The sequence below is a fragment of the Stenotrophomonas sp. ATCM1_4 genome (genome assembly GCF_004348115.1).
Taxonomy (GTDB): Bacteria; Pseudomonadota; Gammaproteobacteria; order Xanthomonadales; family Xanthomonadaceae; genus Stenotrophomonas; species Stenotrophomonas capsici.
Window position 1 is genome coordinate 2744028 of sequence record NZ_QPFB01000001.1, and the last position, 56787, is coordinate 2800814.

The following is a 56787-nucleotide window of genomic DNA, read 5'->3' on the forward strand; positions in this document are numbered from 1 at the left end:
CTGCACCGATCTTGGTCAGCGCGGCGGTCAGGGTGGTCTTGCCATGGTCAACGTGACCGATGGTGCCGACGTTGACGTGCGGCTTGGTACGCTCGAACTTACCCTTGGACATGGCTGCTTCTTCTCGGTAACAAGTTGGTTATGGCATTTACAGCAAGATGGTGCTCACGAAAGGAATCGAACCTTCGACCTCCTCCTTACCAAGGAGGTGCTCTACCGACTGAGCTACGTGAGCGAGTTGTCTATTATGGCAGCTTTTTCATAATGTTCAATGGAGCGGGAGACGGGAATCGAACCCGCACCATCAGCTTGGAAGGCTGAGGTTCTACCATTGAACTACTCCCGCAAGGGAACTGCCACAACGCAAAACTGGTGGAGGGAGGTGGATTCGAACCACCGAAGGCGTAAGCCAGCAGATTTACAGTCTGCCCCCGTTGGCCGCTTGGGTATCCCTCCGCACCACTCCCTTGTCTAGGACCTTGGCCGAACCGGTCAGGGGTGGGTGAGCCCGCTATTCTGGTGATATGCCCTCATGCTGTCAACAGAAATCTTCACATCCGTTGAAGTTTTTTGGCGGGCCCCGCCCTGCCCCGTCATTCGCCCGGCATCTTGAGTTTTTCGTCCGCGAAGATGGCCACGTGCGGCACGCCGTCGGCACCGATCCAGCCCCGGTACATGCCTTCGGTATTGAAGGGCGTGGCCGCCTTGCCGTCGGCGGACAGCACGATGGCGCCACCATCGCCCCCCAGCTCCGGCACACGCTTCACCACGACCTCGTCACCGGCCTGGGCGGGGCTCTCGTGCAGGTACTTCATGCGCGAACAGACTTCATGGGCCACCGACAGGCGGATGTAGAACTCGCCCCAACCGGTGCCGGACACCGCGCACTGGTCGCTGGCGTACGTTCCGGCGCCGATGATCGGCGAGTCACCCACGCGACCGTAGCGCTTGTTGGTCATGCCACCGGTGGAGGTGCCCGCCGCGAGCTTGCCCTGGGCATCCAGGGCCACCGCGCCCACGGTGCCGAAGTGCTTGGCGGTCTCCAGGTTGGCGTGCGCCTGCCCCGCCGCCTCCTCCTTCAGTGCTTCCTGCAGCTGCTGCCAGCGCTTCTCGGTACGGAAGTAGGACGGATCGACCAGTTCGATCTTCTGCTCGGCCGCAAACAACTCGGCCCCCTCCCCGACCATCATCACGTGCGGCGACTGCTCCATCACCGCGCGCGCCAGCAGGATCGGATTCTTCACCGTATGCACGCCGGCCACGGCACCGGCGCGCAGGGTGGCGCCGTCCATCAGCGAGGCATCCAACTCGTTCTTTCCGTCGTGGGTGAAGACGGCACCGCGTCCTGCATTGAACGTGGGATCGTTTTCCAGCACGGTGATCGCAGCGGTCACCGCATCCATCGCCGGCTTGCCCGCCATCAACGCCTCATGGCCGCGACGCAGCGCTTCGGTCAATGCCGCACGTGCCGCACGCTCTTCTTCCGCACTGAAGCCCTTGCGCTCCACGCCGGCACCGCCATGGATGACCAGCAGGGGGGAGGCCGGCGCCGCCCAGGCAGCCCCCGCAGACAACGACGCCAGGCCCAGCAGTACCGCGGAAGTCAGCTTCATGTTTCATCACTCCAGGTAGGAACGGCGATTCTAGGCACGCCATCGACAGGCTGAACAGTGACCCACGAAAAAGGGGCCCGAGGCCCCTTCTTTCCGGTCAATCGCACCGCAGCTTCAGTTCGGGCGCAGTTGCAGCTCACCATCGACCACGCTGGCCACCGCGGTGAAAGCCGCGTTGTCCACCTTGAAGCCGTCCAGGTGCAGGCGGCTGCCGGCACCCACGCCGGTCACCGGGATGGCAGTGAACTCCAGCGACGCGCCGTCGGTGAGCCGCTCGGCGGCGCGCTGCGGCATCACCAGCCAGGCGTAGCCCCCGTTGAGCGAGTACACCCGCGCACGCCCGTCAGCTTCCACACACAGGGCCGTATCCTCGTCCACGCCGATCCCGACGATGTCGCCCTTGCCGCTGTCCCGGGCCGCACGGGCGACGAAGACAATCAGCCGACCCAAGCGGTCGCGCTTGGCGAAATGGGTGTCGGTCACGACATTGGACAGGAAGGGCATGGTGAGGAAATCCTTGTCCATGGTGACTTCGCTGCCCATCGGGTCGCCCAGTGCGGATACCGAATCGACGCTCCCGCCATCCAGCGCGCCATAGGCATAGGCCCCGAGGATGGCCAGCCCGGCACTGGTGCCGCCAATCGGCTTGCCCGCCCGCACATGCGCATTCAGTGCGTCATTGAGCTGCGTTCCCTTCCAGAAACGGATGTAACGCGCCTGGTCACCGCCGGCGATGAAGATCGCGTCGGCGCCACGCACCACGCGCAACACCTCCGGATCATCGGCGGCGGCGCGATTGTCGAACACCAGCGTCTGCACCGCGGTCACGCCACCGACGTCGTTGAATAGTTCCTTCTGCAACTCATCGTCGCCGGAAGCACGCAGGATCACCACCCGTCCATGGCCAGCACGCTCGACCCACCAGTGGAATGCCTCCGGGGCCCAGTCGCCGCCGCCCATCAGCAGCATCGCCGCCTCCGTCTTGCCCGGGCGCGGCGTGTCGAGGTTGCCGATCTGGTAATAGCGGTAACCGTTCTGCGATGCAGCACCGGCCTGTGCCACGGCGGTACCGGCGATGCCCAGCGCCAACAGCACCAGCGCCAGCCGCCCAAGGCAGAAATTCACGCGTTTCATCCCCATCATCCACCGACCACATGTAATCGCTTTCAGGCGTAATGCCAGACTTTTCGGCAGTGGTCAAGCATGTAAAAAAGGTGTTAGATGCAGGAACCCCATTCACAGTTTCTGACAGGGGTAGGCGGCGTTTCCTGACAGGAACTGCCGGGGGGATTTCCAGAACACTTTTCATCAGAGAGCTGATTCATGCGTAAGCACGCAATGGTGTGTTCGATACAGCTGGCCCTGCTCGCCATGACCGCACCGGCCATGGCCCAAACCACTTCGGGGAGCCAGCCCCAACAACTGGATACCGTGCAGGTCACCGGTTCGCGCATCCCGCGCGCACAGGTGGAGGGGCCCGCACCCATCAGTGTCATCAATGCCGAACAGATCAAGGCCGCCGGCCTGACCTCGGTACCCGATGTACTTCGCGCGCTCAGCCAGAACAACGGCTACACGCAGGGACAGCAGAACACCACCGGCGCACAGTCCACGCCCGGCGCACAGGCCGTGGACCTGCGTGGACTCGGACCGAATCACACGCTGGTGCTGATCAACGGCCGCCGCATCGCCGACTTCCCCCTCCCGCTCAACGGCAAGAGCAACTTCACCGACGTCGGCAACATTCCGCTGGGAATGATCGACCGCATCGAAGTGCTCACCGGCAGCGCCTCGGCCGTGTACGGCTCCGACGCGATGGCTGGCGTGATCAACTTCATCCTGAAGAAATCCACCGATGGCACCACCATCGACTACCGCTACGGCGACACCAGTCGCGGCGGCGGTGAATCGCATGACCTGACCCTGACGACCGGCTTTGACCGCGGCAACTTCACCGGCATCGTCGGCGTGGAACTGATCAACAAGCGTCCGCTGTGGGGTAGCGATCGCAAGGCCCAGGATTCCACGTTCGACGGCCCGACCGAGCGCAGCCGGCTGCTGCACCTGGTGGCCCGCCGCTATGACGTGGACGATGACGTGGCGATGGACCCGGAAGGCGCATGCGCGAACCTGGGGGCGCTCAACGGCGGCAGCACCACGCTGGCCGCCGACCGCTATGGCGAGCCGTACTGCGGCAGCGACCGCGTCGTCGGCTATCGCACCATCGTCAACGAGCGCAAGGGCGCCACCGCCTACGGTTCGTTCGAGTACCGCTTCAACGACGCGCTGTCGTGGTTCGCCGATGTCCAGCTGGGCCACCAGAAGGTCAAGCTGATGACCGGCAACGGCGGCAACAATGCGGTGAGCGACAACATGGGCTGGGAGTTCCACGACCCCGCCTCGACCGACAACAACGACAAGGTCTTCTACAACGCCGGCACCGGCCACTACGAGATCTGGCAGCGGCAGTTCAGCCCCGAGGAAGTGGGCGGCCTGGGCAACCGCATGAACACCACCACCCAGAAGACACTGGCGGTGACCACCGGCCTGAAGGGCATGTTCGGCGAGAACTGGAACTGGGAAGCGGCCTACAACCATTCCCAGTACAAGGCCGACGTGAAGATGCCGCGCATCAAGGCCGACGCCGCCAACCGCTTCTTCCTGGGCGAACGCCTGGGTTACGACGCCGATGGCTATGCGATCTACAACCCCGATCCGGCCCGCCTGTACACCCCGCTGACGGCGGCGCAGTTTGCCTCGTTCGCCGCCATGTCCACCTTCCGCCCCGAGGCGAAGAACGACAACGTCAGCTTCACCGCCGACAATGGCTCGCTGTTCTCGTTGCCGGCCGGTGACGTGGGCTTTGCCGGCGTCATCGAGTACGGCCGCCAGTCGTATGCGATCAATCCCGATCCGCTGGCATTGACCGCCGATGCCTACTACGGCCCGCAGTACGGCGATGGCGATGGCAGCCGCAACCGCTGGAGCGCGGCGGGCGAACTGCGCGTGCCGGTGACTTCGAACCTGGAAGCCAGCCTGGCCGGCCGCTATGACCGCTACAGCTTCGGCAACCGTAACCCCGGCAAGTTCACCTACAGCGCCGGCCTGGAATGGCGCCCGTTCGACACCCTGCTGGTGCGCGGTTCGTACGGCACCGGCTTCCGCGCGCCGGACATGCACTACCTGTTCGCCGGCGATGATTTCTACCGCAAGGTTTCCACCGACTACTACCAGTGCCGTACCGATGAACCCGGCTTCAACAATGGCAAGTGCTACGACGAGGGCGACTGGGACACCAACACCCTCGACGTCTATGCCGGCAACGAGGAGCTGGACGTGGAGACCAGCAAGTCGTTCACGGCCGGCTTCGTGTGGTCGCCGATCGACGGCCTGGACCTGGCGGTGGACTACTACAAGATCAAGGTGATGAACCAGGTGCAGTCGCAGGACCGCGAGGTGCTGCGCATCACCGAAGCCAACTGCCGGCTGGGCGTGACCGACAGCGGTGCGGCGGTGGACATCAACTCGCCGACCTGCGTCGATGCGCTGGCCCGTGTCATCCGGGACGCCGACGGTACCATCACCAGCGTCCACTTCGCGCCGATCAACATCGCCCGCGAGGAGACCTCGGGCGTGGACGTGACCGCCAACTACCGCCTGCCGACCACCCGCATCGGCAACTTCAACCTCAGCGGCAGCTACACCTGGGCACGCAACCACACCCGCCAGCAGTATCCCGGCGACCCGACCGAGGACATGCTGGCCGTCACCTTCGTCGACACCACCATGCCGCGCGTGAAGTCCAACCTGGGCGTGAGCTGGGACCGTGACCAGTGGGGTGCCAGCCTGTTCGGCAACTACCTGGGCCGCGTCGCCAACTACGACAACGACGCGTGGACCGAGGCCACCTGGCGCTTCAACGCCGCGGCGCGGTATGACATCACCGACCACCTGCGGGTGTCGCTGACGGTCAACAACCTGTTCGACAAGATGCCGCCGAAGGATGCCACCTGGGCTGCCTATCCGTACTACAACACCTCGTGGTTCGACACCATCGGCCGCAGCTACTTCGTGCAGGTGACCTGGAAGCTGGGCGGCAAACCGCTGTGATCATCGATTGACTGCCGTACCCGAAGCCCGCCGCAAGGCGGGCTTCGTTTTTTCGCCATCCAGCGGCGCCTCCAGTTCTCGGATGGCAATTTAGGAATCCACTGATGTGCGCGTCAGTGGCCGCTCCCTAGCATGCAGCGATGCACCGCCTTCTTCCCCGGCGTCATGCCATGGACGCCCCCGTGGTCGCCGCCAGCGTCCTGCTGCGCGCACTCTCGCTGTGTGTGCTGTTGTGCCTGCTCGGAACCGCCGTCTTCTACCTGTTGGGCCAGCTGGACGAAGCAGTGTCGCAGCACCGTCGCGACATGAACGCCCGCGCCTACCGCACCCAGCTCTACTTCGACCAACGCGAAGCGCTGCTGAACTACCTGGCCGATTCGGTCGTGCAGGTGCCCTTGCGGGAGGACACTCCCCTCCCGGTGATCGAAGGCGCGGTCCGGCACCTGCCGCTGGGCCAGGTTGGCAGCCGCCAGCAGTTGCAACTGCTGCTGCCCGCACCGGCCGAGCGCACCCTGCGGGAACTGGGGGTGCGGCTGATCCACGTGGGCCCGGGCACTGATGCCTCCGGGCACTGGCTCTCCCCGATCAACACCGAAACCGCAGGCGTCCCCATCGGCGTGGATGCAACCCTCCTGCGCCTGCATGCCGCGCCCGGGCAGAGCCCCCCGCAGGTGCAATGGCTGGCCTCGCCGCAGGCACCGGGCACGATCCACCTCTATCGCGCCATCGATGATGCCACCGTACCGCAGCACTGGCTGGTACTGGCCCTGGATGCCGCAGCATCCGCCGCCGTCGTTGGTTGCGGCACCACCAGCGCCTGCGCGCTACTCGATGCCAGTGGACAGCCGGTGCCTCCCACAAACCCTGGCAAGGGAGCGCCGCCCTCGCCAGGGTTGCGCGAACTGCAGGGTGATCGCTTCGGCTTCGCCTGGCTGCACGGGCTGACATTGCTGAAGGGGATCGGCCGGGACGACTGGCGATTGGTCCAGCATGTCCGCCCCGCGCGGCTGCTGAAGGACATCGGCATGCCCCTGGCGGTGACCCTGCTGCTATGCGTGGTGGCGGCCGTCACCCTGCGCGCACTGACGCTGAAGCTCGACCGCCAGATCATCGGCCCGGCACGTGACCAGCACCGGCAGCTGTTGGAGAGTTTCCATTTCGGCAGCACGGTCGTGGAGATGGCGCCGGTCGGCATCTGCGTGCTGCGCTGCCACGATGGCCAGATCATGCTGGAGAACCAACTGGCACGCGACTGGTTGGCGCAGACCATCGCAGCGAGGACTGGAACGCGGCGTGGCGCAGCATCGCCCGCAGCAGCCATGCCTCCACCGCGGCCCGGCAGGCACGCGATTTCACCACGCATGATGGCCGCGAGCTGCAGGTGCTGTACAGCGCCACCCGCTACCACAATGAAGACGTACTGCTGTGCGTGTTCAGCGACATCAGCCGACACCGCCAGATCCAGGCCGCGCTGGCCAATGCAAAGTTGGCGGCCGACAACGCCAGCAAGGCCAAGAGCGCATTCGTGGCGACGATGAGCCATGAGATCCGTACGCCGCTGCACGGCCTGCTTGGCACGCTGGAACTGCTTGCCGGCACCTCGCTGGATCCACGGCAGGCGCGCCTGCTGGAAACCCTGCAACAGTCCTCGGCGGTCCTGCTGCAGCTGATCAGCAACGTACTGGACGTCTCGCGGATCGAATCGGGACAGCTCGGCATCCGTCCGGCACCGTTCTGCCCGCTGGACCTTGCCGAGACGACGCTGCGCAGCTATGCCGATGCAGCGCTGCGCAAGCAGCTGCAGATCATGGTTTGCACCGACCCGACCCTGCCGATGCATGTCACCGGCGACGCCGATCGCATCCGCCAGATCCTGGGCAACCTGCTGAGCAACGCGATCAAGTTCACCGACAGCGGGCGGATCGTGATGCGGGTCTGGCCCGAACAGGACGAGACCGGCATGCAGCGCATCTGCTGGCAGGTCACCGACACCGGCGTGGGCATTCCCGTAGCGGCCCAAGCACGCTTGTTCAAGCCGTTCCAGCAGGTCGAAGGCCAGCACCGCGCGGAGGGCAGCGGGCTGGGGCTGTCGATCAGTCGCCATCTGGTCGAACAGATGCATGGCGAGCTGCAGCTGGTCAGTGCATCCGGATTGGGCAGCAGCTTCACCATCCGCCTACCACTACCCTCCGCCGCGGAAGATGATGGGAACACGCCGCGCCTGCTCGCCGAACCGGTGGTGTATGTGCGCTGCCCGGTGCTGGAGCTGACCGAGAGCGCCTGCCAATGGCTGCAACGCTGGGGCGCCACGGCACGACCATGGCCGGGCTTGATGCAGGCCATCGAACCGGGCGCCATCCTGGTGGACAGCGATCCCGGCGGCGCGGCGCCCTTGTCCTGGTCCGGCCCGCGCGTGATCACCACGCCCGATGCCGGCGACCAGCCCATCGCTCATCCGGCGCGGCCGGACGAACGCATCGTCAGCCTCTTCAGCATCCGCGCCATCGCCGCCGGCGTGGCACAACTGCAGCAGGGGGTGCTGTTGCCTGCGCCCCCCGCTGCTCCCCGTCATGGACATGCCCTCGGGTTGCAGGTGCTGGTGGTCGAGGACAACCCTATCAATCGCCTGCTGCTCCAGGAGCAGCTCGAAGCGCTCGGCTGCCAGCCGACCCTGGCCGCCGATGGCTGCGAGGCATTGGCCTGCTGCCGCGCACGCGACTTCGACGTGATCCTGAGCGACATCAACATGCCGCGGATCGACGGCTACGCATTGGCGCGTCGGCTGCGCGCGGTCGGCATCTCGACGCCGATCATCGGCGCCACAGCCAACGCCGCGCCCGAAATCCGTGCGCTATGCCGCGAGGCTGGCATGGACGACTGCCTGTTCAAGCCCATCACCCTGCAGGCGCTGCAGGCCCAGTTGGCGACGCTCGGTCTGTCCCCCCATCAGGCATTGGAGGAACCCGCCCTCGCCCCTGTCGCTGCCCCTTCCACCACGACGGATGCGTTGCAGGTGCCAGCGGACGTACTGCAGGTGTTCATAGACACGATGCGTTCGGACATCAGCCACCTGGGTGTAGCAATGGCCGATGCCGAACGCCCACTGGCCTCGCAGCTGCTGCACCGGATCCGTGGCGCGCTGGTCGTTGTTTCGGCCACTGGCCTGGCCGATGCCGCCCAGCTCGCCGAGCGGCAGGTGGCCGGCTCCGCCCCTTGGGCGGAGGCCATCGATGCAACCAACACATTCGTCTTCCGGCTGGAGGGCGCACTGCGCCAACTGGAGACGGCCGGCCCGGTAGCGTCGCGACTTGCGCCGATGCCCGCAGCAGGGACGGAGGAGGCTGATGCACGCAACCGTAGTGATCGCTGACGATCACCCGATCGTCCTAGCCGGCATCCGCCACGCCATCGAGCGCGACCCCCGGCTGGAAGTGGTCGGCCAGGCGCAGGACCCCTCCTCGCTGGTGGCGCTGATGCATGCGCATGCCCCGGACATCGTCATCACCGACTACAACATGCCGGGTAACGACGCACTGGGCGATGGCATCAAGCTGGTCTCCTATCTGCTGCGGCATTTCCCGCACAGCCGCCTGCTGGTGCTGACCATGGTGTCCAACCCGTCGATCATCGCTGCGATGTATCGCGCCGGTGCCGGTGGTGTGGTGCGGAAAAGCGGTGACTCCGCCGAACTGGGGCTCGCGCTGTCCGCGCTGCTGGCACGCCGCATCTACCGACCGGTGGAGCAGACATGGGCTGACCGCGCCGCGGTATCCATGACGCCTGCCGCGCGGTTGTCGCCACGCGAGTTCGAAGTGCTGCGCCTGTTCGCCAACGGCCGCTCGGTGGGGGATATCGCGCGCCTGCTCAGCCGCAGCATCAAGACGGTCAGCACGCAGAAGGTCAGCGCCATGCGCAAGCTGGGCACACGCACCGACCAGGAACTGATCTCGTTCTGCCTGGCGTCGGATCTGTTCCGGTGATCGCAGTCTGCGTTGTCGCGTACCAGGCGGGAACCTGCCGCTGATCACGGCGTGGACGCTGCATTGCCGGGGGAAACCGTGGTGCGCATGCAGTTTTCCACATGGCATGTGGAGAGTGATGGGAGAAGCGTGTGGATAACCGCGTGCAGCCCCTGCGCTGCAAGGGTTTCGAAAGCGTGATCATATTTTCGCCAGCGTGCAATCCCGGCACCGGCAGCGAGCGCCTCGTCCCCCGCCCTCCCCTTGGTTTCGCCAGAGGGAGGGGATGGATGCCAGCACTCGGACGGTTTTCCACACCCCATGTGGAAAGCGATGGGAGAAGCATGTGGATAAGTGCTTGCAGCCCTTGCGCGACAAGGCGCTTCAACCACTGGTCAATAATTCACCACATCGCACGTATGCACCATCGGGCAGAAACAACAAGGCCCCGCGGTGCGGGGCCTTGTGATGCGGCAACGTCCGCGAATCAGACGTTGAAGCGGAAATGCAGGATGTCGCCTTCCTGCACGCGGTACTCCTTGCCTTCCAGACGCAGGCGGCCGGCTTCCTTGGCACCGGCTTCGCCGCGGTACTTGATGAAGTCGGCGTAGGAAATGGTTTCCGCGCGGATGAAGCCCTTCTCGAAGTCGGTGTGGATCACCGCGGCGGCCTGCGGCGCGGTGGCCCCCTTGCGCACGGTCCAGGCGCGGACTTCCTTCACGCCAGCGGTGAAGTAGGTCTGCAGGCCCAGCAGGTTGTAGGCGGCACGGATCACGCGATTCAGGCCCGGCTCTTCCAGGCCCAGGTCGGCCAGGAAGGTGTCACGGTCTTCGTCGTCCAGCTGCGACAGCTCTTCCTCGATGGCCGCCGACACCGGCACCACTTCGGCACCTTCGGTGGCGGCACGCGCACGCACGGCCTCCAGGTGCGGGTTGTTGTCGAAGCCATCCTCCAGCACGTTGGCGATATACATCACCGGCTTGAGGGTGAGCAGGAACAGGTCGCGCACCAGCGCCTTTTCTTCATCGTCCAAGCCGACGCTGCGGCCGGACTTGCCGTCGGACAGCGCCGCCTGCAGCTTGGCCAGCACCGGCTTGCGCGCGGTCGCTTCCTTGTCGCCGCCCTTGGCGGCACGCTCGGCGCGGTTGAGCGCCTTCTCGACGCTGTCCAGGTCGGCCAGCGCCAGTTCCAGGTCGATGGTGTCGATGTCGGCGATCGGATCGACGCGGCCGGCGACGTGGATGATGTCGGTGTGTTCGAAGCAACGCACCACGTGGGTGATCGCGTCCACTTCGCGGATGTGGGCCAGGAACTTGTTGCCCAGGCCTTCACCGCTGGCGGCACCGGCCACCAGGCCGGCGATGTCGACGAACTCAACCGCGGTCGGCACGACCTTCTGCGGGTTGATGATGCCGGCCAGTTCGTTCAGACGCTGATCCGGTACCGGCACGATGCCGACGTTCGGTTCGATCGTGCAGAACGGGAAATTGGCCGCGGCGATGCCCGCCTTGGTCAGTGCATTGAACAGGGTCGACTTGCCGACGTTGGGCAGACCGACGATGCCGCATTTGATACCCATGCTAACTCCACGATTCGAGATTCCGGCTTGCGCTCTCCCGCGGGCCATCGCCCGGGAAAACGCAAGCCGCAATCATGGCCGGGCGGTGTGCAACCGCTTCATGGCCTCATTGAAATCCCCTGCCACCGCCAACGGCATCACGTCGATGGCCGCATCGATGGCCTGGTCCATCAGCACCGCATCCTGCGGCGACGGGCGGTTCAACACCCAGCCCACCACGCGGTCCTTGTGGCCGGGATGGCCGATGCCCAGACGCAGGCGATGGAACTTGCCGTGACCGAGCAGGCGAATGGTGTCACGCAGGCCGTTCTGGCCACCGTGGCCACCATCGAACTTGAGCCGTGCCACGCCGGGCGGCATGTCCAGTTCATCGTGCGCGACCAGGGTCTGTTCGGGCTCGATCTTCCAGAAGCGCTGTGCGGCGGTGATCGACTTGCCGGAAAGATTCATGAACGTCGACGGCTTGAGCAGCCAGACCGACTGGCCACCGATCTCGACCTTGGCCACTTCGCCGAACAACTTGCTTTCCAGCGTCCAGCGCGCGCCCTGCCGCTGTGCCAGGGCCTCTACGAAATGAAACCCGGCATTGTGCCGGGTCCGGGCGTGCTCGGGGCCGGGGTTACCCAGGCCGACGATCAATCGCAATCCAGTCATCTGTACGAATCATCTGCCTGGCCCGCCCCGAAGGGCGGACCGGGCATTGCCGATTACTCGGCCGATGCTTCTTCAGCGCCGGCGGTCTTGGCGATGACCACGGCGTCGTCGTGGTTCTTGCCCAGCTTCAGCGCCGGGATTTCCACGCCGGCCGGCAGCTTCAGGCCCGACAGGTAGATGATGTCGCCAGCCTTCAGCTCGCCCAGGTCGACTTCGATCGACTGCGGCAGGTCCTTCGGCAGGCAGGCGATGTTCACTTCCTTCAGTTCGTGGGTGACCAGCACGTCGGCGGACTTGCCGGCCGGCGAGGTGTCTTCGTTGATGAAGGTCAGCGGCACCGAAGCGTGCAGCACTTCGTTGTCGTTCACGCGCTGGAAGTCCAGGTGCATGACCAGCTGCTTGTACGGGTGACGCTGCATGTCACGCAGCAGCACCTTGTGGATGGTGCCGTCGAGGTTCAGGTCGATGATCGACGAGTAGAACCAATCGTTGAACTGGGCCAGCCAGATTTCGTTGTGGTTGAACTGAACCTTCACCGGCTCGCGATCACCACCGTAAACGATGCCCGGCACCACGCCAGCGTGACGCAGGCGGCGGCTCGCACCCTGACCTTGCACGTCACGACGGGCGACCTTGATTTCGTGAGACTTTGCCATTGTTGACTACTCTAGGTTGATGCACCGCCTCGCGGCGCTGCGTAAAGACTCTTCCGCGACCAGAAGAGTCTGTTGTGATCCCCGGCGGATGCCAGGGACCGGAAAATCAATCCACGTACATCGAGCTGACCGACTCACCGAAGGCGATGCGGCGCATCGTCTCGGCCAACATCTCGGCCACGCTGATCTGGCGGATCTTGGGACAGACGCGGGCCACTTCGGACAGCGGGATCGTGTCGGTCACCACCAGCTCGTCGAGCTGGGAGTTGTTCAGGTTGTCCACCGCCGGGCCGGAGAGCACGGCGTGGGTGCAGTACGCGGCGACCTTCAGCGCGCCACGCGCCTTGAGGGCGGCAGCGGCGGCGCACAGGGTGCCGGCGGTGTCGACGATGTCGTCGACCATCACGCAGGTCTTGCCCTCGACGTCACCGATGATGTTCATCACGGTGGCGACGTTGGCACGCGGACGGCGCTTGTCGATGATGGCCAGGTCGGCATCATCCAGGCGCTTTGCCACGGCGCGGGCGCGTACCACGCCGCCGACGTCCGGGCTGACCACGATCAGGTTGTCGGTGCCGTAGGCGCGCCAGATGTCGGCGAGCAGCAGCGGCGAGGCGTACACGTTGTCCACGGGCATGTCGAAGAAGCCCTGGATCTGGTCGGCGTGCAGGTCGACCGTGAGGATCTGGTCGGTGTTCACGGCCGAGAACATCTTGGCGGCGACCTTGGCGGTGATCGGCACGCGCGAGGAACGCATGCGGCGATCCTGGCGGGCGTAGCCGAAGTACGGAACCACCGCGGTGACGGAGGCGGCGCTCGCGCGCTTGAGCGCGTCGATGATCACCAGCAGTTCCATCAGGTTTTCCGCGCTCGGCGCGCTGGTCGGCTGCACCACGAACACGTCCTGCTTGCGGACGTTTTCCTGGATCTCGACCTGTACTTCACCGTCGGAGAACTTCGACACCAGGGCCTTGCCCGGGCGGACCCCCAGCTCCTTGCAGATGCTTTGCGCAAGGCGCTTGTTGGCATTGCCGGAAAAGACCAGCAGGTTCGGGGAGTCTTGCATGACAGCTCTCTCGGGCGGGGGACGAGTAGCGGAAGGATCGGCGGGTTACTGCAGAGATGATGCGTGTTCCGGGGCGCGCACATCCGTTGCGCTTACAACCACAGGGAAAGGAATGGCAGGGGCGGTAGGATTCGAACCTACGAATGCCAGGATCAAAACCTGGTGCCTTGGGCCTCTTGGCGACGCCCCTGCATCAAACTATTCCCGTCGTCTCCAGCGCATCGAGCAGTGGCGAGTGGTCAACACCCGCGGCCACCCAAGCCCGCAGTTCCTTCGGCAACTCCGCCAATGCCTGCTCTGCGGCAGCGCGCGTGGCGAACTCGACGAAACAACCGCTTCCCGACCCCGTGAGCCGTGCCCGACCGATACCTGACAGGGCCTGGAACGCCGCCTCGATGGCAGGTTCCCGACGCCGCAGCACCGGCTCGAACGCATTCCCGAGGACGGTCCCGGAAGCGAAGTCCGCTATTTTCACGGGCGCGGCATCCCGCGTCAAATCCGGCGAACGGAAAAGTTCAGCCGTGGGCACGTGAACCCCCGGATCGGCCAGCACGTACCAGGCCTGCGGCAGCCGGATCGGCAGCAGCTCCTCGCCCACGCCCTCGGCCCAGGCGCTGCGGCCGCGCACGAACACGGGTACGTCGGCACCCAGCGCCAGACCGAGGGTGGCCAGCGCATCCTCGTCCAGCCCCGTGCCCCACAGCGCATTCAGGGCGACCAGGACCGTGGCGGCATCGGATGAGCCACCGCCGAACCCACCGCCCGCAGGAATGCGCTTTTCAACGCGGATATCGACACCTTTTGCGCAATTGGCGGCACTTTTAAGCGCGAGCGCCGCGCGCACCACCAGATCATCGGCCTCGGCCACACCCGGTACCGAGGGCCCCTCGCGGTGAACCTGACCATCTTCACGCACGCGCAGGCCGATGCGGTCACCCCAGTCCAGCAGCCGGAACACGGTCTGCAGCACGTGGTAACCGTCGGGGCGGCGCCCGGTGATGTGAAGAAACAGGTTCAGCTTAGCCGGGGCCGGCCAGAACGACCAGCCTGCGGCATCGGGACGAAGGCTCATGGTGCGCCGATGCTCCATTCATCGACGATCAGGCGCACCTTGGCGTCGCCATTGACCGCTTCGATGCGGCGCGGCAGTGCAGGCCGGCCGGCTTCTGCCGGGTACCAGTCCAGGTAGTCGACCTGCCAGCCCTGTTGCCGCAGCACGCGCGGACGCCCTTCGGCATCGAACCCCAGGTGTTCCGGGGCGATGGCCCCTTGTGCAGGCAGACCACGCACCCATTCCGGCAACTGCTCGACCGGGATCTCCCAGCCGGTCGCCTCGGCCAGCACCTGGCCGGCGTCGTCACCACTGCGCGGACCACCGTCCAGCCCTTCCAGGCGGGCCGGCTGCCCGTCACCGCCGCTCAGCTGCCAGCTCTGCCGGGTCACCGGCGCGGCGAGGCTGATCTGGTAACCGCCCCCCTGCTGCTGCCAGTCGATCCGACCATTGCCGCCATTACGGCCCTTGCTGATCGCCACGCGCCCCTGGAACGCCCAGGCCGGCTGCGCGCGCAGCGCATCGCGCCGGGCCTGCTCGGCGGCCTGTGCCTGCGCCGACACCTCGGCCACTTCCAGCGTGACCGGCGATGCCTGCCGCGTTGAAACCGAGCCACAGGCGCTGAGCACCCCGACCATCACCAGCACCCACGGCGCCCGCCACGTCATCTGATTCATACACCCAGTTTCTCGATCGCGCGCAGCAACGCGCGGTTGTCCGGATCCAGTTTGCGGGCCTCGTCGAAGAAGCGCCGCGCCTCTTCCTTCTGCCCCGTCACCCACAGCACTTCACCCACGTGCGCGGCCACTTCCGGATCCTTGGTCAGGCTCCAGGCGCGGCGCAGCTGCACCAGGGCCTCTTCGTTGCGTCCCAGCCGGTACAGCACCCAGCCATAGCTGTCGATGATGGCCGAGTTGTCCGGCTCGGCGACGCGCGCACGCTCGATCAGCTCCAGCGCCTCCTGATAGCGATGGGTGCGATCGGCCAGGGTGTAGCCCAGTGCATTGAGCGCAGCCACGCTTTCCGGCTCGGCGACCAGGATCTTGCGCAGGTCCGCCTCGGCACGCGGCACGTCGTCCTTGCGCTCCCAGGCCAATGCACGCGCATACAGCAGCGCGCTGTCGTCCGGGTAGGCGGACAGGCCGCGGGTCAGCACGTCCACCTCGGCGGCGCTGTCGCCGTCACGCTGCTGCAGGTCCGATTCGAGCAGGTAGGCGTCCCGGCGAACGTCATCGTCGACGGAAGCATCACCCTGCACCTCATGCACTTCCTTGAAGGCCTGGGCCTTCTCGCCCATCAGGTGCAGCGCGTTGACCGCGCGCAGCTGCGCCTCGCCACGCTGGTCGCCGCCGGGCACGCCGTGGTACCAGTCCACCGCCTCCTGGTACCGCTTGAGGTACTCGGCGATCTTGCCCAGCAGCAGGCGCTGCTCCGGGTCCGGCTTGCTGGCCTTGGCCGAGATGTCCTCGTACAGCGCGAGCAGCGCGGCATCGTCCTTCTGCTTGGCCATCAACGAGGCACGCATGCCCCAGCTGTGCAGGTCCTGATCGCCCTGCGCCAGCACCTGTTCGGCGGCCTTGGGCTCGCCGAGCGCGTCGTAGGCGATGGCCAGCGCATTGCGCAGCTCGACGTCGGCCGCGGCCTTGGGCTCGATGTCCTTGAGCAGCGCCAGCGCCTCCTCCTTCTTGCCCGCCTGGTTCAACTGCGTGGCGTGCAGCAGCACCACCCGCGGTTCCTCGGGGAAACGCCTGACCACTTCACCCACCATCCGCTGGGCCAGCTCCGGGCGCTCCATGCGCAGCGCCAGGCGGCCGAACTCCTGCCAGGCCTCCAGGTCCTCGGGAATCGCATTGGCATCGATCAGCATGCCCAGTACCTGCGCCGGCACCGCCGGGTCACGCCCACCGGTGGCCAGCGCCAGCAGGGCGTTGCGCCAGGCGTTCGGCTCGGGGGAACGCAGCACCACCAGCAGTTCCTTGCGCGCGGTTTCGACATCGCCCTTGCGCATGGCCAGCGAGGCCCGGGTGGCACGTACCGCGATCGCGCCCGGATCACGCTGCGCCCACAGCGCCAGCGCCTGGGTGGCGCGCTCGTCGTCACCGGCCAGCATGGCGATGCGGGTGGCCCGTTCAGCCAGCCCCACGTCGCCGCGCGCCTCCTGCGCGGCCTGCAGGTACCAGCGGGCGGCATCGGGCAACTTGCCGGCCTGCAAGGAAAATTCACCGGCAAGGACCGGTGTCAGCGGCGGCGCGGCTTCGGCCGCCGGCCGCGTCTGGGCGGCCTTGGCCGGGGCCGCCGACAGCGGGAAAACCGGCAGGGAAAGCAACAGAACGGTGCATATGCGATGGAATACGGGCATCTGGCGCAACCGGGCCGTAAAATGGCGGCCTTCAACAGCCAGCAGCTTATCGCAAGCAACTGAACAGATGACCCTCTGGGTGCTCGGACTGAATCACCACACTGCGCCGGTGGAACTGCGCGAACGCGCCGCCTTCGGTGGCGACGTGCTGCCGCGCGCGATGGATTCACTGCGCCAGAGCCCGCAGCTGTCCGAGGCGGTCCTGCTGTCCACCTGCAACCGCACCGAGCTGTACGCGGTGGCCGAGGATGGCCAGGCCCTGCAGCAGTGGCTGGAGCAGCATGCCGGCGACCTGCAGGGCTACCTGTACCAGCACGCCGACGGCGAAGCGGTGCGCCACCTGTTCCGCGTCGCCACCGGGTTGGACTCGATGGTGCTCGGCGAGCCGCAGATCCTGGGCCAGGTGAAGGACGCCTGGTCGCTGGCCCACGACAGCGGCGCCATCGGCCACCAGCTGGACAAGCTGTTCCAGCAGACCTTCTCCGTGGCCAAGCGCGCACGCACCGATACCCGCGTGGGCGCCAACCCCATCTCGGTGGCTTCCACCGCGGTACGGCTGGCGCAGGACTCGTTCGCACGCATGGACGAATCCACCGTGCTGCTGGTCGGCGCCGGCGAGACCATCGAACTGGCCGCCAAGCACCTGGGCGAAGCCCGGGTGAAGCGCCTGCTGATCGCCAACCGCACCCTGGCCCATGCGCAGGACCTGGCCACCCGCCACGGTGGCGTGGCGTTGCCGCTGACCGAGCTGGAACGCCACCTGGGCGAGGCGGACGTGGTGTTCTCCGCCACCGCCGCGCGCGAGCCGGTGATCCTGCACCGCCAGGTCGCCAGCGCCCTGCGCAGCCGCAAGCACAAGCCGATGCTGTTGTTCGACCTGGCGGTGCCACGCGACATCGAGGCCGAGGTGGGCACGCTGTCCGACGCCTACCTGTACACGGTCGATGACATGGAGCGTGCCGTCGAGGAAAACCGCCGCAGCCGCCGCGAGGCCGCTGCCGAGGCCGAGGCGATCATCGACCTGCAGGTCTCGCGCTACCAGGACAACCTGCGCGCGGCCAGCCTGCAGGCCCCGATGCGCCAGCTGCGTGCCTTCGGCGAGGCCACCCGCGCCGAACTGCTGGCCAAGGCCCGGCAGCAGCTGGCCCATGGCAAAGAGGCCGATGAAGTCCTGGAGCAACTGGCGCACGGCCTGACCAACCGCCTGCTGCACCCGCCCACCGCGGCGCTTCGCCAGGCCGCGCTGGAAGGCGATACTGACCTTACCCGCGCCGCCGAGCGCCTGTTCCCGGCCACGCCCGGGTACCACCACCCCGTAGCGAGAACCGATGACGCCGACCCTGCGCCGTAAGTTGCTGGCCCTGGCCGAGCGCCGTGAAGAACTGGAACGTCTGCTGGCCGACCCTTCCGTGGTCGCCGACAACGAACGCTTCCGCAATTTCTCCCGCGAGTTCGCACAACTGGAGCCGGTGGCCAACGCGCTGGCCGAGGAGTCGCGCGCCAAGGCCGACCTGGCCTCGGCCGAGGCCATGCGCGGCGACCCGGATCTGCGCGAGCTGGCTGAAGAGGAAATCAGCGCTGCCCAGCAGCGCCTGCAAGCCCTGGACGAGGAACTGGCGCTGCTGCTGGTGCCGCGCGACCCACGCGATGAAGGCAACCTGTTCCTGGAAGTGCGCGCCGGCACCGGTGGCGACGAGGCGGCGATCTTCGCCGGCGACCTGTTCCGCATGTACGCCCGCTACGCCGAGCGGCAGGGCTGGAAGGTGGAGATCGAGTCGGACAACCCCGGTGAGCATGGTGGCTACAAGGAAGTGGTGGCACGCGTGGTCGGCCGCGGCGCCTACTCGCGGCTGAAGTTCGAATCCGGCACGCACCGCGTGCAGCGCGTGCCCGCCACCGAATCGCAGGGGCGCATCCATACCTCGGCGGCGACGGTGGCGATCATCCCCGAAGCCGATGACGTGGAAGACATCACCCTCAACCCGGCCGACCTGAAGGTGGACACGTTCCGCTCCTCGGGCGCCGGCGGCCAGCACGTCAACAAGACCGAATCGGCGATCCGCATCACCCACGTCCCGAGCGGCGTGGTGGTCGAATGCCAGACCGAGCGCAGCCAGCACGCCAACCGCGACAAGGCGATGAAGCGACTGAAGGCGCAGTTGCTGGACGCCGAGCGCAGCAAGCAGGCCGCGGCGCAGGCGGAAAGCCGACGCCTGCAGGTCGGCAGCGGGGACCGCAGCCAGCGCATCCGCACCTACAACTTCCCGCAGGGCCGCATCACCGACCACCGCGTGGAAGGGCTGACGCTGTACGACCTGCCCAACATCATCGAAGGCGAGTTGGATGCGTTGGTGAGCCGCCTGCAGCACGAGCACCAGGTGGACGAGCTGGCGCGGTTGGCCGAAGGCAGCTGAGGCCTTGTTCTACGGCCTCGCGTGAGGCTGCGGGGAAGGCTCCGAAGCAAACGCGGAACCCCCCTCCCCAACCCTCCCCTTCGCTACGCGAAAGGGAGGGGGCCGACGCGTCGACTGCCGGCCGGCTTCCCGCTGTTGCTGTTGCCCTGCCCTCTCCCGCACGCGGGATGGCTGGGGCGAGGGCAGCCTTTGCTTCGAAGCCTCCTTCACTGCGCCAAACGATGGAGATCGAACAGCAACGCGCGGGTGACCTCTTTCTTGCATGGCCCGGGCGACCCAAGCAAAAACCACGCAGGCACGGCAGAATCCCCTGCAGTACCGTCCGTCGCCGTTGATCCCATGTCCCACGCTTCCAGCGAACGCGCGCAACTGCGCGCCGCCGTCACCCGCCAACCCGCGGACTTCATTGCCTGGGTCATGCTGGCCGATGCCGAACTCGGTGCCGGTGACATCCAGGCCGGCGAGCAGGCCGCGCAACGTGCCCTGCGCCTGCGACCGGACCACCCCGAAGCCCTCGCCCGCCTCGGCCGTGTGCGCTGGATGCAGCACCAGCATCAACAGGCGGCCGAACTGCTGCAGCGCGCCTGCCAGCTCGCCCCGCACCATCCGGGCATGGCGCTGTGGCTGGGCCACGTCCTTGAGGATGCCAACCAGCCGGAGGCTGCCGCCGAGGCGTATCGGCGCGCACACGCGCTCGCCCCCGACGAGCCCTACATGGCGGCACAGTTGTTGAACTGGCAACGCCGCCTGTGTGATTGGCGCAACCTCGATGCGCTGTCACGCCAGGTGCGTGATGCGGTCGCACACGGCAACCCCGCCGTCGAGCCATTCGCCTTCCTCAGCGAGGACGCCAGCCCCGCCGAACAGCTGGCCTGCGCGCGCCAACGCGCACAGGTGCTGGCGCAATCCGTTCCGCGCCTGCCGCCACGCCCGCTGCGCAGCCACGGCCCGTTGCAGGTGGGCTTTCTTTCCAATGGCTTCGGCGCGCATCCCACCGGCCTGCTGACGGTGGCGCTGTTCGAACAGCTGCGCCGGCAATCGCAGCTGCAGGTGCAACTGTTTGCCCTCAACGCCGATGACAGCAGCCCGATCCGGCGACGCCTGCAGGCCGCCGCGCACGTGCTGCATGCGCTTGCAGGCCAACCGCATGCCGCCATCGCGCAGCAGATCCGCGCGGCCGGCATCGACATCCTGTTCGACCTGCGCGGCTGGGGCGGTGGCGGCACCCCGGAAGTACTGGCAATGCGGCCGGCGCCAATGCAGGTCAACTGGCTGGCCTACCCCGGCAGCTCCGGCGCGCCGTGGATCGACTACCTGCTGGCCGACGGATTCGTCGTGCCGCATGCGGCCGAAGCGGGCTTCAGCGAGAAGGTGCTGCGCCTGCCGCGCGCCTTCCAGCCCTCGGACAACACCCGCAAGGTGGAGCCCACGCCGACGCGTGCCGAGTGCGGGTTGCCCGCACAGGGCGTGGTGTTCTGCTGCTTCAACAACAGCTACAAGCTCAATCCGCGCAGCGTCGCCCGGTTGTTGCAGGTGCTGGCCGGCGTGCCCGGCAGCGTGCTGTGGTTGCTGTCCGGCCCCGGCCAGGCCGATCAGCGCCTGCGCCAGGTAGCCCGCCAGCAGGGCATTGATCCGGAACGGCTGGTGTTCATGCCCAAGTTGCCGCATCCGCAGTACCTGGCCCGCTACCGCCACGCCAACCTGTTCCTGGACACACACCCCTACAACGCACACACCACGGCCTCCGATGCACTGTGGGCCGGCTGCCCGGTGCTGACCACGCCCGGGCAGACCTTCGCCGCGCGGGTGGCCGGCAGCCTCAACCATCACCTCGGGCTGGACGCGATGAACGTCGCCGATGACGCCACCTTCGTCGCCACCGCCATCGCGCTGGGCAATGACCCGGACGCACTGCAGGCAGTGCGCGGGCAGCTGGCGATCGCCCGCGAGCAATCCGGCCTGTTCGACATGGCCGCGTTTGCCGAGGACTTCACCGCCCTGCTGCACGGCCTGGCCCGTGGGCATGGCTGGCGGGGCGATGACGCCGGCTGACACAGGGCTGCGCTAGTCTCGGCATTCCAGACCGGGAGCCATCATGGGCAAGCTCAAGCGCAAGGAATACGAACAGCTGCTGGAACCGATGCAGCTGGAACTGGCGAACATGGCTCGCTGGGCCCAGCATTGCGGGCAGCGCATCCTGGTGCTGTTCGAGGGCCGCGACACCGCCGGCAAGGGCGGCGTCATCCAGGACGTGGCCAAGCACCTGAACCCACGGCAATGCCGCGTGGTCGCCCTGCCCAAGCCCACCGAGCGCGAGGACACGCAGTGGTACTTCCAGCGCCACGTCGCGCACCTGCCGGCCGCCGGCGAGATCGTGCTGATGGACCGTAGCTGGTACAACCGCGCCGGCGTGGAAAAGGTGATGGGCTATTGCACCCAGGCCCAGTACCACGCCTTCCTGCAGCAGACGCCGGTGTTCGAGAAGCTGCTGGTGGACGACGGCATCCTGCTGTTCAAGTACTGGCTGTGCGTGGACCAGGTCCAGCAGGAAAAACGTTTCGCCGAGCGCCGCGAGGATCCGCTCAAGGGCTGGAAGCTCTCGCCGGTGGACTTGAAGTCACGGCTTGCCTATGCCGACTACACCACGGCACGCGAAGCCATGCTGCAGGCCACCCACACCGCCCACGCGCCGTGGACGCTGGTGGACTTCAACGACCAGAAGCATGGCCGCCTGACCCTGATCCGCGACCTGCTCGACCGGCTGCCCGACACCCGCGTCGACGAGCCGCTGGTCGCGCTGCCGCCGCTGCCGGGCAAGCCGAAGAAGGAAAAGTACGGCGTGGTGAAACCGATCGCGTCGGTGCCGATCGGCGTCGATTGAGGCCTGCCGGCAACCGCATCGCCCCCACCGTGGCACATGGGCGGGGTTGGGAACCCGGCCTACGTCGGCGCGTTCCGCGCGCCGGGTCAGGCCACCTTGCCGCCGGCCGCGCTGATGGCCTGCTCGATCTCCTGCGCGTTGACCGGGCCAACGAACTGCTTGGCCACCTTTCCGTCCGGTGCGATCAGGTAGGTCATCGGCAGGCCGCGCGGGGTCGCGAAGTCCTTGGGCGGGTCGTAGACATCGAGGATGGCGATGGGATAAGCCACCGGCCGCGCCTTGAGAAAGCCCTGCATCTCGTCCAGCTCGATGTCCTCGTAGGCCAGCCCCACCACCTCGACGTTGCTGCGCATGGCGTGCAATGCCGACAGTTCCGGCATTTCCTGCAGGCACGGCGCACACCACGTCGCCCAGAAATTGACCACCACCCACTTGCCGCGGTGGCTGGCCAGGTCGTAGGTCTTGCCGTCGACGGTGGCGACCTGCAACTGCGGGAACTCGGCGGTCCGCTGCACCGCTTCGACCGGCGCGTTGGCCGGTGCCGCCGGTGCGGCCGGTGCAGGTATCGCCGCCTCCGGCGCGGCGGTGGGCGCCTGCGGCGTGCAGCCGGCCAGCACCAGTGCCAGCACGGCGAACGGAACGAGGGTGCGGTTCATCAGGTTTCTCCGGAAGAGGTATAGATATCGTCGACGCGGCGCTTGAGCAGGGTGCGCAGCGGTACGCGCAGCTCATCCAGCGCGCGGCATGCGGCCTGCCCGAGCAGGTCATCGCGGAATGGCAGGTATTCCTCGGCCACGGGGATGCGCAGCTGCGAGCTTTCGTACAGCTCGGCCAGGCTGAGGCCATCCAGGTCGCGCGCCAGCAGCCACTGCCCGCGCTCGTCGCGGCGCAGCAGGTCGATGCGCTCCATCTGCTCGAGCAGCTGCTGCAGCAGCGAATCGGTCAGCATCGGTTCGAGCAGCAGGATCTGTTCCTCGTCCAGCCCCTTGCCGTCCTGGCGCGCCTCGCGGAACCGACCGATCAGGCGCAGCAGGCCGTACAGCTCGCAGCCCTGCGGCAGGCGCAGGGCGACCGGCTGGTAACGGAAGGCAGCGATCGAGGAGGCCAGCGAGGCCCCCATCAGCACCGATACCCAGCCCAGGTAGATCCACAACAACAGGATCGGCACGAAGGCCACCGTGCCATACAGTTTCTGGTAGGACTGGAAGCTACCCAGGTACAGCCCCATGCCCCACTTCACCAGCTCCAGCATCACCACCGCCAGCAATGCGCCGGGGATGGCATGCCGCCACTTCACCGAGTGGTGCGGCACCACCCGGTAGATCAGCATCACGCACGCCAATTCGATCAGCACCGGCGCCAGGCGCAGGCCCAGGTCGGCCAGCCAACGCCCTTCGTTGGTCCCGAACAGGGGCAGCGACAGCACCTTGGCCGAAACGGCCAACGACGCCGCCGCCAGCAAGGCGCCCAGCGTCAACACCGTCCAGTACACCAGGAAGCGGGTCAACTGCGGGCGCGCCGAAGCCACCCGCCAGATGCGGTTGAAGGTCTGCTCGATGCTGTTGAGGGTGATCAGCAGCGATACCACCAGGGCGATGAAGCCGGCCGCGGTCAGTTGCCCGGCGCTGGCCGAGAACTGGCGCAGGTAGCCTTCGGCGGCGCGCGCGGCCGAGGGCACGAAATTGGAGAACACGTAGTCGCTGAGCGCTTCGCTCCAGCGGTCGAACATGGGGAATGCGGACAGCACGCCGAACACGACGATCGCCAGCGGCACCAGGGCGAACACCGTGGTGTAGGCCAGCGAGCCTGCGGCCTGGAACAGGCGGTCGTCGATGAAGCGGCGCCACAGGAAGCGTGCGAAGGTCGCCGTACGCGCCCGGTCACGCAGCCGCTCCGTCCATAGATTGAGTGAATCCAGAGGTTCCATTGGGGAAGGGTACCCGATGCAAAGCGCGGCCCGCATCGCCGATACTGCGGACTCCTGCGTGATGAATGGATGGTGTGATGGCGGAAATTCTGGTGCTGTACTACAGCCGCGGCGGTTCGGTGGCCCGGCTGGCCCGGCAGATCGCCCGTGGTATCGGCGAGGTGCCGGGCATGAGCGCCCGACTGCGCACGGTGCCGCCGGTGGCCGCCGTCACCCAGACCAGCGCCCCGCCGGTGCCCGAGGACGGCGCGCCCTACGTGGAGATCGCCGACCTGGCCGAATGCGATGGCATCATGCTCGGCAGCCCCACCCGGTTCGGCAACATGGCCGCGCCGGTCAAGCACTTCCTCGATGGCCTGGGCGCGGAATGGGTGAACGGTACGCTGGCCGGCAAGCCGGCGGCGGTGTTCACCTCCACCGCCTCGATGCACGGCGGCCAGGAGTCGACGCTGCTGTCGATGCAGGTGCCACTGCTGCACCACGGCTGCCTGATCGTCGGCATCCCGTTCACCGAACCGGCGCTCAGTCATACCACCACCGGTGGCACGCCCTACGGCGCCAGCCACGTCGCCGGTGCACAGGACGACCCGCAGCCCAGCGATGACGAAGCCCACCTGGCCCGCGTCCTGGGCCGGCGCGTGGCCGACATCGCGCGGCGGTTGGCCGCGCCATGAAGGCGCGGGCGCGCGACGGGGTCCTGGGCCTGGCGCTGCTGGCGCTGGCGGCCCTGTACGGCGTGTGGTTCCGTGCCGACCGTCATCTGGCCGCGGTGCTGCTGGTGTTCGTGGCCCCGCCGCTGCTCCTGCTGGCCGGTGTCATCGCCCGGCGCGCCGGTGCCCGTTTCTGGGCCGGGGTGCTGGCCCTGTTCTGGTTCAGCCATGGCGTGATGAGCGCCTGGGCGCACCGCGAGCTCGCGCTGTACGCCTGGCTGGAGATCGGCCTGTCGCTGCTGGTGATCGGGCTGGTGAGCGTGCCCGGGGTACGTGCGCGGTTCGCGCGGAAGACACCGCGATAGCCGCTGGCACCGGGCCCTGCCCGGGCGGCGGCTTGGATTATCATGCGCAGCATCGCGGCATGGCGCCGCTGGCAGTCACCGCAAGGATTTACCGCAATGATGGAAGAACTCCTGGTCGTCACCACCGGCGGCACCATCGACAAGATCTACTTCGACGACAAGTCCGATTACCAGATCGGCGACCCGCAGATCGGCATGATCCTGCGCGAGCTCGGCGTGACCTTCCGCTTCAACGTGATCCCGATCCTGCGCAAGGACTCGCTGCACATCACCGACGATGACCGCGAGTTGATCCGCGCCACCATCGCCGCCCAGCCCACCCGCCACGTGCTGGTCACCCACGGCACCGATTCGATGGTGGCCACCGGCAAGGTGCTGCAGACCATCGCCGACAAGACCATCGTGATGACCGGCGCACTCAGCCCGGCGCGATTCCGCGGCTCCGATGCCGAGTTCAACATCGGCTGCGCGATCGGTGCGGTGCAGTCGCTGCCGCCCGGCGTCTACATCGCCATGAATGGCCGTATCTGGGACCCGACCAAGGTCCGCAAGAACGTGGACGCGAACCGCTTCGAAGCCGTCTGATGGCCAAGGGCACCCGCGCCACCGCGGCATTGGACAAGGCCGGCATCGCCCATGGGCTGCACGCCTATGATTACTCGGCCGACGTCGACAGCAAGGGCCTGGCGGCGGCGCAGGCGCTGGGCATCGACCCGGCGCGCATGTTCAAGACGTTGATGGCGTGGGTGGACAAGCAACCGGTGATCGCGGTGATCCCCAGCGACCGCCGGCTGTCGCTGAAGAAGCTTGCCGCCTGTTGCGGGGGCAAGCATGCACAGATGATGGACATCCCCGAGGCCGAACGGCGCAGCGGCTACAAGGTGGGCGGCATCAGCCCGTTCGCCCAGCAGCGCCCGGCCGGGGTGGTGTTCGCCCAGGACGCGCGGCTGCACGAGCGCCTGTACATCAATGCCGGACAACGCGGGCTGCTGCTGGACATCGCGCCCGACGCTGCCGTGCGTTTCCTGCAGGCCTCCCTGGTCGATGTCTGCGAAGACTGAGCCCTCGTACCGGCATCGCTGCACGCCCGACGCGTAAAAACGGCCCCGGCGGTGCCGGGGCCATTACCTCATGCGCGTTGAGGACGGCGCCACCGAGGGCGCCGTCGTTGCCGCCGGATCAGAACGTGATCGACCAGCGGTTGATCCTGCCGGTATCACCACTGGCCTTGTCGTTCACCCGCAGCTTCCAGGTGCCGTTGAGGGCTTCGCTGGACAGGTTCACGTTGAAGGTCTGCTTGATGTCGTCGGCGCTGCCGCCGGCGTAGTTGCTCAGCACGTACACGCTGCCGTCCGGCGCCACCAGGTCCACCTTCAGGTCCCCCTTCCAGGTGTGGCTGATGTCCACCGCCACCGGCGTGGAGGCGGGCGCATTGCCGCTGCGCCCGGACACGCTGATCGCGCTTTCCACCGTGGCGTTGTCGACGATGTTCACCGCCGTGGCGTTGCTGTAGGTCTGCGCGCCCCCGGTTCCGCCGCCGGTGCTCCAGCTGGCCTGCAGGGTCACCCCCGAATAGGCCGCGTAGGCGTTGAGCATCACGTGGTAGGTACCAGCCGTGGGCGTGGCGAACGTGCAGCTTTCCGCATTGCCGCTCTTGTACGGCCGGCAATCGTAGGTGGAGGTGGTCGGCTGGCTGCCGGCACGCACGTACAGGTCTGCATCTCCACTGCCACCGGAGCTGGCGATCACCAGGTTGCTGGCACCGGCAGGTACCTGCACGGTGTAGTACTGGCTGCTGCCGGCGGCGCCGGACTGGCCGGTCAACGGCACGCCGTTGCCAAGCACCGTGCCACCCGGGTTCGGCGTGGTCCCGCCATTGACCGCATCCACCACCGCCTTGGCATTGAGGATGCCCGGGCCGATGGACTGCGACGGGGTCGACGGGAACGCGGTCACGTTGGCCTTGATCAGCGCCTCCACCTGGGCCGGCGTCTTCGGCGTGGTGGCCACCGCCTGGATCAGCGCCACCACGCCAGCCACGTGCGGGGTGGCCATCGAGGTGCCGTTGTAGGCCGCGTAGGTTTCCGTGCCCGGCGTGGTGCTGCCGGTGTTGAGCGTGGACAGGATGTTCGAGCCCGGCGCGGCGATGTCGATCAGCGCGCCGTAGTTGGAGAAGCTCGAACGCGCGCCGGTGCTGGTGATCGAGGCCACCGCGATGACGTTGTTGCAGTTGGCCGGCGAGGCATTGGACACGTTGACGTTGTCGTTGCCGGCGGCGATGACCAGGGTGGTGCCACGGCCGACCGCGCTGTTGATCGCGTTCTGGGTGGTGGTGCCGCAGGCACCGGAGCCGCCGAGGCTGAGGTTGATCACCTCGGCCGGGTTGGCATTGGCCGGCACGCCGGACACGGTGCCACCCGAGGCCCAGACGATGGCGTCGGCGATGTCCGAGTCATAGCCGCCGCAGGTGCCGAGCACGCGCACCGGCACGATCTTGGCGCCGTAGGCCACGCCGGCCACGCCCTTGGCATTGTTGGTCACCGCAGCGATGGTGCCGGCGACGTGGGTCCCGTGCCAGCTGGACCCCTGCGCGGCATGGATGCCACCGCACTGGTTCGCGCTGACCCAGTCGCCCGGGTCGCTGGGGTCGCTGTCGCGGCCGTCACCGTCGTTGGAAACGCTGGTGTCGTTGATGAAGTCATAGCCGGGCAGCAGGTTGGCGTTGAGGTCGCTGTGGTTGGTGATGCCGGTGTCGAGCACCGCCACCACCGAGCCGGCCCCGTTGGTCACGTCCCAGGCCTGGTTGGCCTTGATGCCGTAGGTGCCGGAGTAGCCCCACTGCTCGCTGTAGCGCGTGTCATTGGGGGTCAGGCGGACCGTGTTGAGGCGATCGACCTCCACGTATTCCACGTTCGGGTCGGCGGCCAGCTTGCGCATCAGCGTCTCGGCGTCGGCACGGTCAAGCTGGGCATCGGCGCGGATCACGTCCGCCCCCACCGCCAGCCGGCGCAGGTGCTGCACGCCCACGCCCTTGCCGGCACGCACCGGCAGCGCGCGCGCCGCCGCCCCCAGGGTCCTCTGCAGGGCGGCCTCGCCGGCGAGCTGCCGGCTGTCCTGCTTGTACTTGACGATGAAGCGCTGGTGCGTGGGCGCGCTGTCCAAGCCGGCCAGGTGGACATCACCGGCGAAGGCCGGCGTACACAACAACAGGGAGGACAACGACACCGTGCCTGCTACAACCAACCCACGGCCAAGCCTACGGTCTGATTTGCGTGACATTGATGAGCCCTTCTGCAAGAGGATGCCGCGTTGCGCGGCCAAGGTCCTGCCCGGGCTCCAGACATCGGTGGGGAAGCGTGTATTGCCCGGGTAGGACTACCCGAACCAGTCCCCTGTAACCGATCCGTCGGCCGAGAGTAAACGCCGGATAAACCCCTGCCAAGAGGGTTGCAGGCGAAACCATCGCCTCCGCCACTGCCATAAGTCGCTGTTTCACAAAACAAATGCGATGGAGTTCTCAGATCCTGACAATGAAAAACCCGCCCGGGCACGGGGCCCGGGCGGGTTGGGATCGGTCACGCCGTGGCGGATCAGGCCAGGCGCACCAGCCAGCCGTGGCGGTCCGGCAGGCGGCCGTACTGGATGTCGGTCAGTTCCTTGCGCAGCGACATGGTCACCTCGCCGGCCGGGGCGGCCAGGTCACCCACCGAGAAGCCTTCGCCCTTGAGCTGGCCGATCGGGGTGATGACCGCGGCGGTACCGCAGGCGAACACTTCGGTGATCTCGCCGGAGGTCACGCCCTGCTTCCACTCGTCGATGGACACCTTGCGCTCTTCCACGGTCATGCCGCGGTCGCGCGCCAGCTGCAGGATCGACTCGCGGGTGATGCCTTCCAGGATGCTGCCCGACAGCGCCGGGGTGACCAGCGTGTTGGTCTTGCCGTAGACCAGGAACACGTTCATGCCGCCCAGCTCTTCAAGGTACTTGCCCTCGACCGGGTCCAGGAACAGCACCTGGGAGCAGCCCTGCGCCTGCGCCTGCTGTTGCGGCAGCAGCGAGGCAGCGTAGTTGCCACCGCACTTGGCCGCGCCGGTGCCGCCCTTGGCGGCGCGGGCGTAATCGGTGGACAGCCAGATCGCCACCGGCGCCACGCCCTTGGCGAAGTACGGGCCGGCCGGGCTGGCGATCACGTAGTAGGTGGCCTTGTGCGCGCCGCGCACGCCGAGGAAGGCCTCGTCGCCGATCATGAACGGACGGAAGTACAGGCTGGCTTCGTCCGCGTCGGACACCCAGTCCTTGTCGACCGCGGTGATCTGCTTGAGCGACTCGACGAAGATTTCCACCGGCAGTTCCGGCAACGCCAGGCGACGGGCCGAGCGCTGCAGGCGCGCACCGTTGGCTTCCGGACGGAAGGTCCAGATCGAGCCGTCGGCGTGGCGGTAGGCCTTGATGCCTTCGAAGATCTCCTGGCCGTAATGCAGCACGGCAGCGGCCGGGTCCAGCGAGATCGGGCCGTACGGCGTGACCGCCGCATCGTGCCAGCCGGTGTCCTTGTCCCAGCGTACGGCCACCATGTGGTCGGTGAAGTACAGGCCGAAGCCCGGCTTTTCCAGGATCTTGGCGCGCTCTTCTGCGCTGCGCGGATGGTCCGAACGGGTGACGGCAAAACTCGGGGAAGACTGGGACACCGGATGATTCCTTCCAGATTGCGGGATGGGACACAACGCCGGCGCGGGGGGTCACCGGTTCCAACGCGTCCGGCCGGCGGCAGCTGCGGTACGGGAAATGCCGGTACCGCAGGCGCGCAGGCCAGCCGTTACAGCATGCCAGTTTCCAGACGGGCCGCCTCGGACATCATGTGACGCCCCCACGGCGGGTCGAACACCAGCTCGACGTCGGCCTGGGCCACCGTCGGGATCATCTCCAGCTTGCTGCGCACGTCGTCGACCAGGATCTCGCCCATGCCGCAGCCCGGCGCGGTCAGCGTCATCTTGACGTCCACCTCGCGCTGGCCGTCGTCCAGGTGCCTGAGGTCCACCTCGTAGATGAGCCCCAGGTCAACGATGTTGAACGGGATCTCGGGATCGAAGCAGGTGCGCAGCTGCTGCCAGACCAGCTTTTCGACATCCTCGTCGCCGGCGTCGTCCGGCAGTTCCAGCCCCGGCGGCGGCTCCTTGCCGATCGCGTCGCCGTCCTTGCCGGCGATGCGGAACAGGTTGCCTTCGACAAACACGGTATAGCTGCCACCCAGCGCCTGGGTGATGTAGCCATAGCTGCCGGCGGGCAGGGTCACGCTGTCGCCCTGCGGCACCATCACGGCCGGGCAATCACGTTCGAAATGGACGGGTTCGCTGCTACGGGAATACATGTGGATCGATATGGGGACGCGGTTGCTACCCGCAAGACGGCCATTTTATCCGACTGGGCGCGTCGCCCGCTGAAGGGCTATGCTGCGGGACCTGTCCGGGAATGCTCATGTCCTCCGTTTCCTCGTCGGCGCGCGCCGTCCACCACTGGCTTTGGCCGCTGTTGCTGCTGCTGGGAAGCATCACCCTGACCGTATTGTGGCTGCTGGTTGCCCTGTCGCTGGGCACCCAGGCTGGCTGGATGGCGATCGTCGCCGCGCTGGAAGCCGCGTGGATGCTGCGTCTTGGCGGTTTGCCCGGCGGCCGGGCGCGGGTCCTGATCACCCTGGCGGCCACCGTGCTGATCGCCGCAGCCACCAACTGGCTGATCGCCTCGGCCTACATGGGCGGGCCGATGGGGCTCACTCCGTGGGAATCTGCGTTGCGCATGGGGCCCCATCTGGCCTGGACCCTGCTGTCCATGGCCAACGGCCTGGCCGAGGGCATCTGGCTGCTGATCGCCCTGGTGGTCGGCTGGCGCATGGCCCGCTGAGACCTGCGGCCGGCAGCTCCCGCTCGCCGTAGTATCCCCCTCCTCCATACCCCTGCCGACATGCCCGACGCCGCCGGCGGCAGGTCGTTGCGGGGGCCGACCTTGCCTGCGCGCGCGCCATGTGACGCCACGATCTCGCAATGTTTCAGACACTGCGAGACAAAATGTCAGTTCCGGCACATGGTTCCCTGCCGGAGACGCACATTTGTTGGAGTTAATAATTCGTAATTTCAAGGCTCCCCCGCACCAGCCAAGCGGAGTTGCCCGTGAGCATCAAGCCCCTGAGTCAGGCCGTACGTAGTGCATTGCTCCCCCTTTCCACCGCCGCCCTCGCATTGGGGGCCGCAGGCAGCGTCCTGGCCCAGGACACACCGCCCAAGGAGGAAGCCACCAACCTGGACCGCATCCAGGTCACCGGCTCGCGCATCAAGCGCGCCGACCTGGAGACCTCCAGCCCCGTCTTCACGATCGACCGCCAGAACATCGAAAGCTCCGGTGCGGCCACGGTCGGTGAGTTCCTGCAACGCACGCCGGCCATCGCCGGTGCGGCCACCAACCCCCAGGTCAACAACGGTGGCGGCGCCGGCGCGGCGACCGTGGACCTGCGCGGCCTGGGCGTGAACCGCTCGCTGGTGCTGGTCGACGGCAAGCGCTGGATCGGCACCATCTCCAACGCCAACGGCGCGGTGGACGTGAACTCCATCCCGATGGCGCTGATCGAACGCGTGGAAGTGCTCAAGGACGGCGCCTCGGCGATCTACGGCTCCGACGCCATCGGCGGCGTGGTCAACTTCATCCTGCGCAAGGACTTCCAGGGACTGGAAGCCAGCGCCTTCTATGGCATTTCCTCGCGCGGTGACGCCGATACCCAGCGTTTCGACGCCACCTTCGGCATGCATGGCGACAAGGGCCGGCTGATGCTCGGCGCCAGCTATGACAAGGAAGACTCGGTCAGCGCCGCCGACCGCACCTACTCCAGCCAGCCTTACCAGCTGTATGCCGGCGAAAAGGGCATCGGCGGCACCAGCCGCATCCTGACCGGCCGCTACGTGGTGCCGCGTACCGCCGCCGGCGGCGTGGACCTGAGCGACCCGAACTGCGGCACTGGCGCCAACGTCACCCTGACCCGCATCGATGGACGCCCGGGCACGTCGCAATCGGACTTCCGCTGCTTCAACGCGGCCACCGACGTCTACAACTTCCAGGCCGACGGCAACCTCAACCTGACCCCCCAGGAGCGCACCTCGCTGTTCATGAGCGGCAACTACCAGCTCACCGACAACATCGAGGGCTTCCTGCTGGGTTCGTGGCTGCGCACCGAATCCTCGTTCTTCATCGCGCCGCTGCCGTTCGACGGCCGCGCGGCGGTGGACAACGTGCCGATCAGCGCGGACAGCATGTACAACCCGTTCGGCGTGGACATCACCGACGCACGCCTGCGCCTGCGTGACTTCATCCCGACCCGCACCACCCGCTTTGAAACCGAGACCTACCAGATCACCGCCGGTCTGCGCGGTGCCTTCGGCGACAGCAGTTGGAGCTGGGACGCTTCCTATGGCTACGGCCGCACCCCGCAGACCACCGCGGTCCGCGGCTACCTGTACAGCCCGGGTCTGACCGACGCACTGGGCCCCTCGATGGTCGACCCGGCCACCGGCAACCCGATCTGCGTGCGCACGCCCGGCGACCCGGCCACCGCCATCGCCGGCTGCCTGCCGGTCAACTTCCTTGGCCCGCCGCCGGACCCGAGCACCGCCGCCGGCCAGGCCCAGCTGGCCGCGCTGGAGCTGATCAACCCGACCATCCACAGCAGCAGCGAGAACGACCTGAAGGTCTTCAATGCCAACGTCACCGGCGACCTGTTCCAGTTGCCGGCCGGCGCCGTCTCGCTGGCGGTGGGCGTGGAACGCCGCGAGGAATCGGCCAGCTCCAGCAGCGATTTCCTGACCATCATCCCGCCGGGCGAGACGGTCTGCCTGATCACCCAGGAAGCCTGTACGTTCGGCGACATCAACGGCAAGTTCGACGTCAACGAAATCTACGCCGAAGCACTGATCCCGCTGCTGGCCGATGCGCCGTTCGCCGAGAAGCTCAACGTCTCGCTCGGCACGCGTTACTCGGACTACTCCAACTTCGGCGGCACCACCAATTCCAAGATCGGCATGGAATGGAAGCCGTTCGCCGACCTGCTGATCCGCGCCACCTACGCCGACGTGTTCCGCGCCCCGACCATCGGTGACCTGTACGCCCCCACCGTGCCCAGCGCCAGCACCTACACCGACCCCTGCAACGGCTACACCGGCGGCAACCCCAACGCCTGTACCGGCGTCCCCACCGACGGCTCGTTCCGGCAGAGCAACAACCAGGTCACCTCCTTCCAGGTGGCCAACCCGGACCTGCTCCCGGAAGAAGGCGACGTGCTCACCTACGGCTTCGTCTACAGCCCGAGCTGGCTGGAAGGTTTCAGCATCACCGCCGACTACTGGCGCGTGAAGCTGGACCAGTTCATCACCAACCTGCCGGAGAACGTGCTGCTCAACCAGTGCTTCAACTTCGGCCGCTTCTGCGACACCTTCGTCCGCGACGATGCCGGCGACGTGGCGCAGATGACCAACGTCACCGGCAACTTCGGCACGTTGAAGACCGCGGGCATGGACATCGGCTTCCGCTACCTGTTCCCGGAAAGCGCATGGGGCAAGTTCAGCTGGAACCTGGATACCACCTACCTGGCCCAGTACGACGTGCAGCTGCTGTCCGGTGACCCGAGCAGCAACGTCGGCGCTTTCCCGGGCATTCCGGGCAGCACCGGCCTGGCCGGCACGTTCGTCGACAACGCCTCCTCGGGCTTCGGCAACATGGCCCGCTGGCGTGCACTCAACGACATCAGCTGGTCGCGCGGCAACCTCAGTGCCAGCCTCACCACCCGCTACGTGCACCACGTGTACGAAGCACCGGACGTGGCCGATGTCACCGAGCCCGGCTACGTGGCAAGGCGCCGGGTGCCGTCCTTCACCCAGACTGACCTGCAGATCGGCTACCGCTTCGAGGACCTGAACAACAGTTCGATCCAGATCGGCGTGCGCAACCTTACTGACCGTCAGCCGCCGTTGATCTATTCTGGCTTCAACGCCTCGACGGACATGCGGACCTACGATGCAATCGGACGTTACTACTGGATGCGCTGGACAGCCCGCTTCTGATCCCGCAGCCGTCACCACCCCTTCCGCCGCGGCCCCGGCCGCGGCGGAAGGACACGGCGGCGACCTTCGCCACTACATCCGCACCTACGATGACAGCCTGCCAACGGAGATGTGCGGCAAGTTGATCGCGTCGTTCAACGCGTTGGGCCGCTTCCAGCAACGCAACGGGCGTGGCGTGCGCGCCGGGCTCGAACAAAGCGCCTGGACCGAGCTGGACATCAGCCGGCTCTCCGATGCGCCGTTCCTGGCCTTCTTCCGGCAGCTGATCAGCCAGTCGCTGCAGCGCTACAACGCCGATGTCGCGCTGCCACTGGCCCTCCCCGACAGCCCCCTGCTCAGCCCGCTCATCCTCAAGCGCTACCGCGCCGGTGGCGATGAGAAGTTCCAGACACACTTCGATGCCATCAACGACGTCTGCGACCGCTACCTGGTGTTCCTGTGGTACCTCAACGACGTCGGGCACGGCGGCCAGACCTGGTTTCCCGGCCTGCACACCGGCGTGGCCCCGCGTGCCGGCCGCCTGCTGATGTTTCCGCCGTACTGGATGTACGCCCACCAAGGCCAACCGTCGCCGGACCAGGACAAGTACATCCTGTCGACCTACCTGCGCTTCCCGCAGCGTCACTCCATCGTGTAGCCGAACCGCCTTGCCCACGGCTCCAGTTCGGCCAGCACGGCATCGCCAAAGAAGGCGCGGTAGCGCTTCCAACGGCCCACCGCGTTGGCATTCACCGGCTCGATCACCTGCGAATAGCTGGGCGTGTTGATGCGCCGGCTGCGCTGCGCCGCTGCATGGTGCGACTGCAGCTGCGCGGCCTGCATCGGCAGCGACAGGAAGCCCATCAGCGCCTCCAGGCGCTGCGCCGGGGCCTGCACCAGGTCTTCGTAGCGCAGTACATGCACGCGCGCCGGCACCCATTCGCGCTGCGCATGCCACCATTCCATCACCCGGACGTAGGTCTGCGCCGTGGACGCCAGCGATTCGAAGGCCAGCGCGCCGCCGTTCAAGCCGAATGCCTGCATGTGGCAGCTGAGCACGCAATCGCAGGGGTGGCGCAACAGCAGCAGCCAATCGGCCTGCGGAAACAGGCGGGCCACGTACGGCAGCCGCGTCATCGTCAGTGGGTACTTGTCCACCAGCCGCCCCTGCGGCACGAGGTGGCGATGGACCTGCTGCCAGTAGTCGGCGCGCGCCTGGTCCACCGCGGCGCCGGGAAGACCATCCAGCGATGCATCCAGTGCCGCGTCACGCCAGCCATCGCGCCTGCGCAGGTTCTCGATCATCACTTCCAGCGCTGGCCGCTCATCGAGCACGTCCAGCGCGCTGTGCGCATCGAGCATGCGCTCCAGCAACGTCGTACCGGAACGCGGGAACCCCACCAGGAACACCGGATCAGGCGGCCCCTGCCGCTTGCCTGCATCGACCGCCACGGCCGGCGCGTGCCGCCGGCGCTGGTCCAACCAGCCCAGCACGGCCGGCAATGCCGTTTCCGGCCAGCGTGACTGGAACGCAAGGCGGGCCTGTGCGTGCGCGTGTTCGAGCGCATGGATCGCCGCAGCCGCGTCGCCCTCCTGATCGTGGTCCTTCGCCACCTCGAACCAGAGCTGGGCGCGCATGGCCGGATCGGCCCCGGACGGCAATGCGGCCTGCGCGAGCGCGGCCGCCGTGCGCGGCTGCCCGCTGCGTCGCGCGATCCGCGCCGACGCCAGTGCCAGCATCGCCCGCCCGTCATCCGACGCCGGCGGTGGCAGACCGGCCAACACCTGGGCCGCCTCGTCCACGCGGTTGAGCCGTTCCAGCAACAGCGCCAGCTGAATACGCGGTTCCGCATCCTCCGGCATCTGCCCGATCAACCCGGTGTACAGCGCCAGCGCCACTTCGTCCTGGCCGCACTGCATCTGCAGCCACGCCAATGCCTTGCGCTGCTGCCCGCCCAGGTGGCCGGCCTCCAGCCCCGCCAGCACCTGCGCCGCGTCGTCAAAGCGTTCGAACTCGACCAGGCAGCGTGCATAGGCCAGGCGTACGTCCGCCGCCTCCGGCTCCAGCGCATATGCCCGCACAAGTAACTGGCGCGCAGGGGCGAACTCGCCCTTGCCAAGGCAGGCCAGCCCATGCCCGAGCAGGTAGGCCACTCCCTCCGCGCCCTGGCGGCGCGCGTTCTCGAATGCCTGTACGGCCGCGTCGATGTCATCCAGTTCCAGGCAGGCGTTGCCGAGATTGATCCAGGCCTCGACCAGGTCCGGCTGCAGGCGCAACGCGTGTTCGAGCAGCGGCCGGGCATGCCCGGCCTGGCCACGCTGGAGATGGAACGTCGCCACCAGCGCCAGGCCGGGCGCGAATGCCGGCGCCACCTGTACCAACCGTCGAGCCAATGCTTCGGATTGTGCGCACTGGCCGTCATGCCACAACGCCAACGCCTGCTCGTAGAGATCGCGCACCTGTCATCGCCCCTGGAAGTTGCATGGGAAATCATCACAACGCTCGACGCGGAATCGCAATAAATGCAAATCAAGCTGCAAACCCATGCACGCGCGGCTTGCGCCTGCGGGTTCAGCATGGGCCATCCGGCCTCCTGGCAACTCTCTCCCAGGCGAGACCTTCCTCAGCCCCCGGCGTAATGGGGAAAGCAGGGCAAAAAAACCGGATCTGCCCGGCTTGTCCGGGCTATTTTTTTTCCTGCGATTTGGTCATACGCTACACCCGATTGATGTCGCAGGCAGGAACACGCAAGGGCATTCCCAGCAGCGCTGCTTTTCACGTTGAAGCCATCCATCCACGACACGGTCGGGACCCCCGACGGTGGAGGCGCAGTGAAGATCCGGCACCACCAGCTCCACGGATCGCAGGCCCTGAGCCTGCCTTCCGGTCCCAGCGACAGCGTGCATGTTGTCGCCAGTTCAGGACGCGGGACACGCCTGCAGGTGCCGTCAGGCTGGGTAAGCGTAACGGCCATTCTGCATGGCGAACTCGAACTCTCCAGCAATGACACGCCCTGGCTGCTGCCTTCGCGCCACGTGCAGGTCTGGCTGGAGGGCGGGCTGCGGCATCACAGTCGCTGCCATGCGCGCTGGATGTGCATCACTGCCCCACTGCAGACGTGGCGCCAGGCACACCCCGGCCCGCTGCCGGGCAGTGCGTTGATCCCACGCCAGGAACCCTGTCCGCACGCCCTCGCCCGCCCGATCGTGCACCTCACGCGCACGCGCTGGTTCCCGACCGACGCCGATACCCCCGAGGTAGCCGATGCGTTCATGCAGCTGCACGACGCCCTCATAGAGCAACAGCAGGCGCTGCAGGGCGAGCTGGAACGCTGCAGCGGGCGTACCGCCGCGCGCCGGCACCAGACGCTGCTGCGCCTGCTCAAGGTGCAGCACCTGATCCGCTGCAACGTCGACGACCGGCTGGATCTTTCGCGACTGGCGGCGATCGCCAACTACTCGCCCACGCACCTGATCCGCGTCTACCGCGAGGTGTTCGGCGAAACGCCGAGCGAGTACGCCATCCGCCTGCGCCAGCAACGTGCGTGGGAGCTGGTCCAGGGCACCGGACTCTCCGTCTGCGAGATTGCCGAATCGCTCGGCTTCGAAAGCGAGAGCGCGTTCTGCCGGGCGTTCAAGCATGCCTTCGGTTGCACCACCTCCGAAGCGCGACGCCGCCAGGGCGCCGGCCCGCTGCAAACCGCCCGACCACCATCCTGCGCGGATGCGGCATCTGCCGACCAACGGGCACCTGCCCTGGCGCCTTGACGCGGGCACGCTATCTCACGATTGCCATGCGGCGCTCGATCAACGCGTTGCCGGCAATGCCCGCTTGACGAAGGTGGCGACCTTCTCGCCGAAGTCATCCAGCCCCTTGTCGGCATCGCCACCGATCCAGCCACCCACCTTGCGGTCCGTCACGTCTTCCTCGGCCAACAGCGCCCCATCGGACTTGCGCACCGCGCGTGCCATCACCGAGAACTTCTGTGCGCCCGCACCGAAGCCAACAAAATAGCGCAGGGCCTGGTTGCCCTTCTTGAAGTCGACGATGCGCCCGGTCAGCAACACCGTGCGCTGCGGATCGGGGCAGCCAGTCGTCGCACCGGCCAACGCGGCGCGCATGCCGGCAATCTTGCCCGGGATGTTGCCGGCCACGCTGCGCTGGATCTCCGCCAGCCGCTCGGCGGGAATCATCGCCGCGCGTGCCTCTTCCTTGCTGGTGATAAGCCCATCATTGACCTCGAAGCGGGCCACTTCCACGCAGTCGAAACGTGTCTGCGACAACGGCAGCGCCGGTGACGCCACGGGCATCGGCGTCGGCAACGGTGCCGGCACGGGCTGCTCATGGGTCACCGGCGGGGGTACCGCCGACACTTCGCTTGCTGGCGACGCCGCGGTCGCCGGCTCCGTGGCGGCCGCATCGCCGGACCGGTTCTGCGACCACCAGCCACTGTTGGACTGTGCCAACGCCATCCCACTGCACAGCACCAATACGCAGCACAGGCCGCGACTGCCAACGTTCCGCATGTTTCCCCCTGGATGATGAAATGGCGGGCTCAGTGCCCGCCGTCGAGCGCCTTCAACTCACTGACCAGCGCGCTTGCCGCTTCGGCACCGTCGCCGTACAGCATGCGCGTGTTGTCGGCGTAGAACAGCGCGTTTTCGATGCCGGCAAAGCCGGTGCCCTTGCCGCGCTTGATGACGATGGTGTTCTTCGAATTGACCACGTCCAGGATCGGCATGCCGTAGATCGGGCTGCTGGGATCGGTCTTGGCCACCGGGTTGACCACGTCGTTGGCACCGATCACCAGCGAGACGTCGGTGGTGGCGAACTCGGGGTTGATGTCGTCCATGTCGGCGATCAGGTCGTAGGGCACGCCGGCCTCGGCCAACAGCACGTTCATGTGCCCTGGCATGCGTCCGGCCACCGGGTGGATGGCGAACTTCACCTTCACCCCGCGCTCGATCAGCCGTTGCGCCAGCTCCCAGATCTTGTGCTGGGCCTGCGCCACCGCCATGCCGTAGCCGGGCACGATCACCACGCGCTCGGCGAAGGCCATCATCGCCGCCACGTCGGCCGCTTCGATCGGCTTCTGGCTGCCGCTGATCTCCGCGCCCTGGCCGCCGCCACCGAAGTTGGAGAACAGCACGCCACTGATCGGCCGGTTCATCGCCTTGGCCATCAACCGGGTCAGCAGGATGCCGGCCGCACCGACCATCATGCCGGCGATGATCAATGCCTCGTTGCCGAGCACGTAGCCCTCGAAGGCCACCGCCAGGCCGGTGAAGGCGTTGTACAGCGAGATCACCACCGGCATGTCGGCACCGCCGATCGGCAAGGTCATCAGCACGCCCAGCGCCAGCGCCACCACGAAGAAGCTGATGATCGCCACCGGCTGCAGGCTCACCGCCGCCCACGCGCCCAGTCCCACCATCGCCACCGCCGTCAACAGGTTGAACGCCTGCTGGCCGGGGAAGGTGACGCGCTTGTCCAGCCGGCCGTCCAGCTTGGCCCAGGCAATGATCGAGCCCGACAGCGATACCGCGCCGATCGCCGAGCCTATCACCGCCAGCGCCAGCACCGTCGCCGACGGCTGCCGTGCGGCAAGCGCGGCGATGGCCTCGGCACTCCAGTGGCTGGTGTCGCGACCGGCAACATCGGAAAAACGCAGCAGTTCAACCGCGCCGATGGCCGCCGCAGAGCCGCCGCCCATGCCGTTGTACAGCGCCACCATCTGCGGCATGTCCGTGATGGCCACCTTCTTGGCCGACACCCAGGCCAGGCCGGTACCCAGCAACAGCGCTACCGCGATCAGGCCCAGGTTGTGCAGCCCCGGCAGCAGGAAGGTGGCGGCGGTGGCGATCAACATGCCCGCTCCGGCCCAGTGGATGCCGCTACGCGCGGTCCTGGGCGAGGCCATGCGCTGCAGGCCGAGCAGGAACAGCGTCGCAGCCACCAGGTAACTCACCTTCACCAGCACCGTCATGCTCATGCAGCCTTCTCCAGAACCGTTGTGTCTTGAGCGGCAACCCGCCGGTCACGGCGGTGGTGTTCCCGCATCTCGATGGCCGTCTTCAGCAGGCCGATCATGCCCAGCCCGAACGCCACCAGCCCCAGCGACAACTGCGACAGCGCCGTCGACGCGGCCAACGCGGTACCCGCCAACCCGAGAAGGATCGGCAGCAACGCCTGCACGGTCAGCAGCCACAGCATCCAGTAGCCCTTGCGCGGGTCTTCCCAGACCTTGCGCGAGACTTCGTTCTGGGTACGGGTCGGATCCTGCAACGAGGACATGCCGATGCCCACGCCGGCGTACAACAGCGCGTTGTTCAGCGCCTCCAGCAGCCCGCCCAGGCCCGTGAAGAACGGCGAAGCGACGTAGTACAGCGCAACCAGCATGGCCGGGTACTGCAGGTAGCTCAGCCACTGGAACACCTGCCGGGCGTCGAACCGGCGGGACGGCGATGGCCCGGTCACCGGCCCTTCCCGTCCGGCTTCTTGGAACTCTTGAACATTTCCAGCATGCGCTCGGTGACCACGTAGCCACCGGCGGCGTTGCCCGCGCCCAGGGCCACGGCGATGAAGCCGATGGCCTTCTCCAGCGTGGTGTCGGCGTGGCCGAGCACCACCATGGCACCGATCAGCACGATGCCGTGGATGAAGTTTGAACCGGACATCAACGGCGTGTGCAGGATCACCGGCACCCGCGAAATGATCACGTGGCCGGCGATCGCCGCCAGCATGAAGATATACAACGCCACGAACCCGTCGCTCATTGCTGCTCTCTCCAGGGCTGGAACCGCCCGCACGGCATCATAACCACGGCGACCGAGCGGATGCGACGGTTGCGCTGTCAACCAATGCCCGGCCCGTGCGTTTACAGCATCAGACCCCCGCCGGAACGCTACCCTGTGCTGGTGACCAGCCCGCCCCTGACGTCCACTGCCACGCCTGCCTCGCTGGAAGCCTTCCTCGCCGGCGTGGGGCCGCGCGCCTTCCGCTTCGCCGAGGCCGGGCTGCGCCAGCGCGAAGATGCGCTGGACGCGGTACAGGACGCGATGGAGCGCATGCTCGGCTACGCCGACCAACCGCCGGAAGAATGGACGCCGCTGTTCTGGAGCATCCTGCGCCGGCGCATCATCGACCTGCAGCGGCGCCGCAGCTTCCGCCTGAAGTTCTGGGCCCCGCAGGACGACCAGGACCAGGACAGCGCGATCGACTGGGCCGACGAAGCCGCCGGCCCGGCCCGGCAGCATGAGCAGCAGCAGGACTATGCGTGGCTGGTGCGGGCCCTGCGGCAACTGCCGGCGCGGCAACGCGAGGCCTTCAGCCTGCGGGTCCTGCAGGAACTGGACGGCGCCACCACCGCCAGGGCGATGGGCTGTTCGGAAGGCTCGGTAAAAACCCACCTGTCGCGCGCGCGCGACGCATTGCAGAAACAACTGGAGGCCTCGCGGTGAGCCGCCTGCCCACATCGCCGGATGATTTCGACCGCTCCCTGCGGCAACTGCAGCAGCAGGCCGAGGGCGCGCTGTCGCCCGCCACGCTCGCCCGGCTGCGCCAGGCACGGCAGCAGGCCGGGACGGCCAGCGCGCCCTGGCGTCGCCGTGGCCTGTGGCTGGCCACCGCCTGTTCGGCGGTGCTGGCCGTGACCTTCGCGCTACGCTTCAACGGCACCGATGCACCGGTGGCCGCACCGGCCACAGCCACGGCAGCGGCCACGGTCGACAGCGACGATGCGATCGATGCGCCCCTGCCGTTCGATGAGAGCCCCGAGCTGTACCTGTGGCTGGGCTCGGACAACCTGGCGATGGAATGACCCTGATGAACGCCCTGATCCCCCGCGTGTTGCCCCTGCTGCTCCTGGCCGCGTTCCCGGCGCTGGCCCAGCAATCCCCGCCATTGCCCGAATGGGACCAGCTGACGCCGGCCCAGCGCGAAACCCTGATCACGCCGATGCGTGACCGCTGGAACGCCTCGCCGGACCGCCGCCAGCGCATCTATGACCATGCCCGCAGCTGGCAGCAGATGACCCCGGAACAGCGTGAGCAGGCGCGCCGTGGCATGCACCGCTTCGAACACATGTCACCGCAGCAGCGCCGCGAGGCACAGGCGCTGTTCGCCAGGATGCGCGGCCTGGACAGGACCCAGCGCCAGCAGCTGCACGACCAGTGGGTGAAGATGACGCCCGAGCAACGCCGGCAATGGGTGGAAGCCAATCCGCCACCAGCGCGTACGCAGCGGTAGAAGCGTCAAAGGCCCGCCCTCATCCGCCCCTGCGGGGCACCTTCTCCCGCCCACGGGAGAAGGGAGGGGTTCGCCGCAACCTGAGCCCGCCCGTGAACCGGAAGTCCGCATGACACGCCCTTCTCCCGCTTGCGGGAGAAGGTGCCCCGCAGGGGCGGATGAGGGGGCTTTGGATTTCCGCCTCCACTCCCCGCGAAACCCACCTCACACCGGCGGGATCTCGCCGCCCGCCGGACGCTGCGGCCACACCGTCCTGATCAGCAGTTCGTCGCTCCAGTCCAGGCGCAGCGCGCCCTCCTTCAGGAACAGCGACACGAAGTTGTAGACGTTGCGCGCATACATCTCGCTGGCATGGATGGCCCCCGTGCTGGCCAGGTCCAGCGGACCGGCCACGGTGACGCCCCCCACCTCGACGGTCTCACCCGGACGGGTGGCCTCGCAGTTGCCACCGGTCTCGGCGGCAAGATCGACGATCACGCTGCCCGGCCGCATGCCGGACACCATCGCCGCGGTGATGATCTTCGGCGCCGGGCGCCCGGGTACCGCGGCGGTACAGATCACCACATCCACACCCTTCAGGTGCTCGGCCAGCCGCCGCTGCTGCTCGGCGCGTTCGTCCTCGGTCAGCTGGCGCGCATAACCGCCCTCGCCCGCCGCACTGACACCCAGGTCCAGGAACTTGCCGCCCAGCGATTCGATCTGCTCGCGGGTTTCCGGACGCACGTCGAAGCCCTCCACCGCCGCGCCCAGCCGCTTGGCGGTGGCCACCGCCTGCAGGCCGGCCACGCCGGCACCGACCACCAGCACCTTGGACGGGCGGATCGTGCCGGCGGCGGTGGTCAGCATCGGGAAGAAGCGCGGGGTCAGCTGCGCGGCGATCAGCGTGGCCTTGTAGCCGGCCATGCCGGCCTGCGAGCTGAGCACGTCCATGGCCTGCGCGCGGGTGGTGCGCGGCAGGCGCTCCAGCGGGAAGCACTGTACCTGCCGGGCCTGCAACGCCGCCGTGCGTGCCGGCTCGGCCTGTGGATGCAGCATGCCGACCAGCACCACGCCGGCCTTGAAACGCTCGATCATCGCCACCGGCGGTGGCTGCACGCACAGCACCAGGTCGGCGGTCTCCACGGCTTCGTCCAGTGTCGCCCCCGCTTCCAGGTAGGCCTGGTCGGTGAAGCCGGCGGCCACGCCGGCACCGGGCTGCACCCGCACGCTGGCGCCGGTGGCCAGCAGCTTCCTGACCGTCTCCGGCGTGGCGGCGACACGCCGCTCGCCCTGGGCGGTTTCCTTCAGAACACGTACATCAACGGCCATTCCAGTCCCCGATGCGCAGTGGATCAACTGCCCGGATCGTAGCAAAGCCCCGAACGTGCGCGGCGATCAGCCGACCGCGGCCGGCTGCGGCTCCAGGCGGTCGATCACGCCCTGCATGGCGCTGTCGAAGGCGCCATCGTCCACGTGCGGACGCAGGCGGCCCAGCCGCACCATCACCGCCAGTTCTTCCGGCGAGGCCACGCAGAAGCGGATGCCGCGACGGTTGACGAACAGCAGGCGCGAGGAAATCGGGCTCACCCAGGACAACTTGCCGGCCTGCAGCTTGCCGTCCTTGTCGATGAAGTCCAGCCAGGTGCCGATCTCCATCCGACGGAAGCGCTCGGCATCACTGTCGTCGAAGTCCTCGGCCTTGGCCGTGCTGCCGAAGTCGATGGCCGGGGCTTCCTGCGCCGGCGGGGTCGGCAGCGCCACCTGCGGCAGTTCGGGCAGCGCACGCTCCAGCTCCGGCCGCACTTCGGCGATCGATTGCAGGGTGTCGTGCAGGGCATCGATGGCCGCCGTCCCCGCATCGCCATGGACACCGACGCTGGCGAACACCTTGCGCAGCCCCGGCTGGCAGGACTGCAGCCACGGCTTGCCGACGATATGGCGGCGCGCCTCGGCCACTTCCTCCAGCACCTCGTCGGCCAGCTTCAGCGCCTCGGTGACGCCCTCGCCCTCTTCACCTTCGCGCAGCAGGGTCAGGGTCAGGTGGTGGTTCCATGGCTGGCGCAGGAAATCGTCGATGGCCTTGGGCAGGCCCTGGTCGGCGACCCGACGTTCCAGCTCGAGGGCGGCGCGGCTGCGCGCGACCTCCAGTTTCTCCTGGCCACGCTGCGTTTCGGCGGCGCGGCGCTCGGCGATCTCGATGCGGCGGCGGTGCTGGGCCAGGAATTCGCGGAATTCCTCCTCCAGCGTCAGGAAGATGGCCAGGTTCTCGTTGAACTCGGCCGTCAGCCTCTCGATGATTTCCTCGACCTTGCCCATCAGCGCGCGCTCGGACTGGCTCTCGCCCGCGTTGCCCTCGCAGGCCTCGGCCAGCGAGTTGAGCAGACGCCGCGCCGGGTGGGTCTTCTGCACGAACATGCGGCGGTCGAGCATGGCGACCTTGACGAACGGCACCACCAACCGGCCGATCAGCTCGCGCGAACGGCCTTCCAGGTCACGTTCGTCGAGCATCACGTCGAACAGCATGCCAACCAGGTCGATGGCATCCTCGTCCTGCGGATCCAGGTGCGCCTGCGCCGGGTCCACGCCCAGCCGGGTCGCGCCGGCCAGCACTTCACTCTTGAGCCGCTGCGCCAGCGATTCGCCGTCTTCGCCGACGGCCGCGCGCAGGGTGGCACTGGGCGTGGCCTGCAGCAGCGACAGCACCGACATCATCTCGCGCTGGTTCAAGGCGCGCTGCAGGCCTGGCTCACCGCCGTGGCCGGCGGCAGCGCCGCCGATGCCACTGGCGGCTGCGCCGCGCGCCTGCCGCGACTGCACCAGCAGCTCATGCAACGCCTCGAGCACCATGCCCTGCTGGGTGGCGCCATCGACTTCGAATCCGCCACCGCCCTGCCCGTATCCCTCGCCCTGGGCTTCGCCCATGCGGCCGAGGTTGGCGCGCTGCTGCGCGAAGCGTTCGGAGAAGCGTCGTGCCCAGCCCGGCGCCCCGCCCTGCGGGTCGAAGCCATCCTCGTCCGGGGCATCAGCGTCCGGTACCGCCGCCGGCCGACGCGGCGGCTGGCGGCGCGGCGCACCCAGTTCAGGGGCTGCGCCGGCCTGGGCCAGGCGTTCGTCCAGTGCCTCGTACAACTTGCCGATACTGCCGGCCAATTCCCGTTCGCACAGCTTGAACAGCACCAGGCGCACTTCCGGGGTCAGGTCACACGGGGCGAAGGCCTCGTGCAGGGCGACGCCGATATGTTCGGGACTGATCGGATTGGTGTCGGCGTTGAGTTCCTGACCGCCGGCAACCCAGCCCAGGCGATGGTCCAGCCGCGCCAGCACCTGCTTGTACTCGCGCAGCAGCACGGTGGCCAGGTTGCGCACCGCCAGCCGCGACTCCAGGACGTGTTCGGGCACCAGCGCCAGCCCACCCTCGCCGGCACCGGCCATGACGCTTTCCGCCGACTGCGGCGCACCCGATTCCAGCGCGGCCCAGGCCTGCTGCAGGTGGCTGGAGAAAAGACGGGAAACCTCGTCGCGGCGGCGGCGCAGCTCGCGCATGCCGTCGAGGAAGGCCATCTGCGAGGCGCCGGCACTTCCGGCCCGATCGAACAACGCATCGTCGAACCCGGCCAGGACCTTGTCGAACAGCTTGGACAGCGCCGGCAATGCCGCTTCACGCGCCACGGCCAGAAGGTTCTGGTTACGACCGGGCTGGCCCGGGACTTGCGGGTTGGACATCATGCGCAAAGGCTCCACGCCCGTGAAGGCGCTGGACTTTTGATAGACGGGTTAGGACAAGCGGACGCGGCCCCTGTTTCCGCCCGTGGATGGTAGGGCGAGTAGCTGAACAGGGTCAGTGATGCAGTAAGCACTTCAAACCTCATGACCGGCATCCCGGTACGGCCGTCTATGCTAAGCGGGCCGCGGAATATTGGCGAATTTCACCGCCCTTCCAGGGCGATGATGGCAATCACAGTTTGCGCTACCCAAGGTGTCATCGTCCCGCCGTCTATAATCCCCGACCGTGTTTTGCCCCCGGTGAGTCATGTCCGACAACTGTTTCCTGCACGCCTTGAACCAGCGCGTTTCGGTTCCGTCCAAGCAACTGGGCGAACCCGCCCCGGACCCGGCCACCCTGCTGCGCATGCTTGAAGCCGCCGTGCGCGTACCCGACCACGGCAAGCTGGTCCCGTTCAGATTCCTGCAGATCCGCGGCGATGCCCGTCACGCTTTGGGCGCGTTCCTCGCCCGGCGCAGCCGTGAGCGCGACCCGCACGCCGCCGAAGCGGTGATCGAGAAGGACCGCCTTCGCTTCTCGCATGCGCCGCTGATCGTGACCGTCATCGCCCGCCTGCAACCCGACCACAAGGTGCCGGTGCAGGAACAACTGCTGACCGCCGGTTGCGTCTGCTTCGCGCTGCTGCAGGCCGCGCAGGGGTTCGGCTTCGGCGCGCAGTGGCTGACCGCCTGGATGGCCTATGACGCCGCAGTCGCCGACCACCTTGGCCTGGGCCAGGACGAGCACATCGTCGGCTTCATCCATGTCGGCACGCCGAAGCTGCAGGTGCCCGACCGTGACCGCCCGGACCCGGCCGCGTTGCTGCAGGACTACCGGCCGTGAGCACCGCCCCGGCCAGCGCGCCGCTGTACCTGGTCGACGCCAGCCTGTACGTGTTCCGCGCCTGGCATTCGATGCCGGACGAGTTCCAGGACAGCCAGGGCTGGCCGGTCAATGCCGTGCACGGCTTTGCCCGCTTCCTGCTGGACCTGCTCGAACGCGAACGCCCGCGGCATATCGCCGTGGCCTTCGACGAGGCCCTGGACAGCTGCTTCCGCCACCGCATCTACCCGGCCTACAAGGCCAACCGCGACCCCGCCCCGGATGAACTGCGCCGCCAGTTCGCGCACTGCAAGGCGTTGTGCGCGGCGCTGGGGCTGGACGTGCTGGCCGACCGCGAGTACGAGGCCGACGACCTGATCGGCACCGCGCTGCACGCCGGCCGCGGGCATGGCCTGCGCGGGGTGATCGTCTCGGCCGACAAGGATCTCTCGCAGTTGCTGCTCGAACACGACGAGCAATGGGACTACGCGCGCAACCAGCGCTGGGGCGCGGCCGGGGTGAAGGCGCGCCACGGCGTGCACGCGCACCAGATCGCCGACTACCTGGCGCTGTGCGGCGATGCGGTGGACAACATCCCCGGCGTGTCCGGCATCGGCACCAAGTCGGCGGCGGTGCTGTTGTCGCACTTCGGCAGCCTCGACGCCCTGCTCGAACGCATCGACGAAGTACCGTTCCTGCGCCTGCGCGGTGCGGCGACCATGGCCGCGCGCCTGCGCGAGCAGCGCGAACTGGCCCTGCTGTTCCGCCAGCTGACCACCATCGCGGTGGACGCACCGCTGGCCACCGCGCGCCCCGGCTTCACCCGCGGCAACGCCGACGCGGACATGCTGGGCGGGCTGTGCGATGCATTGCGCTTCGGCCCGATGACCCGGCGCCGGTTGCTGTCGGCCGCGGGCATCGAAACGTCCTCTCCTTCCGCCAACGAGTTCGCATGAGCCAGAACACCGCAGCCCCCCGCGTCGTCTACGAAGGCAAGTACCAGCGCATGGTCGTGCGCGGCACCTGGGAGTACAGCGAGCGCACCCACGCCGGTGGCTTGGCCGCGATCATCATCGCAGTCACCCCGCAGGACGAGGTGCTGTTCGTCGAACAGTTCCGCGTGCCGCTGCAGGCACGCACCATCGAGATGCCGGCGGGCCTGGTCGGCGACATCACCGCCGGCGAGTCCATCGAGGAGTCGGCGGTGCGCGAACTGGAAGAGGAAACCGGCTGGACTGCCGACCATGCCGAAGTGCTGATGATCGGCCCGACGTCATCCGGCGCCAGCAGCGAGAAGATCGCCTTCGTGCGCGCCATCGGCCTGCGCAAAGTTGGCAACGGCGGTGGCGACGACAGCGAGGACATCACCGTGCACAGCATCCCGCGTGCGCGTGCCGCGGCATGGCTGGTCGAGAAGATGGGCGAAGGCTACGAGCTGGACGCCAAGCTCTGGGCCGGCCTGTGGATGATCGAGCACCACCTCGACGGGAGGCCACGTGGCTGATTCCGGAGAGCAGGCATTGCCGCCGCTGCTTGATGCCGGCGACCCGGCGATCTTCACCGTGCACCATCCGCACGGGCGCTCGCCGTTCGTGCGGATGGCCGATCATGCCGGCCAGCAGGTGCCCGCAGCCTTGCACGACCTCGGCCTGCCGCAGGCGGAGCTGGACCGGCATATCGGCTGGGACATCGGCATCGCCGGCACCACCCGCGCACTGGCCAAGCGGCTGGATGCCTGGGCGATCGAACAGACCTATTCGCGCCTGCTGATCGACTGCAACCGCCCGCTCGCCTCGCCGACGCTGATCCCCGAGGTCAGCGACGGCACGCTGATTCCCGGCAACGCCGGCCTGAGCGCCGCGCAGCGCCAGCAACGCATCGACGCCATCCATGCGCCCTACCACGCGCGCATCAGCGCCGAGCTGGACCGTCGCCGTGAGGCCGGCATCCCCACCGTGCTGGTGATGATGCACAGCTTCACCCCGGCGATGAACGGTTTCCAGCGCCCGTGGCACGCGGGTGTGCTTTACCACCAGGACACCCGCTTCGCACATGCACTGCTGCAGGCGCTGCGCGCCGAGGGCGACCTGGTGGTTGGCGACAACGAGCCGTATTCGGTCAACCGCAACAGCGACTACGCCGTGCCGGTGCATGGCGAAGGCCGCGGACTGGTGCACGTGGAGCTGGAGATCCGCCAGGACCTGATCGCCGATGCCGCCGGCCAACAGGCCTGGGCCGAACGGCTGGAACGCATCTTCCGCACGTTGCAGCCCAGCCTGACCAGGTAGGAGCGCGTTCAAGGGCGAAGCAGGTGCGTCGTCAGATGTGGGGCTGACCGCGACCGGATGACCTGCCGGCTTCGCGGCCGAGGCCGCTGCTACGGGTGCGTTCAACGCGTGTAGCGGCGGGTGACCTCGAAACGCGCGCCCGGACGCGGCACCGGGCCTTCGGCCAGTATGTCCACGCGCAACACGCCAGCAGCCTCATCGCGGTAGCGATAGTTGACGCGGATGCCGTTGGAGGTGGTGACCTCCACGCGCAGCCCATCCGGCACATCATGCAGGCGGGCTTCCACGCCCGGGGCAATGCTCACCGCCGCACCCGACAAGGGCAGCATCACCACGTCGGCGGTGTCCTTGCGCCCGAACAGCACCGATTCACGGCTGCGGTACAGCACCAGCGTGTCTTCCAGCGGCGCGGCGAATTCCATCTCCGGGCGCAACATCGATGCCGGCGTCGCATGGCCCGCACCGGCCGGGCCATGGCCGCCTCGACCACCACGGCCACCGCCCATCCCGCCGCCATCGGGGCCACCGCCCATGCCACCGGGTGGACCTCCACCCCCGCGGCCGCCAGGACCACGCGGACCCGCTTCCGCATCCGGCCCCGCATCACCTGTACCGGTTGGACGATCCGCGCCGCGCGGCGGCGAAGCCTGCCCGGCGGCCTTTTCCGCCGCCTTCTGTGCCTGGCGGTTGCCCGAGGCATCGGCCTTCCATTCCACCGGCGGATCACCGGCCACCTGCTGCGCTGCCGCCGGTGCGATCACCAGCACGCAGGCAAGCACCCATCCACCCTTTGCATGCAACACCACGATGCAGATCCTGTCCGGGAACACCGGCGACCATGCTGCACGGCGACCGGCGGCGTGATGTGTCAACGCCGACACATCACGCCAGCGACCGCTGCACCGTTCAGCCGGCCGATGGTGTCCCGTCGCAGGCCGGTTGGGGGCGCCGCGCCAGCATCACCAGCACCACGCCGAGCAGCGCGAATGCCGCTGCGCCGAACTCGGCGCGCACCAGGCCGGCCAGGGCCGGTGCCGTCCCCGGCTCGCCGCCCGCGGCGTTGGCCAGCATCACCAGCACCGCCAGACCCAGCGCACCACCAATCTGCTGGGCGGTGGCGGCCATGCCCGAGGCCACGCCCTGCTGTGCCGCCGGCACGCCCTGCCCGGCCACGATCCACATCGCCGTCCAGGTCATGCCCTGGCCGATGCTCAGCAGCACCACGCCCGGCAGCAGCGGCCCGAAACCCGCTCCCTGCGGCAGCAATGCCGCAACCAGCGCGATACCTGCCGCGCCCAGTCCCAACCCCCATACCAACACCTGCTCCACCCGCAACCGCTGCAGCGCGCGCTCGGCGATCCGGATGCCGAAGGTGCACACCGCGGTGGCCGGCAGGAATGCCAAGCCGGCCTGCAACGGGCTCCAGCCGTAGCCATCCTGGAAGTACAGCGCCAGGAAGTAGTACTGCACGCCGTAGCTGCTCATGAACAGGAAGGTCAGCCCCATCGCCAGACGCAGGCCGGGCAGGCGCAACAGGCTGAACTGCATCAGCGGGTCACGGCTGCGCCGCTCGATCCACACGAAGGCCGCCAGCAACACGGCCGCCAATGCCAGGCAAAGCACGGTGCGCGATGCCAGCCAGCCCCATTCCGGCCCCTGCACCAGGGTGGCCACCAACAGGCTGCCGCCGACGGTGACGGTCAGGCAGCCGGCCAGGTCGAACGAACGCCCGCGCGGCACTTCGCCGTCACGTGGCAGCCAGGCCCCGCCCAGCACCGCGCAAGCCGTGGCGAACGGCACGATCACCCACAGCACCGAGGACCAGCCGAACACCTGGGTCAGCACGCCGCCCAGCAGGGTGCCCAGCGCCAGCCCGAGCGCGCTGGCCATGCTCCAGATCGCCAGCGCGCGGTTGCGCACCGGGCCTTCGGCATACAGCGTGTTGATCAATGCCAGCGTGGCCGGGAACAGCAATGCCGCGCCCACGCCCTGCGCCGCCCGCGCGGCGACCAGCCCACCGACGCTGCCGGCGAACCCGCCCAACAGCGAGGCCAGCGCGAACACGATCATGCCCAGCCGGTAGATGCGGCGCCGCCCCAGCAGGTCGGCCGCGCGCCCACCCAGCAGCAGGCAGCCGCCAAAGGCCACGGTGTAGCCGCTGACGATCCATTGCAGTTGTTGGGCGTTGACCTGCAACGCCCGGCCCATGTCGTGCAGGGCGACGAAAATGATGGTGGCGTCCAGCGCGATGATCAGCTGGGCCATCGCCAGCAGGCTCAGCGCCAGCCTCGGGTATCGAAGAGGGGGCATGACGGCCTCGCTCAAAAGGGGCTGGCAGTGTCATTGATGCGCATGAATGCATAAACCACCTCATGTCGATTTCTGCGATGATTTTCCGCATGAATGACATTCCCTTCGATCTCAACGCGGTGCGGATGCTGGTGCAGGTGGCCGAGGCCCGCAGCTTCACCGTGGCCGCCGGGCAACTGGGGCTGAGCCAGTCCGGGCTGTCACGGGCGATCAGCCGCCTGGAGGCCGGGCTGGGGGTCAAGCTGCTGCAGCGGAACACCCGCAACGTCGGCCTGACCCCGGACGGCCGCCAGTTCATCGACCAGGTCACGCCACTGCTGTGCGGGCTGGAGGATGCGCGCCGCCAGCTCGGCGACCGCCCATGCACGCCCTCGGGCACGCTCAAGATCACCGCCCCGTCGATGTTCGGGCGCAAGGTACTGGTGCCCCTGGCCGGGCAGCTGATGGCCAGGTACCCGCAGCTGCAGATCGAAGCGGTGCTGAGTGACCGCCTGGTCGACCTGTTCGAGGAAGGTTTCGACGCGGCCCTGCGCACCGGCCCGGTCGCCGACCAGCGCATGATCGCGCGACGGCTGCGGCCGCTGCGCTGGGTGACGGTGGCCAGCCCGGCCTACCTGGCCCAGCACGGTGCGCCGGACAGCGTGCAGGCGTTGCGCGAACACCGCTGCCTGGCGGTGCGCAACCTGCGCAGCGGGCGGCTGGTGGACTGGCAGTTCCGTGATGCGGACGGCCAGCTGCGCGAGTTCACGCCGCCGGCGCGGATGGTGTTCGACAGCGGCGACCCGCTGGTGGAAGCCGCGCTGGCCGGCATCGGCATCGTGCAGGTGATGGACTTCGCGGTGGCCGACGCACTCGCCGATGGTCGCCTGCAGCGCGTGTTGCAGGCCGCCGAAGGGCGCAGCCGCGAGCTGTCGTTGATCTACCCGCCCTCGCGGCAATGCTCGCCCAAGCTGCAGGTGTTGGCCGATGCACTGCTGGCCGGGGAATGGTGAGGCCGGCGACGGAAACAGAACGGGCGGCCTGCGCCGCCCGTCCCTGCAACCTGATTGCGGGAATCAGCCGGCGAAGGCGTCGGTGGCACGCACCAGCGCATCCACGTTCTCGGCCTCGAACGCCGAGTGGCCCGAGGCCGGTGTGATCTGCAACTGCGCCTTCGGCCACACCTTGTGCAGGTCCCAGGCATTGGCCAGCGGGCACACCACGTCGTAGCGGCCGTGCACGATCACGCCCGGGATATGGGCCATCTTGTGCGCGTCGCGCAGCAGCTGGTCTTCCACCTCGAAGAAGCCGCCGTTGACGAAGTAGTGGTTCTCGATGCGCGCGAACGCCAGCGCGAACTGCGGGTCCTCGTGGCTGTTGATGAAGTCGTCATCCACATGCAGGAAGCTGGTGGCGCCTTCCCACACGCTCCACGCCCTGGCCGCGCCCAGACGGGTGGCCTCGTCATCGCTGGTCAGGCGGCGATGGAAGGCCGAGATCAGGTCGGCGCGTTCCACTTCCGGGATCGGCTTGAGGTAGTGCTCCCAGGCGTCCGGGAACAGGCGGTTGGCGCCTTCCTGGTAGAACCATTCCAGTTCCCAGCGGCGCAGCATGAAGATGCCGCGCAGCACCAGCTCGGTCACGCGCTGCGGATGGGTTTGCGCATAGGCCAGCGCCAGCGTCGAGCCCCAGCTGCCTCCGAACACCTGCCAGCGGTCGATGCCCAGCTGCGCGCGCAGCTTCTCGATGTCGGCCACCAGGTCCCAGGTGGTGTTGTCCACCAGGTCGGCATGCGGCGTGGAGCGGCCCGAACCGCGCTGGTCGAACAGGATGATCCGGTACTTGGACGGGTCGTGGAACTGGCGCATCTTCGGCGTGCAGCCGCCGCCGGGGCCACCGTGCAGCATCACCACCGGCTTGCCGTCCGGGTTGCCGCATTGTTCGAAGTACAGGGTGTGGCGGTCATCGACCTTGAGCGTGCCGGTTTCGTACGGCTCGATGGCGGGGTAAAGCGTGCGCATGGCGACCTCACGGGAACAGAAGCGGCAGTTTAGCGCAGCGCTGTTTTGTTCTTGTCGGCGCACGCCGGTGGAGCGCAGCCCTGCCGCGCGGGGCGTTACCGGGAAAGTCGCTTGCCGAGCGTGGCTCGGCACTGCCGCTGCGGGGGCCTATGCGGGCAGGCGGCCCAGCGTTACCCGGTCGCGCTGTTCCAGGTCCTGCACGGTCTGCGCGTCGACGAAGCCGGCCTGCTCCAGCAGTGCGCGGATCGCTTCGCCCTGGTCCCAACCGTGTTCCAGCAGCAACCAGCCTCCGGGCACCAGGTGCTCGGGCGCGCCGGCCACGATCTCGCGGATCGCGTCCAGCCCGTCGGCACCGGATGCCAGGGCCGGTGGCGGCTCGAAGCGCAGGTCGCCCTGCGCCAGGTGCGGGTCACCGGCGGCGATGTACGGCGGGTTGCTGACGATCATGTCGAAACGGTCCGCCCCCAGCGCCACGAACCAATGCCCACGACGGAACCAGACGTTCTCCAGGCCATGTGCCTGCGCGTTCTTCACTGCCACCGCCAAAGCCGGGCCAAGCACGTCGGTGGCCATCACCGTGGCCAACGGCCGCTCGCTGGCGATGGACAGAGCCACCGCACCGCTGCCGGTGCCCATGTCGGCCACCCGCACCATGTCGTCGTCGGGCAACCGGGCCAGCGCCTGCTCGACCAGCAGCTCGGTTTCCGGGCGCGGGATCAGGGTGGCGGTGTTGACCTGCAGGTCCAGCGTCCAGAACCCGCGCCGGCCGACCAGGTAGGCCAGCGGGTGGCCTTCGGCCCGGCGTGTGACCAGCAGCTCGAAGCGCTGCCGCGCGTCCTGGTCCACCGCGTCGGTGGCATGGGCGAACAGCCAGGCACGTTCCACGCCCAGCACGTGCAGCAGCAACTGCTCGGCCTCGTGGCGGGCATCGGCACCGGACAGGCGCCCGGCAGCTTCCCGCAACAGCTCGGCAACGTTCACCGTGGACACTTCACTACCTCTTCGCGGGATGTTTTCAGGACGGCGAGGATAGTCACCGCGCTCCGGCCTGCCTACCTCGGTCGGCATAACCGTTGCCTATGTGAACCGATTCATGTTCGTCCGGCCCCGGCTTGCGAACCGGGCAAAAGCCCCGATATCCGGAAGTATCGGCATTTCACGCCGTTGAACGATAGTCAAAACCTATTGATGCGATGCATCCAATTCATTTGTTTTATTAGTTTTTGCCTATTAGTCTTCTTTCCAACGCTTCACCCCCGCCCCTTCAACCAAGAGGAAGTTCCATGTCCCTGATCAACACCCAGGTCCAGCCGTTCAAGGCCAACGCTTACCACAACGGCAAGTTCATCGAAGTCACCGAGGCCTCGCTGAAGGGCAAGTGGTCCGTCCTGATCTTCATGCCGGCAGCGTTCACCTTCAACTGCCCGACCGAGATCGAAGACGCCGCCGAGCACTACGCCGAGTTCCAGAAGGCCGGCGCCGAGGTCTACATCGTCACCACCGACACCCACTTCTCGCACAAGGTGTGGCACGAAACCTCGCCGGCCGTCGGCAAGGCCCAGTTCCCGCTGGTCGGCGACCCGACCCACCAGCTGACCAACGCCTTCGGCGTACACATTCCGGAAGAAGGCCTGGCCCTGCGTGGCACCTTCGTGATCAACCCGGAAGGCGTGATCAAGACCCTGGAGATCCACTCCAACGAGATCGCCCGTGACGTGTCCGAGACCCTGCGCAAGCTGAAGGCCGCCCAGTTCACCGCCGCCAACCCGAACCAGGTCTGCCCGGCCAAGTGGAAGGAAGGCGAGAAGACCCTGACCCCGTCGCTGGACCTGGTCGGCAAGATCTAAGCCGCAACACGCCGGCGGGGATGCGCCAGGCCTCTGGCCCATTCCCCCGGCACTCCCACCCCGCCTTCGCGGCGGGCGTGGGGGTGAACCGCAGCGTGTTGATGCCAGCCAGCATCACGCAAGCAAGCCCGACAGCCCGCTGCGGTTCACCCCTACTTTTCCGGCGCGTTGCCCAGGCAACCGCGTCCATCCCCCGTTTTGCCTCGTCCAAGGAGTTGCGCCGTGCTTGACGACACCCTCAAGACCCAGTTGCAGCAGTACATGGGCCTGCTGCGCCAACCGTTGCGCCTGATCGCCTCGCTCGATGACAGCGCCGCCGCCCAGGAAATGCGTGGCCTGCTGGACGACATCGTCGCCGCCGGCAACGGCAAGATCACCCTGGACGCCTCCGGCACCGACGCCCGTCGCCCCTCGTTCGTGGTTGCCCGCGAAGGCCAGGACCATGGCGTGCGTTTCGCCGGCCTGCCGCTGGGCCACGAATTCGAATCGCTGGTGCTGACCCTGCTGTGGACCGGTGGCCATCCGCCCAAGGTTGCCGACGAGGTCCTGGACAGCATCAAGGCGATCCATGGCACGTTCGACTTCGACGTCTACATGTCGCTGACCTGCCACAACTGCCCGGACGTGGTGCAGGCGCTGGCGCTGATGGCCATCGTCAACCCGAACATCCGCACCACCGTGATCGAAGGCGGCGCCTTCCAGCAGGAAGTGGAGCAGCGCCAGGTGATGGCCGTGCCGATGGTGTTCCAGGGTGGCCAGATGTTCGACTCCGGGCGCATGAGCCTGGAGCAGATCATCGCCAAGCTCGACACCGGCGCCGCCGCCCGCGATGCCGAGAAGATCAACGCCAAGGACGCGTTCGACGTACTGGTGGTCGGCGGTGGCCCGGCCGGTTCGGCCGCGGCGATCTATGCCGCCCGCAAGGGCATCCGCACCGGCGTGGCCGCCGAGCGTTTCGGTGGCCAGGTGCTGGACACCATGGCCATCGAGAACTTCATCTCGGTGCAGCACACCGAGGGCCCGAAGCTGGCCAGCGCGCTGGAAGCCCACGTGCGTGAGTACGAGGTGGACATCATGAACCTGCAGCGCGCCACTGAACTGGTGCCGGCCGGTGCCGATGGCCTGGTCGAAGTGAAGCTGGAGAACGGTGCCTCGCTGAAGTCCAGGAC

52 protein-coding genes, 4 tRNA genes and 1 pseudogene (1 of these 57 cut by a window edge) are annotated in these 56787 nt (G+C 67.5%); 26 read left to right on the plus strand and 31 right to left on the minus strand.

The window, feature by feature from the left end; genetic code table 11:
• From ATCM_RS12750 to ATCM_RS12775, 6 genes are all read right to left on the minus strand, one after another.
• Positions 1-112, minus strand: a 112-nt coding sequence (locus tag ATCM_RS12750) for a GTP-binding protein (RefSeq protein ID WP_132866169.1), incomplete at its 3' end; no start/stop codon positions are given.
• A gap of 47 nt (positions 113-159) precedes the next feature.
• A tRNA-Thr gene (locus ATCM_RS12755) sits at positions 160-235 on the minus strand.
• A 37-nt stretch (positions 236-272) separates the two neighbouring features.
• Positions 273-346, minus strand: a tRNA-Gly gene (locus ATCM_RS12760).
• 24 nt (positions 347-370) lie between these two features.
• Positions 371-456, minus strand: a tRNA-Tyr gene (locus tag ATCM_RS12765).
• Positions 457-593: 137 nt separating this feature from the next.
• A complete protein-coding gene (locus ATCM_RS12770) occupies positions 594-1613 on the minus strand; it encodes an isoaspartyl peptidase/L-asparaginase (RefSeq protein ID WP_132864879.1) in 1020 nt (339 codons plus the stop codon).
• Positions 1614-1727: 114 nt separating this feature from the next.
• Positions 1728-2747, minus strand: a complete 1020-nt coding sequence (locus ATCM_RS12775) for a cyanophycinase (RefSeq protein ID WP_132864880.1) — start codon at positions 2745-2747, stop codon at positions 1728-1730.
• A 189-nt stretch (positions 2748-2936) separates the two neighbouring features.
• On the opposite strand from ATCM_RS12775, the gene ATCM_RS12780 reads away from it, so the two are divergent.
• The 4 genes from ATCM_RS12780 (at position 2937) to ATCM_RS12790 (ending at position 9703) form a co-directional block, all read left to right on the plus strand.
• Positions 2937-5723 (plus strand): TonB-dependent receptor, encoded by a 2787-nt coding sequence (locus tag ATCM_RS12780; protein ID WP_132864881.1) that lies wholly within the window; start codon positions 2937-2939, stop codon positions 5721-5723.
• 170 nt (positions 5724-5893) lie between these two features.
• Positions 5894-7261 carry a hypothetical protein gene (locus ATCM_RS19360; RefSeq protein WP_243694014.1) on the plus strand — a complete coding sequence of 456 codons (1368 nt, stop codon included), beginning with the start codon at positions 5894-5896 and terminating at the stop codon, positions 7259-7261.
• Complete coding sequence (locus ATCM_RS19365; RefSeq protein WP_243694097.1) at positions 7258-9093, plus strand: hybrid sensor histidine kinase/response regulator; 1836 nt, start codon at positions 7258-7260, stop codon at positions 9091-9093. Before ATCM_RS19360 ends, ATCM_RS19365 begins: the two co-directional genes overlap by 4 nt.
• Positions 9068-9703 (plus strand): response regulator, encoded by a 636-nt coding sequence (locus ATCM_RS12790; protein ID WP_132864882.1) that lies wholly within the window; start codon positions 9068-9070, stop codon positions 9701-9703. Before ATCM_RS19365 ends, ATCM_RS12790 begins: the two co-directional genes overlap by 26 nt.
• A 466-nt stretch (positions 9704-10169) precedes the next feature.
• Here the strand turns inward: ATCM_RS12790 and ychF are convergent, their stop codons facing one another.
• From ychF to ATCM_RS12830, 8 genes are all read right to left on the minus strand, one after another.
• On the minus strand, positions 10170-11261 hold the full coding sequence (gene ychF, locus ATCM_RS12795; protein ID WP_132864883.1) for a redox-regulated ATPase YchF: 1092 nt from the start codon (positions 11259-11261) through the stop codon (positions 10170-10172).
• Between the two features lie 72 nt (positions 11262-11333).
• The gene (gene pth, locus ATCM_RS12800; RefSeq protein ID WP_132864884.1) at positions 11334-11915 is read right to left on the minus strand and encodes an aminoacyl-tRNA hydrolase; all 582 of its coding nucleotides are present in this window, start codon (positions 11913-11915) and stop codon (positions 11334-11336) included.
• Positions 11916-11968: 53 nt separating this feature from the next.
• A complete protein-coding gene (locus ATCM_RS12805; RefSeq protein WP_132864885.1) occupies positions 11969-12571 on the minus strand; it encodes a 50S ribosomal protein L25/general stress protein Ctc in 603 nt (200 codons plus the stop codon).
• A 106-nt stretch (positions 12572-12677) separates the two neighbouring features.
• Positions 12678-13637, minus strand: coding sequence for a ribose-phosphate diphosphokinase (locus ATCM_RS12810; protein ID WP_132864886.1), 960 nt, complete (start codon positions 13635-13637; stop codon positions 12678-12680).
• Positions 13638-13750: 113 nt separating this feature from the next.
• A tRNA-Gln gene (locus ATCM_RS12815) sits at positions 13751-13827 on the minus strand.
• A gap of 3 nt (positions 13828-13830) precedes the next feature.
• Positions 13831-14709, minus strand: a complete 879-nt coding sequence (gene ispE / locus ATCM_RS12820) for a 4-(cytidine 5'-diphospho)-2-C-methyl-D-erythritol kinase (protein WP_132864887.1) — start codon at positions 14707-14709, stop codon at positions 13831-13833.
• Positions 14706-15365 (minus strand): lipoprotein insertase outer membrane protein LolB, encoded by a 660-nt coding sequence (gene lolB, locus ATCM_RS12825; protein WP_243694015.1) that lies wholly within the window; start codon positions 15363-15365, stop codon positions 14706-14708. Before lolB ends, ispE begins: the two co-directional genes overlap by 4 nt.
• Positions 15362-17047, minus strand: a complete 1686-nt coding sequence (locus ATCM_RS12830; RefSeq protein ID WP_132864888.1) for a tetratricopeptide repeat protein — start codon at positions 17045-17047, stop codon at positions 15362-15364. The genes lolB and ATCM_RS12830 overlap by 4 nt, the downstream gene beginning before the upstream one ends.
• Positions 17048-17114: 67 nt before the next feature.
• On the opposite strand from ATCM_RS12830, the gene hemA reads away from it, so the two are divergent.
• The 4 genes from hemA (at position 17115) to ppk2 (ending at position 22342) form a co-directional block, all read left to right on the plus strand.
• Entirely contained in the window at positions 17115-18398 is a 1284-nt protein-coding gene (hemA, locus tag ATCM_RS12835; RefSeq protein ID WP_132864889.1) for a glutamyl-tRNA reductase, read from the plus strand.
• Positions 18376-19461 carry a peptide chain release factor 1 gene (gene prfA / locus ATCM_RS12840; protein WP_132864890.1) on the plus strand — a complete coding sequence of 362 codons (1086 nt, stop codon included), beginning with the start codon at positions 18376-18378 and terminating at the stop codon, positions 19459-19461. Before hemA ends, prfA begins: the two co-directional genes overlap by 23 nt.
• A gap of 339 nt (positions 19462-19800) precedes the next feature.
• Positions 19801-21513, plus strand: coding sequence for a tetratricopeptide repeat protein (locus tag ATCM_RS12845; RefSeq protein WP_132864891.1), 1713 nt, complete (start codon positions 19801-19803; stop codon positions 21511-21513).
• 43 nt (positions 21514-21556) lie between these two features.
• Positions 21557-22342, plus strand: coding sequence for a polyphosphate kinase 2 (gene ppk2 / locus ATCM_RS12850; RefSeq protein WP_132864892.1), 786 nt, complete (start codon positions 21557-21559; stop codon positions 22340-22342).
• Positions 22343-22428: 86 nt separating this feature from the next.
• On the opposite strand, the gene ATCM_RS12855 is transcribed toward ppk2, so the two are convergent.
• Positions 22429-22998, minus strand: a complete 570-nt coding sequence (locus ATCM_RS12855; protein WP_132864893.1) for a TlpA disulfide reductase family protein — start codon at positions 22996-22998, stop codon at positions 22429-22431.
• On the minus strand, positions 22998-24269 hold the full coding sequence (locus ATCM_RS12860) for a YihY family inner membrane protein (RefSeq protein WP_132864894.1): 1272 nt from the start codon (positions 24267-24269) through the stop codon (positions 22998-23000). The genes ATCM_RS12855 and ATCM_RS12860 overlap by 1 nt, the downstream gene beginning before the upstream one ends.
• 77 nt (positions 24270-24346) lie before the next feature.
• On the opposite strand from ATCM_RS12860, the gene wrbA reads away from it, so the two are divergent.
• The 4 genes from wrbA (at position 24347) to ybaK (ending at position 26345) form a co-directional block, all read left to right on the plus strand.
• Positions 24347-24943, plus strand: coding sequence for an NAD(P)H:quinone oxidoreductase (gene wrbA, locus ATCM_RS12865; RefSeq protein ID WP_132864895.1), 597 nt, complete (start codon positions 24347-24349; stop codon positions 24941-24943).
• Complete coding sequence (locus ATCM_RS12870) at positions 24940-25284, plus strand: DUF2069 domain-containing protein (protein ID WP_132864896.1); 345 nt, start codon at positions 24940-24942, stop codon at positions 25282-25284. Before wrbA ends, ATCM_RS12870 begins: the two co-directional genes overlap by 4 nt.
• 99 nt (positions 25285-25383) lie before the next feature.
• Positions 25384-25869 carry an asparaginase domain-containing protein gene (locus ATCM_RS12875; protein WP_132866171.1) on the plus strand — a complete coding sequence of 162 codons (486 nt, stop codon included), beginning with the start codon at positions 25384-25386 and terminating at the stop codon, positions 25867-25869.
• Entirely contained in the window at positions 25869-26345 is a 477-nt protein-coding gene (gene ybaK / locus ATCM_RS12880) for a Cys-tRNA(Pro) deacylase (protein WP_132864897.1), read from the plus strand. Before ATCM_RS12875 ends, ybaK begins: the two co-directional genes overlap by 1 nt.
• A 118-nt stretch (positions 26346-26463) precedes the next feature.
• Here the strand turns inward: ybaK and ATCM_RS19370 are convergent, their stop codons facing one another.
• From ATCM_RS19370 to sufT, 4 genes and pseudogenes are all read right to left on the minus strand, one after another.
• The gene (locus ATCM_RS19370; protein ID WP_243694098.1) at positions 26464-26850 is read right to left on the minus strand and encodes a proprotein convertase P-domain-containing protein; all 387 of its coding nucleotides are present in this window, start codon (positions 26848-26850) and stop codon (positions 26464-26466) included.
• Positions 26830-28563 (minus strand): annotated as a pseudogene (locus ATCM_RS12885) (S8 family peptidase); the annotation flags it as partial. The pseudogene ATCM_RS12885 and the gene ATCM_RS19370, both read right to left, overlap by 21 nt.
• Before the next feature lie 311 nt (positions 28564-28874).
• Positions 28875-29972, minus strand: coding sequence for a branched-chain amino acid aminotransferase (locus tag ATCM_RS12890; RefSeq protein WP_132864899.1), 1098 nt, complete (start codon positions 29970-29972; stop codon positions 28875-28877).
• Between the two features lie 128 nt (positions 29973-30100).
• A complete protein-coding gene (gene sufT / locus ATCM_RS12895) occupies positions 30101-30652 on the minus strand; it encodes a putative Fe-S cluster assembly protein SufT (protein ID WP_132864900.1) in 552 nt (183 codons plus the stop codon).
• A gap of 107 nt (positions 30653-30759) precedes the next feature.
• Between sufT and ATCM_RS12900 the strand changes: the two genes are divergently transcribed.
• The 3 genes from ATCM_RS12900 (at position 30760) to ATCM_RS12910 (ending at position 35019) form a co-directional block, all read left to right on the plus strand.
• Entirely contained in the window at positions 30760-31182 is a 423-nt protein-coding gene (locus tag ATCM_RS12900; protein WP_132864901.1) for a hypothetical protein, read from the plus strand.
• Positions 31183-31448: 266 nt separating this feature from the next.
• On the plus strand, positions 31449-34382 hold the full coding sequence (locus ATCM_RS12905) for a TonB-dependent receptor (RefSeq protein WP_132864902.1): 2934 nt from the start codon (positions 31449-31451) through the stop codon (positions 34380-34382).
• A 109-nt stretch (positions 34383-34491) separates the two neighbouring features.
• Entirely contained in the window at positions 34492-35019 is a 528-nt protein-coding gene (locus ATCM_RS12910) for a 2OG-Fe(II) oxygenase (RefSeq protein ID WP_243694016.1), read from the plus strand.
• Here the strand turns inward: ATCM_RS12910 and ATCM_RS12915 are convergent.
• Positions 35004-36821: a sulfotransferase gene (locus ATCM_RS12915; protein WP_132864904.1), complete on the minus strand. Its 1818-nt coding sequence runs from the start codon at positions 36819-36821 to the stop codon at positions 35004-35006. The two genes, ATCM_RS12910 and ATCM_RS12915, sit on opposite strands and share 16 nt — an antisense overlap.
• A 321-nt stretch (positions 36822-37142) precedes the next feature.
• Here ATCM_RS12915 and ATCM_RS12920 point away from each other — a divergent pair, with 321 nt between their 5' ends.
• Positions 37143-38129, plus strand: coding sequence for an AraC family transcriptional regulator (locus tag ATCM_RS12920; RefSeq protein WP_165931180.1), 987 nt, complete (start codon positions 37143-37145; stop codon positions 38127-38129).
• Positions 38130-38168: 39 nt separating this feature from the next.
• On the opposite strand, the gene ATCM_RS12925 is transcribed toward ATCM_RS12920, so the two are convergent.
• The 4 genes from ATCM_RS12925 to ATCM_RS12940 form a co-directional block, all read right to left on the minus strand.
• Positions 38169-38834, minus strand: coding sequence for a DUF4410 domain-containing protein (locus tag ATCM_RS12925; protein WP_207911810.1), 666 nt, complete (start codon positions 38832-38834; stop codon positions 38169-38171).
• 83 nt (positions 38835-38917) lie between these two features.
• Positions 38918-40354 (minus strand): NAD(P)(+) transhydrogenase (Re/Si-specific) subunit beta, encoded by a 1437-nt coding sequence (locus tag ATCM_RS12930; RefSeq protein ID WP_132864907.1) that lies wholly within the window; start codon positions 40352-40354, stop codon positions 38918-38920.
• The gene (locus ATCM_RS12935) at positions 40351-40839 is read right to left on the minus strand and encodes a hypothetical protein (protein ID WP_132864908.1); all 489 of its coding nucleotides are present in this window, start codon (positions 40837-40839) and stop codon (positions 40351-40353) included. Before ATCM_RS12935 ends, ATCM_RS12930 begins: the two co-directional genes overlap by 4 nt.
• Complete coding sequence (locus ATCM_RS12940) at positions 40836-41138, minus strand: NAD(P) transhydrogenase subunit alpha (protein ID WP_132864909.1); 303 nt, start codon at positions 41136-41138, stop codon at positions 40836-40838. Before ATCM_RS12940 ends, ATCM_RS12935 begins: the two co-directional genes overlap by 4 nt.
• Before the next feature lie 84 nt (positions 41139-41222).
• On the opposite strand from ATCM_RS12940, the gene ATCM_RS12945 reads away from it, so the two are divergent.
• Genes ATCM_RS12945 through ATCM_RS12955 form a run of 3 tightly spaced genes read left to right on the plus strand, consistent with a single transcriptional unit; the run spans position 41223 to position 42609 of the window.
• Positions 41223-41822, plus strand: coding sequence for an RNA polymerase sigma factor (locus ATCM_RS12945; RefSeq protein WP_132864910.1), 600 nt, complete (start codon positions 41223-41225; stop codon positions 41820-41822).
• Positions 41819-42181 carry a hypothetical protein gene (locus tag ATCM_RS12950; RefSeq protein ID WP_132864911.1) on the plus strand — a complete coding sequence of 121 codons (363 nt, stop codon included), beginning with the start codon at positions 41819-41821 and terminating at the stop codon, positions 42179-42181. Before ATCM_RS12945 ends, ATCM_RS12950 begins: the two co-directional genes overlap by 4 nt.
• On the plus strand, positions 42178-42609 hold the full coding sequence (locus ATCM_RS12955) for a DUF3106 domain-containing protein (RefSeq protein WP_132864912.1): 432 nt from the start codon (positions 42178-42180) through the stop codon (positions 42607-42609). The genes ATCM_RS12950 and ATCM_RS12955 overlap by 4 nt, the downstream gene beginning before the upstream one ends.
• Before the next feature lie 204 nt (positions 42610-42813).
• On the opposite strand, the gene ATCM_RS12960 is transcribed toward ATCM_RS12955, so the two are convergent.
• Positions 42814-43917 (minus strand): NAD(P) transhydrogenase subunit alpha, encoded by a 1104-nt coding sequence (locus ATCM_RS12960; RefSeq protein WP_132864913.1) that lies wholly within the window; start codon positions 43915-43917, stop codon positions 42814-42816.
• A gap of 66 nt (positions 43918-43983) precedes the next feature.
• Entirely contained in the window at positions 43984-46314 is a 2331-nt protein-coding gene (locus ATCM_RS12965) for a DUF1631 domain-containing protein (RefSeq protein ID WP_132864914.1), read from the minus strand.
• Positions 46315-46618: 304 nt separating this feature from the next.
• On the opposite strand from ATCM_RS12965, the gene ATCM_RS12970 reads away from it, so the two are divergent.
• Genes ATCM_RS12970 through ATCM_RS12985 form a run of 4 tightly spaced genes read left to right on the plus strand, consistent with a single transcriptional unit; the run spans position 46619 to position 49461 of the window.
• Complete coding sequence (locus ATCM_RS12970) at positions 46619-47194, plus strand: nitroreductase (protein ID WP_132864915.1); 576 nt, start codon at positions 46619-46621, stop codon at positions 47192-47194.
• Positions 47191-48129, plus strand: coding sequence for a 5'-3' exonuclease H3TH domain-containing protein (locus tag ATCM_RS12975; protein ID WP_243694017.1), 939 nt, complete (start codon positions 47191-47193; stop codon positions 48127-48129). The genes ATCM_RS12970 and ATCM_RS12975 overlap by 4 nt, the downstream gene beginning before the upstream one ends.
• Positions 48126-48677, plus strand: a complete 552-nt coding sequence (locus ATCM_RS12980; protein WP_132864916.1) for an NUDIX hydrolase — start codon at positions 48126-48128, stop codon at positions 48675-48677. Before ATCM_RS12975 ends, ATCM_RS12980 begins: the two co-directional genes overlap by 4 nt.
• Positions 48670-49461, plus strand: a complete 792-nt coding sequence (locus ATCM_RS12985; RefSeq protein ID WP_132864917.1) for an N-formylglutamate amidohydrolase — start codon at positions 48670-48672, stop codon at positions 49459-49461. The genes ATCM_RS12980 and ATCM_RS12985 overlap by 8 nt, the downstream gene beginning before the upstream one ends.
• A 101-nt stretch (positions 49462-49562) precedes the next feature.
• On the opposite strand, the gene ATCM_RS19135 is transcribed toward ATCM_RS12985, so the two are convergent.
• On the minus strand, positions 49563-50267 hold the full coding sequence (locus tag ATCM_RS19135; RefSeq protein ID WP_165931081.1) for a hypothetical protein: 705 nt from the start codon (positions 50265-50267) through the stop codon (positions 49563-49565).
• 100 nt (positions 50268-50367) lie between these two features.
• Positions 50368-51771: an MFS transporter gene (locus ATCM_RS13000; RefSeq protein WP_132864919.1), complete on the minus strand. Its 1404-nt coding sequence runs from the start codon at positions 51769-51771 to the stop codon at positions 50368-50370.
• Between the two features lie 77 nt (positions 51772-51848).
• Between ATCM_RS13000 and ATCM_RS13005 the strand changes: the two genes are divergently transcribed.
• Complete coding sequence (locus tag ATCM_RS13005; protein ID WP_132866172.1) at positions 51849-52763, plus strand: LysR family transcriptional regulator; 915 nt, start codon at positions 51849-51851, stop codon at positions 52761-52763.
• A gap of 63 nt (positions 52764-52826) precedes the next feature.
• On the opposite strand, the gene pip is transcribed toward ATCM_RS13005, so the two are convergent.
• Together pip and prmC are read right to left on the minus strand one after the other, a co-directional pair.
• Positions 52827-53771 carry a prolyl aminopeptidase gene (gene pip / locus ATCM_RS13010; RefSeq protein WP_132864920.1) on the minus strand — a complete coding sequence of 315 codons (945 nt, stop codon included), beginning with the start codon at positions 53769-53771 and terminating at the stop codon, positions 52827-52829.
• Positions 53772-53918: 147 nt separating this feature from the next.
• On the minus strand, positions 53919-54761 hold the full coding sequence (prmC, locus tag ATCM_RS13015) for a peptide chain release factor N(5)-glutamine methyltransferase (protein WP_243694018.1): 843 nt from the start codon (positions 54759-54761) through the stop codon (positions 53919-53921).
• A 293-nt stretch (positions 54762-55054) separates the two neighbouring features.
• On the opposite strand from prmC, the gene ahpC reads away from it, so the two are divergent.
• Both ahpC and ahpF read left to right on the plus strand, forming a co-directional pair.
• Positions 55055-55618, plus strand: coding sequence for an alkyl hydroperoxide reductase subunit C (gene ahpC / locus ATCM_RS13020; RefSeq protein WP_132864922.1), 564 nt, complete (start codon positions 55055-55057; stop codon positions 55616-55618).
• Between the two features lie 222 nt (positions 55619-55840).
• On the plus strand, positions 55841-56787 hold the 5' portion of the coding sequence (gene ahpF, locus ATCM_RS13025; RefSeq protein WP_132864923.1) for an alkyl hydroperoxide reductase subunit F. The gene runs 649 nt beyond the window's last position; only the first 947 of its 1596 coding nucleotides appear in the window; its start codon is at positions 55841-55843; its stop codon lies off the right edge, out of view.

Bases quoted from the DNA above. Each gene is read 5' to 3' on its own strand.
- ATCM_RS12770 (WP_132864879.1), bottom strand. From the start codon at position 1,613: ATGAAGCTGACTTCCGCGGTACTGCTGGGCCTGGCGTCGTTGTCTGCG.
- ATCM_RS12775 (WP_132864880.1), bottom strand. From the start codon at position 2,747: ATGAAACGCGTGAATTTCTGCCTTGGGCGGCTGGCGCTGGTGCTGTTG.
- ATCM_RS12780 (WP_132864881.1), top strand. From the start codon at position 2,937: ATGCGTAAGCACGCAATGGTGTGTTCGATACAGCTGGCCCTGCTCGCC.
- ATCM_RS19360 (WP_243694014.1), top strand. From the start codon at position 5,894: ATGGACGCCCCCGTGGTCGCCGCCAGCGTCCTGCTGCGCGCACTCTCG.
- ATCM_RS19365 (WP_243694097.1), top strand. From the start codon at position 7,258: ATGAGCCATGAGATCCGTACGCCGCTGCACGGCCTGCTTGGCACGCTG.
- ATCM_RS12790 (WP_132864882.1), top strand. From the start codon at position 9,068: ATGCACGCAACCGTAGTGATCGCTGACGATCACCCGATCGTCCTAGCC.
- ychF (WP_132864883.1), bottom strand. From the start codon at position 11,261: ATGGGTATCAAATGCGGCATCGTCGGTCTGCCCAACGTCGGCAAGTCG.
- pth (WP_132864884.1), bottom strand. From the start codon at position 11,915: ATGACTGGATTGCGATTGATCGTCGGCCTGGGTAACCCCGGCCCCGAG.
- ATCM_RS12805 (WP_132864885.1), bottom strand. From the start codon at position 12,571: ATGGCAAAGTCTCACGAAATCAAGGTCGCCCGTCGTGACGTGCAAGGT.
- ATCM_RS12810 (WP_132864886.1), bottom strand. From the start codon at position 13,637: ATGCAAGACTCCCCGAACCTGCTGGTCTTTTCCGGCAATGCCAACAAG.
- ispE (WP_132864887.1), bottom strand. From the start codon at position 14,709: ATGAGCCTTCGTCCCGATGCCGCAGGCTGGTCGTTCTGGCCGGCCCCG.
- lolB (WP_243694015.1), bottom strand. From the start codon at position 15,365: ATGAATCAGATGACGTGGCGGGCGCCGTGGGTGCTGGTGATGGTCGGG.
- ATCM_RS12830 (WP_132864888.1), bottom strand. From the start codon at position 17,047: ATGCCCGTATTCCATCGCATATGCACCGTTCTGTTGCTTTCCCTGCCG.
- hemA (WP_132864889.1), top strand. From the start codon at position 17,115: ATGACCCTCTGGGTGCTCGGACTGAATCACCACACTGCGCCGGTGGAA.
- prfA (WP_132864890.1), top strand. From the start codon at position 18,376: ATGACGCCGACCCTGCGCCGTAAGTTGCTGGCCCTGGCCGAGCGCCGT.
- ATCM_RS12845 (WP_132864891.1), top strand. From the start codon at position 19,801: ATGTCCCACGCTTCCAGCGAACGCGCGCAACTGCGCGCCGCCGTCACC.
- ppk2 (WP_132864892.1), top strand. From the start codon at position 21,557: ATGGGCAAGCTCAAGCGCAAGGAATACGAACAGCTGCTGGAACCGATG.
- ATCM_RS12855 (WP_132864893.1), bottom strand. From the start codon at position 22,998: ATGAACCGCACCCTCGTTCCGTTCGCCGTGCTGGCACTGGTGCTGGCC.
- ATCM_RS12860 (WP_132864894.1), bottom strand. From the start codon at position 24,269: ATGGAACCTCTGGATTCACTCAATCTATGGACGGAGCGGCTGCGTGAC.
- wrbA (WP_132864895.1), top strand. From the start codon at position 24,347: ATGGCGGAAATTCTGGTGCTGTACTACAGCCGCGGCGGTTCGGTGGCC.
- ATCM_RS12870 (WP_132864896.1), top strand. From the start codon at position 24,940: ATGAAGGCGCGGGCGCGCGACGGGGTCCTGGGCCTGGCGCTGCTGGCG.
- ATCM_RS12875 (WP_132866171.1), top strand. From the start codon at position 25,384: ATGGAAGAACTCCTGGTCGTCACCACCGGCGGCACCATCGACAAGATC.
- ybaK (WP_132864897.1), top strand. From the start codon at position 25,869: ATGGCCAAGGGCACCCGCGCCACCGCGGCATTGGACAAGGCCGGCATC.
- sufT (WP_132864900.1), bottom strand. From the start codon at position 30,652: ATGTATTCCCGTAGCAGCGAACCCGTCCATTTCGAACGTGATTGCCCG.
- ATCM_RS12900 (WP_132864901.1), top strand. From the start codon at position 30,760: ATGTCCTCCGTTTCCTCGTCGGCGCGCGCCGTCCACCACTGGCTTTGG.
- ATCM_RS12910 (WP_243694016.1), top strand. From the start codon at position 34,492: ATGTGCGGCAAGTTGATCGCGTCGTTCAACGCGTTGGGCCGCTTCCAG.
- ATCM_RS12925 (WP_207911810.1), bottom strand. From the start codon at position 38,834: ATGGCGTTGGCACAGTCCAACAGTGGCTGGTGGTCGCAGAACCGGTCC.
- ATCM_RS12930 (WP_132864907.1), bottom strand. From the start codon at position 40,354: ATGAGCATGACGGTGCTGGTGAAGGTGAGTTACCTGGTGGCTGCGACG.
- ATCM_RS12940 (WP_132864909.1), bottom strand. From the start codon at position 41,138: ATGAGCGACGGGTTCGTGGCGTTGTATATCTTCATGCTGGCGGCGATC.
- ATCM_RS12945 (WP_132864910.1), top strand. From the start codon at position 41,223: ATGCCCGGCCCGTGCGTTTACAGCATCAGACCCCCGCCGGAACGCTAC.
- ATCM_RS12955 (WP_132864912.1), top strand. From the start codon at position 42,178: ATGACCCTGATGAACGCCCTGATCCCCCGCGTGTTGCCCCTGCTGCTC.
- ATCM_RS12960 (WP_132864913.1), bottom strand. From the start codon at position 43,917: ATGGCCGTTGATGTACGTGTTCTGAAGGAAACCGCCCAGGGCGAGCGG.
- ATCM_RS12965 (WP_132864914.1), bottom strand. From the start codon at position 46,314: ATGATGTCCAACCCGCAAGTCCCGGGCCAGCCCGGTCGTAACCAGAAC.
- ATCM_RS12970 (WP_132864915.1), top strand. From the start codon at position 46,619: ATGTCCGACAACTGTTTCCTGCACGCCTTGAACCAGCGCGTTTCGGTT.
- ATCM_RS12980 (WP_132864916.1), top strand. From the start codon at position 48,126: ATGAGCCAGAACACCGCAGCCCCCCGCGTCGTCTACGAAGGCAAGTAC.
- ATCM_RS13000 (WP_132864919.1), bottom strand. From the start codon at position 51,771: ATGCCCCCTCTTCGATACCCGAGGCTGGCGCTGAGCCTGCTGGCGATG.
- ATCM_RS13005 (WP_132866172.1), top strand. From the start codon at position 51,849: ATGATTTTCCGCATGAATGACATTCCCTTCGATCTCAACGCGGTGCGG.
- pip (WP_132864920.1), bottom strand. From the start codon at position 53,771: ATGCGCACGCTTTACCCCGCCATCGAGCCGTACGAAACCGGCACGCTC.
- ahpC (WP_132864922.1), top strand. From the start codon at position 55,055: ATGTCCCTGATCAACACCCAGGTCCAGCCGTTCAAGGCCAACGCTTAC.